Genomic DNA, 48,440 nt, shown 5'->3' with positions numbered 1-48,440 from the left:
CAAATCTTCACGGTTTTAGGACAACCCCTTACTATTTCCTCCATCACACAGGCAAAAACCGAGTAAAAGGTAATAATGCTTCATAGCAAATAGCTAAAACAAAATATAAAGATAATACTTCAATGAATTTAGAAAATTCTTATCCACATATATACAAAAACAAACAAAGTAAAAGGTAATAGAAAACCAAGTAAAAGGATCTAGTAGGCAAAGTAAAAGGTAATAGAAAACCAAGTAAAAGGTAATATAAAACCCCATATCCATATGATTTTAAAAAATAAAACACACATAGTAGATCTATAGATCATATAGAATAAGATAAAATATAAATTATTATATAGGAGTTGAATATGTGGATAACTCAAAAAACGAGTTAACCACAATCAACTCTAAAATCTCGCTCCGCGATTAATAATTGGTTATTTTCTTATTTAAAAATTCAAACAATGACCTTGGTTTTGCCTACGGCCATCAACTGTGCTGAGGAATCCATAGCGAGCTATAACTGCAAAAGCGTGTCTAGCAGAAAGTGATCATTTTATTTCGTTTGAAATTATCACAATACGAACAGTACTGATCGATATGGCCAACCAGTAACAACAGAGCAAGCCAAAAATCATTGGCTTGGGTATCGCTCCGCTCCCAGCTTTCGCGATGCTCAAAAACGCTAAAAATTAAAAAAATAATTTATATAACACAATGTATTTATTGATAATATCACTGTGTTTTGTTAATATTATGTTGTTCTTTAATAACCCGCCCATTAGGGCAAATCACTAAAAGGATGACAATTGATGAATATCAATGACGCACTTAATATCTTAAATCTTTCTGGTTCTGTTACCCAAAAAGAAATTAAAAAAGCCTATAAAGCTGCCTCTTTAAAATACCACCCTGATCGCAATCCCGCCGAAGCTGAAACCATGAAGCTTGTTAACCTCGCTTACCAATTTTTAAGCGGCTTAACTGAAACTGTAAATGAAGCCATTACCGCTACAGAAGGCTTTACAGAAAATGATTACAGTGAAGAGTTTAACTGCATTCTTAATGCACTTTTTGAATTACAAAGCCGTGAAAATGCCAATTTTATCATAGAAATTTGTGGTAATTGGATTTGGATCACAGGAGAGACAAAACCGTGGGCTAAAGAGTTAGGCCGCAAAGAGGGCGGAATAGGCTGCTATTTTTCCAAGAAAAAAAATGACGGTTGTTGGTACTATCGACCTGCTAAATACAGATCAAAAAATCGCATATCCCATTCAATGAATGAAATTCGTGAGCGTCACGGCTCGCATAAGCCTGTCTATAAGAATAATAAGAAAAAACTAGCGGCTTAGTACCACTGGGACGCGAAAGCGTCCCTAATTCACGTTTAGGGGGCTTTATGACAACAAATCATCAAGATGAAACTATCAAATTGTTAAGAATGGTGTGTACACATCTCAAGGGACATTGGTTTTATAATGACATTAAAACACGAGAATTTATTAAAAATGGTCAAAACGGCTGTGCTTGGCTTGATAATCATAAAGGAATTTTTATTCGGTTGTCATCTGCATATAGAAAAGAGTTACCACAACTTAGCTTATGTTTCGAACAATTAAATTATCGTCATTTATATGTTTTTCATAGTATTGGGTGCAGCTTTAAAAAATCACCTAAAGCGATAGCATCAGATATAAAAAACAGGCTATTGAGTCATTATGATGACGCTCTAAACAAGAGAAATTCAATGCGTAATGAACATCAAAAAAATCTCGCGTCTAATGTTTTACGTAAAAATATAATTCATTCTATATCTCAAATTATGCCATTAGAAAACAGATATCATGGTCGGGGGAATGAATATGAGATCCGTAATGTTGGGAATTTAGAGCATAGATTAAATGATGATGAAAAATTCAGTTTATCGATCCGAACATTAAACGCCGAGCAGCTTATAAAAATTTATCAAATAATGACTAAAAATTGATAAATTAATTAATAATTTTATTGATTTTTTTTGGTCATATATGTATAATTTTTAAAGTGGAGTTAGGAAGTAAAACGTTGTTTTCTCCACTATTTAAACCATTTTGACCCATCAGGGTCTTACCATATAAGGATTATATGAAATGAAAACATTTAACTTCCCTTTTTCTGCTTATACTTTCGATGCGACTTATTCAGTAGAAGACAATAAAATTCGCCTCTATCCTCAACAAGAACTTGATCGCGAGCATTACGATTTTTTAAAAGATTTGGGTTTTAAGTGGGCACCGAAACAAGGCCAAGACAAGACATTTAACGGTCTTATGTTTGCGCTTTGGACAACAACCCGTGAAGACTTCGCGCTATTAGCCTCAAATAGTACTTTTTTGGATATGGAAGAAATGAGCCTTATTGAGCGAGCCGCCGAACGTGCCGCGCGTTTTGAGAGATACGCTAATAACCGCCTACAAGACGCCCATGATTATCATCAACAAGCGAATCAAGCTAGTGAAGCCGTTCCCGCTGGTCAGCCCATCTTAGCGGGGCATCATTCCGAAGCAAAAGCGCGAAAATTACAAAATACGATTAAGCGTTGCTTCCGGAAAAGTGATGATAATATCGCCACATTTAATTATTGGATTGATCGCATCAAAGGGGTGCAATATTTCGCTAATCGTAAAGCCAGCTACAGCACCCGAAGCAATCGAATTAAGGGGTTATTGAAAGAGCTTCGTGATGTTCAGAAAAAGCTGAATAATGCACACTATAGTCTTACATTATTAAATAAATGGCTAGTAGATTTTGATGATGAAACCTTAACGCGCAAAGTTAAGTTCTTGTGTGGTGCGCCATTAAAAGCCACCAATTTAGCGGCAATACCTTATAAAGGTTATAAAGCTTATGAGGGGATGACCGCTGTTGAGATTATTAACGAGTCGATAAAAGGGCATCAACGCACCTTACACAGCCAAAATATTCACCGCTGGATAGCGCATTTATTGGGGCGTATCGGTTACGAGCGCGGCGAATTGGGAGAATGTGAGCGCTTTGAGGGCAAAATGACCGCCGCAGTTTTACAGGCGTTTGCTCGTGAAAATGGCGCATTACAGCCAAAAGCCAAGCAAAATAAAGATACTGGCGAATGGGTATTAACGTCACTTGTTCCGCTACCGTGTCATTTATCAGATAGTAGTGAATTAAGCCTAAGTGATGATGAGTGGCGCGACGTGATGCAGGTACAAGGCTACAGCGTGCCGCCAAAACGTGCGCCACAATTACCGTTATTAAATTTAGATGTAAAAACAATCAGTAGAGCTAAGGGTTATCAACGAGACAAGCTTGAAACATTAACAGTGATACATTTAACTAAAGCTGAATATAAAGCAATTTATGAAGGTTGTCGGGGCGTGACTGTATCGGCCTGTGGACAATTTCGCTCTAAGCTTTGTCATAATCCAAAATTAATAAAACAAAATAGTTATCATTATGAATGGGTCGCGGTTTTTTTCACGGATGCCAAAGCGCATCCCGTGCCGGAGTCTAATGCAATTAATTATATTGCTGAAAGTGAAAAGGTGGCTTAATGAAAATACCCGTTTACCGTCGGCCTAATAAGCCTGCAACGATGGAAATCACTAAACGGGTAAAAGTTGCGCCATTGGCGCAACTTGCTACCGCTTCTGTGATCACCGTTGATAAATTTACCGAATGCCATGTGACGCCCGAGCATGTCGCGCTAAACATGATCAGCTATTTTAATGATATAGGCCGAGTATTAGAGCCGCAATGCGGCACAGGCCAGCTAATACATGCATTGATTGAAAGTGGTTGTGAGCCTGATAGCATTACAGGGGTAGAGCGTCATTGTGCGCTATTTGAAGCGACACAGGCGCGTTTTGAGGGGCAGGGCGTTAACTTAGTCCGTGATTGCTTCTTTGAATTTGCCGAAAAAACACCACAACGTTTTGATAATATTTTGATGAATCCGCCGTTTAAGCTTTATAAGCGCCATTTAAACGCGGCTGTATCGCTGCTTACAGGGCAGGGGGAGATTGTGGCGCTGGTGCCTATCACTTGTAATCTTGACGGCTTCTATGAGTTAGAGCGGCTGCCTAATGATACGTTTTCAACCGCGATTGTTAACACTAAATTGGTGAAATACGATAAGGCGTAAAAACAAACCAGGGGGGCGCTGCCCCCCAACTCAAGAAAAAGCAAAAAGCGCAAAAGGAAGCGCCCCTGAATCCTATTTTTCAAAACGCTACGCTGAAAAATAGGGGGCTAAAATAACATTTACCTTGATTTGCCCATACGGGCGTCGGGGTTGCTGAGTAGCATTGAGCGGGCTATAAAAGCTTGTCTGGCAGGGCGAAAAGCGGTTGAATTTTAAAATAATGAGAAAATAGGTACGTTAATGATAAATATAAGAAAAGAAACCATGTTGCCATTTGATGAATGGCAACGTCCGACCGTTTCAGAAGTTAAATCGTTACTGAATGAATTGGGCTGGCAACATAATGGCGCGAGTGATAAAGAAAATAAATTTCTAGGGGTTGGCGGTCGAACCGTTCGGCGTTGGTTTGATAAAGTGAAAACGTTTCCAGATAATCAGTCGATTATTAACTATCCAGCATGGGCTGTGATGGTATATCTAGCCACGGGAAATATTATTTTTAAGTCCATTGATGGTATAGAGTACCATCGATTACCGACAGAGCATTTAGTGCCGCCAGAGCAATTTACTGTGCCCCCAAAAGCCGATATTTTGTTGTTCATTGGTAAAACATCATTGACTGGCATTACAAGGGGCGAGCTTAAAAAAAATCTTGGCTGGAACCATGTTACTTTTAGTAAAATAGCCGAAGGCGATATCACCTATATTAATTACTTGTTGTTGTTTTTATTGTGTAAATATCCCATTGAAACAATCTTTATTGGTATTGATAAAAGTCAGGCTGTGTCACAAGTGAAATCAGATCCTATACCTGCGGTGAAATTCAGTAAGGCCACAGCATTGATCTCTGAAGAGGGGTTTATTGAACAACTTCGATATTGGTCAGAGCGCAATATCAGCCCTTTTTCAAAGATTAAAATTGAGCCTTTAACCGCCAGTAAAAACACTAAGGCACTAAAAGTGCTCAATTATGATAATGAACTCTATGCGCTTGATACTAAATCTTTTTCATCACTATCAGGAGCAATGGGGCATTTGGGCAAATTATTTGATAAAGCGGGGATTGAAGTCAAAGGGTTTCTGCTTTGATTTAATGTTATGTTTCGAAATATCATGTTGTTATTGATTACGTTAGAACCGTTCTTTGCAGAGTAAATGTCTTTTTTTGCTCAAAATGATGGGTTGGCGGGGTTGGGGGCACCCCAAGGTGTTGATGTTAATTTGAGAATTTTTGGGATGGTTTAGGGAAACATCGCTAAAAAAAGCAATCAAGCAAAAAGCACTTACAACACAAGCTGGAGCGCCTCCGGCAACCTGCCTCATTTCACACACTCATTCATAAAAAACACTCAATCGCTAGTGAAACCGAGCCTCAAAAAAGCGGAGTCTCGGCGCAGTCGCGTGTCAGTCAGGGCTAGTCTAAAGCCCAATCAACAGAGTCAAAAATAAAGAATAAAATCAACAGCACTGACATGGTCCAGCTTGAACAAAGTGTCCGTAAAGCTGGGAGCCAGTCTCATTGCGCCATTATCTCCTCGTTAACTATCGCCTTTTTCCCCGCTCTACTTTCTGATCTGTCGCTGGTCACAACCCCAAAGAAAAGTGAAGCTTCGCCGCTGCGCGCACTTGTCTTTGAGAACGATGACCGGCGGCAGGAAAGGTAGGCGAGACAAAAGGTGATATTTAACAACAACAGGAGATAAAAACATGGCACATTCAACTCACTCACAGCTAACGGACACTAAATTCAATCAGGACAATGGCAGCCCACAAGATACAAGCAGGCTCCTCCAAGATGATATTTCTCACAAGCAAAATCAACAGCACAATGCTCATGTTATCCAATGGGAAAATACTGTTTTAAATGATTTTCTTAATGAGCAACCTGTAGTCGAGCAAACGCCCGTACAAGAAAGTAAGCCCAATATCGTTTGGCATCGGGCTTTCTGGGTGAACCCCTACATCAATTCGATGCGTTTTTTCTGCTTAATGATGAACGAGCCATTTAATCTAAAAATGGTGACGCCTGTGATTGCAAAAGGAATACACATTGAAAATGTCAAAGCGGGTGAACGGCCATATAACCCGTTCACTCTCAAAAATTACACAATCAGTGTGTGTAAAAGGCTGGTGCATGGGGCATTAGCAATTATAAAAATGGAGTCCAATGGGAAGAAAAAAGAAAACTCAACAAAATGAGGAACAACAGCTAATGAAGGAGCGATTGGAGAGGGTAGAGTTAAGACTGAAATTACTAAAATTATCGATTGAAATCCCCTTAGTAATCGCAGTCTTATTAGTCGCTATTAGCAAACTGTTACAGCTTTAATATATTGACTAAGGGGGTAGCCGCCCCCTTATTTAGGAGAATAGCATATGTCGAAATTTATACAAGAGTATGGACTCGTGACGGGGGTGTTGTTGGTCACTATCGCGTTAGGTGCATGGGTGTTAGTACTGGCCAATTAACGGAAGAAAGGCGAGGGGGCGTTGCCCCCAACGAAAAGACACAAGCCTAAAAACACTGCTGTCAGAGAGTTTCCTATGTGATTTGTGTTTGACATAATTAATTAGATCCTATAGCTTATATTTTGTTCTTGTTAAAAGAACATTCTGCCGAATAGGTAGCTAAAAATAGATAGACAAATATAGCAATACCTCTCTGCCGAATAGGCAGTTATAAAATGATTTAGCCTCGCTTTTTATTAGTGGGGCTTTTTCATATCTACTGTTCTCTACTTATTAAATTGCACTTCCCATGATTCGACTGTGAGTGGTTTTAAAAATTTAGCTAAATTGTCTAAACGCCATGTTCGAAGCTCATCGACTCGACCGTGGCGCACGGCGTAAGCGATTTTGTCATTGGGGTTTACGCCCACAATGTGAAATTTTAACATTTTTGCTTTTTCGGTGCTTTCTTGTGCGATTATTTTTGTGATACTCTTTGTTTCCATCAATCGCACAAATTCACCTTCTGTTACTCTATAAAATTTAACCGACATACATATCACCAATAAGTGACCTACATTTTGTCATTATGTAGGTGGATGAACGTTTCTAATGTTGCTTAAATCAGCGCTTTGAAAATACGTTTTTTCGCATGGGATTTTGTTGTACCATCTAGCGGCCAAATTTCCCAAGGTGAATTTAACCCTGTTCTGCTTTTTAGAAAATCATCTCCCTTTCTATAAATAAATTCCTCGCCATCGATTTTCCAGACTGCAACCGTTGCAGTACTTTCAACAGTCTCTTTCAGATCGCTTTGTTTTTGTATCTCAATCGCTCTTTGTTCAGTCACTTTTACCATGCTCTATCCTATTTGTGGCAATCGCCAGAATTAGCGATAAATTTTGCTTTCATTATACCTTCATTTTGTTTGTTGAGCGCCGCAGCTTTATCGTACCACTCATTCTTAACAGCGTGCTTGATATCTTCTACGTTCGCTGTGATTTGTGCGTCTAACATTGCATTTAACTTGTCTAAATCGATTGTTTCCATAGTTGTTTCCTACACTACTGTTCTGTAAAATCAAAAAAAATTTCTGAGCAGTTTAGCGCTTCCCATTCTCTTATTTTTGCAGTGAATGCCTTAGGTAATATAAGCCCTCTATCAATACAGGCTTTGACTTCATTTAAACTTGGGAATGCTGTTTGTAATTGAGTTCCATCCACCTTTTGCGCCAAAGATTGCATAGTTTTTGTAATAAGTGTTAAACAACCCATGCGAGTTAGTTGATCAAGCATCGATATCGCGTCCAACGAAGGTAATAAGTATGTTTGGCCTTCAATTGGATAAGTAGTCATGCCTTTTGTCACACAAGGGTAAACATCAACATCCTGTTCTAAATCGACATTGTAGTTTTGACTTAACATAACGCATTGCTCCTTAATTGTTTCCTTTATTGGATGTTGGTTACTTTATTACTATCGCCATTGAATGTATTGATCACATCTACACTTTTAAAACGTTTTAAAATAATAAGAAGTGTACACCCCAGTTTCCAATAAACCTTATTTAATATGGGGTGAGGAGATTCTGTTCTAAAATGACAGTACCAGCCTTGCTCATCAATCTTAATAAATGCCTTTTTATTTATCATTATCTTTGCATCCTATGAATGACAACTGCCGCTTTGTGCGATCATTCTCGCTCTGTTTAAACCACATATTTCATTGTTTAACTTTGCCGCATTATCAAACAAACCTTGCGAAATAGAATGATTAATCTCAACCTCTTTTGAAGCGATTTCCTTATCTAACAATGTCAATAAAAGCGCTAAATTTAAAGTTTCCATTGTATGTTGTTTCCTATTGATCACTTTATTGATTTAATTATTTTATAGGCTGTATTTTCGGTAACATGGCGTAGTGACATCATCGAACATAGCCATATAATCAGCCCATCCAACCCAAGTTTTTCATTTGTGAACCATCCTATTCCATAATGCTTGAGCATTAAGACCGCATAGAGAGTGATTAAAGCCACAGATAGAAAAGTTAAAATATAAACCATCCTTTTTATAATGTTCATTATTTAGGCCGTTGTTAAGGTAAAGTGCTGCTCATACATGGACGGAGATTTTGATAATATCTTCTTTGTTTGATTAATATTCAGGCTTTCAATGTGCTGAATATGAATTTTTTCATGACTATGGTGATCATAAAGGTATTCAACTAAGTAGAAGTTACCTTTAGCTGACCTAAGTAACACTTTACATTCAACCCATTTTTTAACTCTTTTTTCTAACGATACTATTGAAATAAAGGATAAATTTATTCCTATCACATGCTTGTTATCTATGATTTCATTTACTTCGTTATGAGCAGTTGGCAGTTTTTCATTGAGATACACCTCAATATTTTTTTGAGTACGTCTTTTGCTATATTGTACCAAGAAAAGTAAAAATAAGATTAGAGCGAAAGCAATAACAATATTCATTTTAAGTTCCTTTTAATGTATATTTTTTATTTAAATCAGGTCAGTATGTCGGTTTCCTATCGAGCTAATTGATATTCGCGGATTAGGCTCTCTAAAGGGATTTTCAGTCCTTGATTAAGCTTCCTTATCATTCCTATACTAAGGCGTCTTTTGTAGCTTAAAATCTCACTGACTCTGCTACGTTGCCCTAAATACGGCACTAAATCGACATCTTCTAATCCCGCTTGCTCCATTCGAAAACGGATAGCCTCAACTGGGTCGGGGGCATCTATTGGATAATGAGCCTCTTCAAATGCTTGTACTAATGTAACCAAGACATCAAGTTCATCACCTTCAAGAGTATTGGGTTGTGCGTCCCAAAGTTGTTCAATACGGGCTAAAGCTGCTTGATTATCACTTTCTGTTTTAATCGGTTTAATATTCATATTCTTGGCCTATTAAATCGTTTCTGCGTTGACTTTGTCGTATTCGGCATGAGTTCCAACAAATCTGATATAACACATTGAGAATTGATAATTTACTGCGATTATCAGTCGGTATTTATTACCGTGAATGTTAAAAACAACTCTGTTATTTCCAACAAAACTGGCGTTACGATACAAAGCTTTTATGTCGTGTGAACTCCTCCAATCGGCATGTTTAGCTTCATCGAACCACGACTTTAAAGGTTGTTCTGAATCTTTATATTTAGGTTGTTCCCAAAAGGCTTTTAGTGCCGCTCTAGATACAATTCTCATGACTTATTCCCATTATGGGAAATAAAAAGGGAATAGTCAATTGTTATTTTCCCATAATGGGAAAAGATGTTTTGTTTTTTCATTCTTTTGGTTTTCTCCCTCTTTTCTTTGGTTCTGGAAACATATCCCTAGAACATTCCCGAATATGTTTAAAATCAACGTCTGTATAATCTTTCTGGCTCTCTATGCTTCGATGATGTAGGAGATTTTGAACTATTGGATCAGCATTAAGAGATTTTTGTTTAAGTAATTTTGAAGCTAAACGAGCCATGCTGTGACGGCCAGTGTGGGAGCTGGAGTTATCAAATCCGTAATTTTTATAAAGTTTACTAATGAGATTCTGTACTGCTGTTGCTACAAAATATTCTTTGCCTTTGCTAATTTTTCGAGTAAGAGAAAAATTTTGCCATATACCACGATGAAAACTTAAAAACACATGTGATTCTGGATCTAATCCTCTGTATTGTGCTTTGTTCTGACCTAATTTAATTCGGTGTTTTACCCGATAATCAAGCCATTTATTGACGTATTGCCGCTGTTCATCGATAACTATTGGTGCAATGGCGGGGTAATTTCCTTTAGTAGCAGCAGCCCTTAACTTTGTTAAATGAACCAAATCGCCATTGGGATAAATTGCTTCTTTGATTTTCCATTGACTTACTTCTACAGCACGAAAGCAGCTACCATATGTCATCCATAGCATCCCTTGATTTCTTGCGCAGATAAGAGGATCTAATCGCTCATTATCTATTCTTTCTACAAGATCAATAAATTCATCAGGGGTTAGTGTTTCAGGTTGCTTTACTGTGCGTAAATCGGGCACATTCCAAACCCATTTAAACTCTAGATCATTGTTCATAAGTCATATAGGAAATGAGATTTCCAATACAATAGCATATATATAGAACAATGTCCTAGAGACTGCATTTTTACTGGGGTGATAGGAAACGTCGTGGCTCACTATCATGCATGAAAAGCAAAACTTCAATTACCATCATTTAATTAAGTGTCCGTAAGTCGTATTAGGCTTATCATTGCATCAATATCTCCTTGTTAAACATCCTGCCTGTCTTCGCTTTCATTTCTAATCTGTCGCAGGTCACAACCTTGGTCGCAAGTGTTCGCTACGCCGCTTCGCGCACTGGCAACCAAGAACGATGACCGGCGGCAGGAAATTTAGGCGAACACGAGGCGATGTTAAACAACAAGGAGATAACGACATGATGCATTCAAACCCCAACCCGACAACTTCCACTAAATCAAATTCAGGTTATTTCAGCTTAAAGCAAACAGCAGGCTCTTCCAAGATGATGTTTTAAAAAGATTTACAAAATAACCCGTAATCATTCTATATCAAATAAGGTTGAAAGGTATGTATAACATAGTAGAAACGAGGGCAGGTAAGACATTAATTTTAAATCAGTTAATTAGTGATATTTGGCCATTATTAAAAAAATGTGTGTCTTCTTTAAATACGCAAAAATGTGAAGAAGATTTGTTATGTTGGGTTGTAGATGTTTTTAGTGAGGATTTTGAAGAAGAATATGGCTCTTATTCTCAAGAATATTTAGAAAAATTAGTCTTATGTTGCTTGAATTCTCGTCATTACTTAATTAAAGATGTGGAACAATTTTGTCATCATTTTAATGACGAACCATTAGATCTTGAAATAGGATTTGATAAAGCTTTTTACCCCGTCGGGATTGGGCATTGGCATCATTTTAATGAGTTTGTGTTAATCAGTGATACAAATTAACATTTAATACTTCAGGGGTTTACGCCCCTGATTTCACATTGAACAATAAGAACTATGGCTTAAAGAACTCTCCTAGTGTTACGTTTTCAAGGCCTAATCTGTCCATTATGAAACCAACAAATTCAGCAGAGTAATTACCTCTGTTTATTTGATTGTTCAAAGTGATTGATTCATTACCAATCGCTTCTCGGCCATAAACGAGCTTAAAAAAAGGTTTGGCTCCGCCACTCTCATCCCGTTTGGCTTTAATGAATGCTCTTGCTGATTCAGCATAAGCAGTGTTGCTTTCTGTTTTTTTTGGCATTTTCAATTAACTCAGGATTAGCTTGGTTCTAAGTTTAATTTCTTTTCAAAAATAAATCAAAGTTGATTTACAAGCGGCCGTTTTTAATCTAGACTTAATTTAAATCAACTTTGATTTAAATGTTGTCAGGGTACTTGGAATAAAACAACGAAATTTTATGGATGGGGACTAATAATGGAAAATTTTAATTATACATTTCTCGCTGTTAGGGGAATTCAAAATGGCAGAGATTTTTATCAAGCTACAGTACCCTTTAGGGCGTTAGCATCCATGTTGAAACTTGATGATTGTCTTGATGTGAATGAGCGTTCTCAACGTATTATTAATAAGCCCAGAGCGAGAAAGGTTGCTGAGTATATTAGTAGCAACCAGGATGGGTTCTACGTTATTCCACCGCTTGTAGGTTTTATCGATGGTGATTTTTCATTTGATGAAATTACCATCGAGGGAGAGATGAGTTTTGTCGGTAAGATGCAAGTACCGATGGAGCGTAAAATTGTACTGTTCGATGGCCAGCATCGCGCTTACGGTATTCGTGAACTAATGAAAATGAACCAAGAAAATGCTCATCAAATGGTATCAATTATGTTTTTTAATGAAATGAGTTTAGCCCAGAGACAACAAGCATTTCACGATATTAACTTTACACAAAAAACACCTGCGGCTGCATTATGCATTGCATATAACGGACGTAGTGAGTTCGATTCAATGATTGTTGATGTATTTAGTGAGTCTATTTTAAGAGCTCATATTGAATATGAAAAAAATAGCGTTAGTGGAGATAACCCACATATTTACTCTTTAAAAGCAGTTAAAGATTTTACCGTTAATCTAATTGGTAAAAACTCAACCAATGAATCAAAAGCATTTTTAGCTGATACGGTTCACACATTATTTGACACTATTAAAATTTTGAACCATGTGGAGCAATGCGAAGATATTAAGCAATTTCGGAGGGATTCCATTCTTGGCCACGCGGTCACTTTAAAAGCCTTGGCATTATTTTCTAAAACAATGCTTCATCAGTATTCAGTTGATTGGACGACTAAGTTTGGTCGTTTAAAGCGCCCTGCATATTTCGACCGAACTAGTGAGGTTTGGCTAAATCGCTGTGTTGATATAAATGGAAAAATGATTAGTAATCAGAATGCCGTAATGCTTACATTTATTCAGATGCTTAAAGATGTAAAATGCCCCTTCCCCCCTGAATTACAAGCGATTGAGGATAACTTCAATCAACAATTTTTAGAAAAGTCAGATGAAATAAAGGTCGCGGTTTAACAAAACGCCCAACTCTACCAGTGATAAATCATCTTATCACTGGTAGAGATCACCATCATAAATCTGTCTACTTTTCTTGTATTGCTTCATGCTTATCAACTGCTTACATTAGAAATTAATGATTTTACAAAGATGGGCTGTAACTGTATCCTCATTTTATAAAATTCAGGAGGATATTTTAAATGAGCAATGATATTGAGTTGGCTGAAATCAGAGTGGGTGATGCTGTTATTTCATTTGAGATTCCTAAAAATTTGTTCAATATGATCTCATCATACGCAAAATCGGAAGATTTGAAACTTTACTCTTATAACGCCGAAACCATAATAAATATTCTAAGAGGTTTTGTTCCTGATGATGTGCGTCCACCTACCCATCGTCAAGAGTCTTATGCTAGGAAAATTGCGAAAGATCTTAAAATTGAATTACCGAATGAGGTTTTGCTTTCTGTGCGTTCCTGTAGTGACTTTTTGGAACAACATGCAGAGAATCATCAGCAACTTCAAGAGCGGAAGAAAGAGTTTCGTGACAGAAATAAAGCATTAATATCACAAGCAAATAGAGTTAATCGATGGATGACCGCATTTGAGTTACTGCACTCTGGAATGTCTCCTGATGATGTTGCAAAGGAGTTCGGGGTAAAACTTCCTACAATTGAGAAATATTTAGTTCAGCTTCGGGAGTGGAGGGACTTTGCTGAAGAAGATAACTCATTTGAATCAGTTATAGCGTTAGTCGAAAGGCAGAGAAATGGTGAGGATATCTATGAATTGTATGATGAGCCTTTGTCGACAAATACATAATAAATGAATTAAGTGATTTCCATAGGGGAGCGGGTTAATCATGAATATATCCGATTATCTGTTAAATGAACTTATTGATTGGGTTGAATATCTGGATGGCGAGCCTTCAATTGAGAACAATGATGATTTTTGTAATTTGAGAAACAATAGACCTGATTGGACTTTTGACATGTGCGCTGTATATTGGAAGTTTGCGTATCAATTAACAGAAGAAAGCTTTTCTGAGACCCCTTGTCCTCATATAAAAAAAACAGTTAAGTATGCAACTGAATTAGCTTTTAAGAAATCACCGTATTTCAATAATAATGCTTAATAGAAAAGGATAGGTAGCGTGCGGCAGCAAACTTATCCAAGTGTTTTTCAAGTCCGCTAATTTCCCTTATTTTACATAATTTCTTGTTGTACGCATTTGACGAATGTCTAATGCTTTCAATGCTCTAAACGGCGAAAAGCCACTGGTCTGTTAAGCAGTGGCTTCTCTGGAGATGTTCGAAATTCACCTTATGAATTGAACAATTTAAGTTTAGCTTAAGTCTGTTATAGTGCAAACTTCCTACAAATTCACATCTAACTATCTAAAAATAATACTTTCGATGTATTTTTTAAAATAATTAAAAAATAAGCATTTTTCACCTTGATATGTGGGCGCGCCCACATTATAATGTATTCAAAGGTTGAGCAAAGGGCGCAGCCAATAGTCAGAAAATTAAGGATAATAAAATGTCACTATCAAGAAAAACAACCAAAGCACTACATGAATATGCGCAGACATTGCCGCCATCTTCTGCTAGAGCGCAGTGTTACACAATTGCTAATTATTCCTTGTTACCTAATGAGACAATTGCTGAACGTTTTTTGCGCGACCATTCAGGCAAAGATCATGCGTATAGAGCGGCTAAATTAATGGTATGGGCTGGTTGCGCCAAGGCTGATGTAGAAAAAATGAAAAATTTTGGGTACGCGCCGATCACTTTTGAAGATGGTTCACAGTTAGATTAAACAAGATTTTTGTCAGTGATGGTATATATCATCGCTGACAGGTAAATTATAGTTAAAAATAAGGAAAGAGAGATGGAATTCAATATCTTAAAGAAAAACAGAAAATACTTTGCAGCAATACAAAATGGTTACAAGTGCAAGATTTTAATCGATGATAAATCAGAAAATTTGGAACTTGGTCATGTCGATATTGAGGTTGACGACATTTCTGTTCGTAGCAAATACGGTACTGATTTAATTTATAAGTTAACTGTTGATGCGGATGAACAAAAGGCTGCGGGAATATGTACTTTAAAGCACTACACTTACAATAAAATCCTTGTTAAGCAGTGTCATGAATTAGGCGGTAAGTGGGACAGTGAAGAGCAAGCGTGGATTTTCAAAGATTTTGTTGCTGATAAAGTTGAAGAAATGGACTATTTGTTTAATTCTGACTTAAAAAATTATGAGCTGTTTTTTCAGGACGGTGCTAGCAAATCAACTGATGCTATTTATATTTTTGGCATAAAAATAGCCGAGGCTCGCGGAAGAGATTCGGGTGCCACAATAGGCGACGACATTGCTTTCATTCAAGGCGGTTGTGATTCAGGCGGAAGTATGAAAAATTGGAAAACAATAATCAAGGATGGAAGTGCCATTAGATTGAATATCCCATGTTTGCTTGTTGAAAAATATCTTGAAGAAGAAAAGGAAACATGGGATTTTGAGCTTAAAGAGTTGTAAAAGTAAGCAGAATAATTTAACACGCCCAATAGGGCGTGTTTTTTCACTTTAAGGAAGTAGGACATGGAAAATTTAGTGAAACTAGCAGTAGGTCAACCATACGCGCGGGTATTCAATCACAATGAAGAAGGCGCAATTGCAGAACTATTGCGTTCAAATAGCAATACATTGATTATTGCTATACCTGATTTGGATCATCATGAAGTCAAGGCATTAAAAAAAGGTAAGTTAACTTGTGGGTTTCTTTATAAAAATGGCGCTATTTTATTCATTTGGCAGTTTTGCGATGCAAAAGGACGACCCGTTTTGACGTTAGACAGCCCATTTGATTGCAGAACCGTTCCTGATTTGGCTTTACATGATATTACTACTACCGAGTCAAGATTGGCTGTTGATATTCATGTTATTGATACTGCGAAAAATCAGGTTAAAGCGCTAAGATCTATGACCATGCCACCTGAGCTAACTTTAGAGTTTATGTCGGCAGTGCAAGACCAGCTAGCAAGTTCAAAAAACGGTGAAATGCAGTGGCAAGAATGGATTCAGCTAGATCCTACCGCCTTATTTTCTCAAGTAAAAAAATATCAAATGGGGACTTAAGATGGTCGATGAATTAACGCCAAGGCAACGTGCAGATAGAAAAAATAATGAAAAACGCAAAGGCCAGCCGACTTTTGCGGCGGTTCGTTTTAATGATGATGTTACTCAAACTGCTTCTGATAAAAAACAGTTTGTTGCAAATGTGGTTAAGCAACATGGAGGTAATAGAGAAGATGCCTTAATGATGGCGTTTCAATTACTTGAAGAAAGGCTAAAAAAGGGACGTTAAGCCCATTTTTTAATCAGCCTGTGTGGCTGTCACATATTCGAGATAATAAATATTTTTCTAAGCCGCCTATGTGACGGTAAATACTATCTTTTAACTGTATAAGCTGCCTATCTGGCAGTGAGAAAACATTAATTAAAATATAACAGCAAGTCAATAAAAAGGTGGATTAGTGATTGAAACGATACCGACGAATGATGTGTTTAAAAACCTCATTACGATACTGAGAATACATAAAGATAGAGAGTACATTATTGATTTGTTTGCACGTCAAAACATCACTGTAACTAATGCTAAATTAAAATCGTGGATAGTGAAATCTGGCAAATTCAATAAGGATTTTAGGCCAATGCCGAGAGAAGCTTTAGAGGCTTTTTTTCGGGCGTTACATGATGCAAAAATTGTTGATATGAATGATAGCGAGTAATTTAACTACTTCCTACCAGTGATAAAGCTTTTTATCACTGGTAGATAACATCAAAAAAATGGAGATAATACGATGTTAACTAAAATTTCAATAAACAGTAATGATGATTGTATTTACATAGAGAATGATAAAATCATCAGTTTTGATAATGATGTTGTTGCAGTGACATGTGAAATAGAACAATTGAAAATTGTTAGGTATTTAAGCGGTCTCTCATTGAAGTGCGATAAATGGAGCATTTCGGTCAATGAATCAGCAGCAGAAAAATTAATTGAACTTGGACTGGAATTAGTTGATTACAATGAGGTTTCTATTTTAACAACAGTCGGTTAAGGAGCGAAAATGTCATTAGAAAGCACGCTGATTTCATTAGCTGAAAATAAGTTGAACGAGTTGAAAAGTTATGTTGCTTCACCGGATCAAAACGAGGAGCAAATGAAGGCCGATGTAACGACGACCTTCATTGAGCTGGGTCAACTAACAGAGTTTGCACATATAAGTGACTCAGGTCTGACAGCTTCATCAATAGATCAATTGATAGAAATTGAAAGCAAGAAGAATGCGTTGGCACGAACATTTAGCTGGATGTATGTGTGATAAGGCTAGCGGCCAGTGATAAACACAAATGGAGAATGGTTTATGTTGGATTTTGAAGTAATAAAACAGGGATTCGAGAAGAAGTATTTCATCCCGAGTCATATCAAATTCAACTATGACTCTTGTTTATACGAAACACGATGTGACGGCGAAATTTTTGAAAAATTAGCTGTTAAAACTAACAATATGTTCTCGATATGGCGTGATGCTTGTATGTACGCAACATCATCAAAGTTAAAAAATGAACTTAGATAAAATTCCAGTGATAAGCACTATTATCACTGGTAGAGGGGAATTAATATGACAAAAGTTTTGATCGATGGGGTAGAGTACGTCCCGAGAGCGGAAATTAAGCCACTATCTGATGAGCGTCTACAAGCTTGCTTAGAGGTTTTGACAGAAATGCGCTACTTCAACGAAGAGCATAAAATGAAACGTTTGGCATGGAATGCAATACATGCTCTTTCACCTGAATTAGCAAAGCTTGATCCAGATGTGGCTTATGAACGAATACATGGTAGTGACTAGTGATGCCTTTTTTATCACTAGTAACCCAATTTGAGTACACTTGAAACCCAATTAGGGTACACCTACCCAATTTAAGTACACCACCGAACCCAATTTGAATACACCCATAACCCAGTTAGACTACACCCGTGATAAAGCCAGTTATCACGGGTAGGGCTGGACATAACTAGGTTTTTTTTGTGCATTAGTTAGTATATTTACACATACCATATTGATTGTTAGCTATACTCTACTGTATGCTAAAGTCAAACTATGGAGCGGTTTAATGAGGCATATCATGACGTTATTGAATTTTTTTATCAATAAAAAAGAAAAACCAGTTAGAGCCCAAACTACTTTTGAAAAATTAACTGCGGATGGTGAATTTTCTTTAGATCTATCTAATTCAGAAAATCGAAAACTAATAATGCAGGAAATAGATAAATTCAAAGATTTTGATGTTGATGTGAAAAAAAGCCATTGTTAAATAGGGAATATTTTCAAAGGGAAGATTGATGGGAGCCATAATAGTTATATTTATCCTGATTTCAGGATATTTTTTTGTCCATAATTCAACTAGAGATAGATTCAAGGCAAAAAGAGAAGATGCTCAAAGATACTATTTTCGATGCGGGACAGCTGGCTTCATGTTTATAGGTGTAGGTATAATACTGGCATTTATTCTAGATCACTATAATTATATATCTGCAATTCTTAATCTAACACCTTATTCAATAGAATATTTTTTGTTTACAGCAGACAAAACCTTTACTGTTCGTGATTATTTAATGGTCAAAATTGCTTTAGGATCATCATTAGCATTGCCCATATCATTTTTCTCTGCTAAAGCAAAGAATTATGTCATAAACAAAGAAGAGATGTATAGAAGTTTAAGGGATGATGTTTTTTCAGATATTGAAAGGTTCTTGGCTGATAGCGGCGATAACTATATTACTATACTCATAACCCTATCCAATAATAAGGTTTATGTCGGTTTTGTTATGGATATAAGACTTGAACATAAGGACGTTGAGTATTTTTCTATTATGCCAATGTTAAGTGGTTATAGGGATAAGGAGGACTTAACAGTTAATTTTACGACTAATTACCATAATCATTATTGCAATAACATAAATTCTGATGGAACTCCCAAAGCTGAAGGTGCTCACCTTGATGATTTTGTTGAATTGATAAAGGTATCTGAAATTATTCACATGGGAAAATTTCATATTGCCAATTACCGAAAATTTCAGTCGGAGTCCAACAAAAATAGCTCTAATAGTGTTCTTAGCGCTGTAAATAACTAGAATAAGGGTATGAAGCCCAATGGAACGAAAACGTACGCTAAGCTTCATACCCCGAATATTATTTTTTAAATCAGATAATTTCCCCATTTTCGCCCCTATTGAACATAATAGTGATTGGACGTAACGCGGGTTTGGTGTTCGGAGAATTTGAGGCTGAAACGCCTCGAAATGAACACTTATCTTAGCAAAATCAGTTCAAAAATCACATGCTAAAAAGTGGTGAATTTCACCACTATGCGGTTTCAGGTAAAAATAGCACTTAAAACCCCGAAATGATAAAATAAGCCTCTTTTTGGTCGTAAAGGTATTTGGATTGGAAAACTATAAGGACGCACTAAATGGACTTGTTGAGCATTCCCTGCTTCATCTTTATCTGCATTGTTCGGAAAGTAGCCGATACATTCCAACTCAAAGGCGGAATGAAATTTTGATCCGGCACCTTAAGCCTAAAGTTAAGAACCCTCAATATAGCCATTTAAAAAATGAACTTAGACGGTTTCTGGAGATTGGCCGTAAAGCTAGGGGGAATCTTGAACAGAGATTGATTGAGATTAAGAAAATCAATGAGGAGATCGATCAAGAAGTCAATGATGTGAGAAATTTATTTGATTTACTTGAAAATATTAAAATCAAACTAAAAATTGACAGTCGCTTTATTCATGAGAATGAGTGTAGAAAATCAAACTTTATTTATATGTATCAGAGTGATATCGAGAAAGGTTTTGATAGTGATGGTAATCAAATAAAGCCCCTCGCAATGTTAGTTAACCCCAAAAAAAGCGCCTCTATAATCGAGATTATAAAAGAGACTGGCCTTTTCTTGATTGAAGGAACAGAGGAGGAAATTGTATTACATAGTGCCAACTAGATAATGACAATATAACCTATTACATTAAAATAGGTTATTTGAATGGGATACAGATTAATAATTGATTTAAATCAACCCCCATTTATTAATGCTTTGATCTTTTGTGCCTTAGCATCTAAAAAGGCATCGTGTATGATTTCATCGAACTCACCAGAAGCATATTCATCATCTGTTAACAAAGATTGATAATCTTCGGGGTTTTTATCATCAAGCTCAAATGGATACCCATTTATTGCAAGTGACATTTCAAATTTCAATTTGCTCCCATTGGAGGTTAATTCATCAAAAGATGAGGTCTCTAATCGTTTATTAAGCCTGTTTGTCAGCTCTTTCTTAAACTGCTTTTTTCTGCGAAAAAAATCTGTTTCATGTTCTATTTTTGAAAAGGGCTTTAGAATTTGTTTTTTAAATTCATGGTGGTCAATAATTGTGTCGAATATTTTGAATAATTCTTCTTTAAGCAATGCATCACTACCAGTGAGATACCAATGTACATATTGAATCGAGGCTAAAGCCGTAGCTGCTTCAAAGTCTTGAATTTCTCCTGTTTTGGAAAGACTTCTTAGCTCTAAGTCATTTATTAATTGAGGTAAATGAGAGAAATTCTCATCTGGTTTTGGTAGCCGTTTAAAAACAGATATCATTTCTTGACTACAACAAATAACTTCATCGGGATCTACATCTACTGAATTATTATTTACCTTTCTGGTGTTTTGCTTTTGTAGCCTACTTTTTTTAGCTTTTAACTTCGAGCTATTTTTACGTTTCAGTTTATTTCCCACAATTATATTCCTTTAATTGTTTTTGATGGCTATAACGTAATCTATTATTAAGTAATGCTCAATGATTTCTGTTTATGCAATTTCCAAATTCGTTTAACCTGACTTTCACTACAACCAGCTAACTGAGCAGTCTCTTTTATTGAATGGTGAGGCTTTAACTTTACTATGAGATTATTGATGTTTTCATTGGGTTTTTTTCCTTTATACTTTCCTTCAGCCTTAGCTATTTCAATGCCCTGTTTCTGCCTTTCTCGTCTATCTTCATAGTCATCACGAGCCATTTGTAGAGCGAGTTTTAGTAGCAAGTCCTGTGTGGCTTCCATAACGATTTTTGATATCCCCTCAGAGTTCTCAATACAATCAGAAAGATCAACAATGTTGGGAATTGATAGCTTGGCACCTTTATTCTTAATTGATTGGATAAGGTTTTCAGCTTCAGATAAAGGCAAACGACTTATACGATCTATTTTCTCAGCAATTACAACATCACCAACTTGAAGATCACTTATCATGCGCAAAAGTTCTGGCCTATCAGCTCGCGCACCTGATGCGCTCTCTTTATATACTCCTGCAATGTAATAGCCTGAGTTTTTTGCTTGTTCGATGATAGTTTCCTGTCGAGTTACATCTTGCTCATCGGTACTAACTCTTAAATAAATTCGTGCTATCTTCATATGCTTTTTAAGGCGGCTTGGCCGCCAATCTCATTTTATTAGTGGGTGTGGCCTTGTAGGCTTATCGCTCGTTCGTATTCATTTGAATATTGGCGGTATAAGTATTCTCTACGTATTCCTGTTAATTCAGCTACTGATGCTTTTGAAATTTTACATCCCTGGTTACTCAATTGGATTAACGCATTATGTATTTTTGTCTCTATATCACTTCTATCATCATTTTTTGATGTGTGAGGGTCACATGTGATATTAGGCGTGCTAATATTTGAGTTATTCTGTGATAAGTTGTGATTATCTATCACAGAAAGGTGTGAAACTTCATTTTTATCAGTGTGATGATTATCACCTTTATCGTTTTTTGTTTCTCCACCTTCATTGCCTTTAACTTTATTATTTAAAGTATTAAATACACTCGACATAAAGAAACAGGTAATGATCATGAATTCTGTCATGTAACTAACAACCTTTGCCCATAACTGATTGGAAGATGTGATATCTGTTTGTGATGATACTATTTCTTTTTGCCTCAGTGTGATTTCATCTAATCGCTTTTGTGATGCTGTGATCACACCTTTGGAGACAGCACTTAGGTATGCTTCTTTCTCTGTATTGAGAGATTCTAGCTCCATTTTTTGTGCGTCAGTTAAGTTTGAAGCGGCTGTTGATATCGTAGAATGAACAGTAAAAATGCTCATTGAGGATAGTGCAATAAGCAGTGCGCTTATTGCCAGTCGTTGTAAGTAACCTATTGTGTTTCTAAATAATGTAATAAGAAGCGTCTTACAGCATTCAAATAAAATGAATAGTGCAAAAATTGAAAGGCCGATAATGCTAGGTAAATTGATTGTAAGGTTGTCTATGGTGTTTTTTGTAATTGTAATTTGCACAATAATCAATGCCATACCAATTACAAAGGCAAGTACTGATAAAGGGTGAGGCTCTCTTTTATCTTGATTTGAAGTAACTTCTCTATTATATTTCGAATGTAACATAATGATTTCCTTAAACATGTGTCATTGTGTTGCGCTGTCGGCCTAACTGCAATTAGGCCGACAACCTCCATTTGTATTCTTTCTTAGCGTTTTAAGTCCTTGTAGAACATAGTCAATTTAAATGGACACAAATCAGGTGGCCATTTAAGGTTGCTATATATTTATTTTAGCCTATTCAATAATGCTGGTCAAATAGGGTATACTCTAATTAGCGTATGATTTAATTTATTTCTTTGAAGCGAACATTACAGTTACCGCATATCAAACTTAAAGAAGGTTTTCCCCAAGCACTGTCATCACACTTTGGGCAAGTAAATTTAGATCGTGTAGGTTTTTGTTCGAGTAATTCCACTGTTAGCTCACCCTCATCATTTGTAATTTCAACCCCCCAGTCTGCTAGTTCTTCTGCAATAGCTTTAATAGTGCCGTTCTCATTGGCCTGTATTAGTTTTTCTCTAGCAGGGAACCTATCAGCCCAAGAGATTTTAAAATCATTGGTTAAGAGGGCGTCACAAAAGTTTTTGAAATCACCATTTTCAATCACATAATCACCCATACAATCCCCCGTTTTTTTTCCTCCTACTTTTCCTGTCGATGAAGGCATTAACCCCAGACTTTCCATTTTGTTAGCCCATTCTTTATTGTGATACCCCCGACGACCTGATTGACCAAAATGATGTTGCCATAAATGCGTCATTTCATGCACTAAGGTTTGCATGATTTCCTCTGGGGGACATATGGCGAAATAAGCGGGGTTCATTGCTATTTCGTCTGTTTTATTACCTTCTCTATTAATAAAGCGTTCAGGGGAGAAATAACCATAAGTTCTTTTTTCTCGCTGCAATGTTATTAAGCAAGTAGGTAAGTTGGAGTTAAATAGGTGCTTATTGAAAAAATCATAGGCTATTTGTAATTCGTGATAAGTGGTTTTTGTTGGTGTCATTATCCTTCCCTGAATTGGATTGTACAATCCAATTCAGTATGGTCTATATTTTGGATTGTGCAATCCAAAAATTAAAATATAGCGATTAATCAGATGATTTTTGAGAAGTTAATTATACTGAAAAGGACTTAACTCAAAAAGGAGCAGGTAAGCATGACGCATAGAAATAAATTTAGATTACTGGGGTTTCTAACATTGCTCGCATCATTTTCAATTCAGAACGACATGATGTGGCTTAAATTTGCATTAATGGCCTTGGCTATGTCTTGTTATGCACCCGATATAAAGCGGGACTTCATAAAGCTAAAAAATAAAATTATCAAACCGTAGGTTTGATGGGAGCGGAGCGATACCCAAGCCACTGGTGGCTTGCTCTGTTGTTACTGGCTGGTTGTGCTTAACAATACTGTTGAAGCTCTGAGAGGGTAACACACAATAAATGGACGCCTTCCTGCTGGACACGTTTTTGATTTTATAGCTCGTTATGGACTCCTCAGCCCCTAAGATGGCCGTAGGCAAAACCAAGGTAACGACTTGAAAGCATTTTTTACCTTGGTTCTATAGCCAGAAAATGTTCAGTGACGCTATTAAAATACTTTAGGAAAACCAACCCACACAAACCAAGACGCAAGAACAGCACTTAAAAAACCACCTAATATTGTGCAATAAATGCCAAATTTAAATAACGTCCATGTTGATATTAATGTTTGTCCGCCTAAACGCTTATTAAATTCTTTAGCGAGTAATTCAGACTGATCGATTACAGATTGACTCATATCCTTTTTTAACGTCTGACTTAGTTTTTTACTATGTAAATCAATCTCATTAGTTGCATCGATGAGATTGTTCATTTTTTTTGCAAAGTTCTGTTCAAACGCCTGTGGCACAACTTTAAGTGCCTGTTCAAGAGATAAAATACTTTCTCGAACAGACTCAAGTTGATTTTCTGCCTTTTCAGGAAATTCATTAATAATATTTTCAAGTGTATCATGAATATTATTAATATCTTCATTTATATTTGCCAAGGCTGCATCCTGCATAGCTTGGCCTAATTTGCTTTTACTTAAAGTTGATGCTTCACTTTCCATTATTTGCTCCTTCAAATTCTAATTCACATGCATTTTTTATTTTTAAAAATGTCATGTCGAGTTCTTCAATAAACCCTTTAGCTAAACGTTGGGCACTTCGTTGGTGAGATAAAATAGAACGTTCTGTTTTATCTTTGCTTGCTCTAATCATAGATTTAAAATCACGCTCATCATTAGCAATATCGATAAATGAGGTTCCCATTTCTCCAAGCATATCAAAAACTGGATTATCAGTAATAGTGAAAATATTTTCTTTTTTATCCAGCTTTAAAATTGACTTTAACTCACTTTCAAATATAAGTGGGTAATATTGTTCAACTGTCAGGTCATTGTCGTGAAAATTAAATATTAATTTTATTTGATTTTCATCTACGCCTAAATTTAATAATCCTTCGACTGTTGATATTGTATCGATTTGTTGTTTGGATTTTGGTGTTGTAGGTATAAAGAAAAAATCAATATCTTCATGCGCCCCTTTTAGTTTACTTAAATTTTCCATAAACGTTTCTATGTTTGAAGCGCCAACGTCTATCACCGCCACATCGGAAGAATCTATAAGGTCAAAAACCCTTTTTATATTTTTTGCTGATACTGTCTCATCAAGCGTACCATTGGAATTTATAGTTTCAATTTTTATTGTTTCCACTGTTGGGATTCGTGGTTTCAGCAAGTTATCGCAAATCATACTTTTTCCAACGTTACCGCTATTATTCATAATTGCTATTTTTAAAAACATAATATCTCCTATTTATATTTTGTCTTACTTTCTGTTTCAGTTACGTAGTTTATTATTTGAGTTGCTGTAGTTAAATTTAGGTCGCATATTTTTTGAGGGGTTAAGTTGCTCTTCTCCAACTTAAACAACATTCTTTCGGATAATTTCACACCCGTTTTAAGGTTCCACTCCTCAACTGAATGTTTAAGTTCTAAGTGTGGTGGAGGAGACTCCTCTTTAGTTTTTATAACAGTTGAAGTTTTATTTTCAGCAATATCATGACTTTCTTTTTCATTCTCATTATTAGCTAGATGAGAACGGTTGTTATCTGATTTAATATTACCTTTGTCTTTATTAATGTGTGTCCTCGCTCTAGATATTAAATTAGTGTAGTAATTTAATGATATATTTAAATCTAACGTTCTTATTATTCCACTATAGCTATATCCTTCATTTTTTAGTTGCTCAAACTCCTTTATATGACGATTAAAAATAGCTTGTAAACGAAAGTTACCGCTTTCTCTTTCACGCTTTAACGATGTTTTCAGTTCATCAATATCCATAAAACACAGTCCATAACTAAGTAACAAATATAATTCTATTACTTATTTCAAAATATCTCAAAGGTAAATGTTATTTTTTGCTATTTTTTTAGTGATTTTTTAGTGATTTTGGCTTTTTTCGCCTATTTTTCGTTTTTTCTTTAGTGATTTGTAAGTGATGAATCCGTGATTTTTTGCTAATAAATCTAAATTCAGTGATTTTTTGCTATTGATTCAGTGATAAATTAGTGAGGTAAAGAATCAAAAATCAAACCCTAAAGATAAACATAGGCACGCTGTCGAAAGTATACTTTTTGCTCCGCTTCAACTATACTATTCGTGTGCCTAGGGAAATTCCCTAGAACCCTTTTAAAACTCTACGAGTTCCCAATATGACAAAAGAAAAAGCAACAGAACATATACAGGTAAAGCTCACACCAACCGAGTTCAAACCATTTGGTGATATTTTAGAATCCACTAATTTAAAAAGGGGGACTCTTTTTAAAAAGGTTATTCTTAGTAGGGAAATTGAGATTGCAGTAAACAACAAAAACAATCCAGATAAAGAAAGGGTCGTCTTTCTTGCCAACAAAGCATCAAATAATATCAATCAAATTGCTAAGTCTATTAACCAAGCTTATAGAGGCGGGATAGTTAACGAACGATTGTATATTGAAACTCTTAATAAGCTTATTTCTTTAGAAAAGCTTTTTTCTGGAGCAATAGATAAATGTTAGCTAGAGTAACAGGTGGTAAGTCTGGTATTGTTGAATATCTTAAAGATGGGATAAAGTCTGGCCGAGAGCTAAGCCGAGATCAACTGGATAATCGCGTTTGTTTAGATGGTAACTTAGAGCTAACTCAACAAATAATAAACTCTATGGATAGTAAAGAAAACTATCTTCATATCACCTTAAGCTTTAGTGAAAAAGACTTTAGCAATGAAAAAATAGCAGAAGTCTATCAGGCATACAAAGAAAGATTAATGTCAGCTTATGATAGTGAGGAATACAATATTTATGCTGAAATACACCAACCAAAAATAAAAAGTTACAAAGATAAAAAAACAGGTGAAAAAATTGAACGGTTCCCCCACGTCCATATTGTTTTACCCAAAAAACACCTATTAACTAATAAGCAGTTTAATCCATTTGGTAAATATACGGATTCAGAAAATTACCATGATTCAATACAAGAAACGATTAATAGAGAATTTAAATTATCCTCCCCTTATGATAATCAAAGGAAGATAAATTTTGAGGGGAATTCAAAGTTCATTAGTCGATATAAAGGTGATGCTTTTAAAGGTGCTAATGTAAAGTTAAAGTCTGAATTGTTTGATGCAATAATCGAAAAGAACATAAAATCAAAAGATGATTTTATTGATTATTTAACTTCTCATGGAGAAGTTAAATATGGTAAATTAGGCTCTAAGGATGAATATATTAAGTTCAAACCTCATGGAGAGAATAAAAATATTAGATTAACTGAATCTTGTTTTAAACCTGACTTTATAGAGAATAGAGAATTAAAGCGAATTAAACCTAGTGATGATAAGATTTACACCTTACTTGATGATTGGGTAAATGTTATTGCTCATGAAAAGAAGTTTATTCATCCAGCCTCACCAAAAATACGAAAGCAATATTATTCATTATCACCAAAACTTAAAGAAGGATTTTTAAATGACAGAAAAAGAGAGTTCGAAAACAAATATTTTCCAGAGAGAGGACGGGCGGCAGATCTCAAGCCTAGTATTAACCGAATTGGAACCCGAAAATTTACCGACATCCCAAACGGCCTGTCAAGTTTGCCCAAACGCAATTTGGTTAGAAGTGGAAGAGAACGGCCAATTTTTCCCCAAGGTGTTTTGCATGATAATGAAAAGCGTCATTTGGTCGCCACAGGAACCCGTGGAGATCACCAATTGCGACGGCCTAATGCTAACCGAAGAGGAAGAGGAATAAGGGATTTCGACGGACTTAATACAAAGTTAAAGCTTAAGCATGACATTCTTCATTTAGTTAAAAGGCCAGAGCCTAAGACATTGACAGAACGCCTACTGTCCGAGCATTTGGAGAGTGCAGAGCAAAACCATGAATTACAGTTTTTCCGAGTATTAAGGCGTGATTTAAAAGCAAGCAATCTCCTTAAGCATTTATCGGTTAGTCATGGTCTCGATAAAGAAGATTACCAAATTATTAACGCTAAGGACGGTTCTCAGCGTATTAAAACAGGCACTACAGCGTATAACGTTAGTGATTTTTGTACCAAGCACATGCACATGTCTTGGAATGAAACAAAAGGGATTTTAATTGATGTTTATCAATCCCAAGTGAGTAGTAAACGAGACAAGCAGATTGTTAATTCAATCAGTTTTGCGAGTCATTACACAACCAGCGGTTACACATCAAAATCTAAGCAAGATCGCCTTAATGAATCAATCATGATCCTTAAGCACTTGCAGCGATTAGAACAACAAGGAATCAACGATATGGCTTTATCTGATTTAGCTAAATTAAGAACCCCTTTAAAATCCACCGAAAACTCAATATCTGGTGTTGATGAAGATACTACCAGCTTAACCAAAACGGCTGATATGATTAAACGTAGCAGGGAGCTTGCTAGGCAACTTGAAGGGCAAATGTCTGATATTGTCGCCCGTAAAGACTTATCCAACGGTAAAGTTGAATTTAGAAGCTTTGAAGATGGAAAAGTGGCTTTTACCGATACGGGAAACAGGATCACCTTAGCAGAACGCCAGCCTGATATTCGTCATATTGGCGCAGCAATGGAGTTGGCTGCTGAAAAATTTGGCGTTCTTAAGATATCAGGCACAAAAGAATTTAAACAACAAGTCATTGACGTGGCTGTCGCTAAAAATTTAAAAGTGGTATTTAACGATAAGAAGATGCAAGCCGACTTCATCAAGGCCAGAACGTTTAAAGATGAAAATGAGAGCAATGTTGTTCCATTAAAATCCGTCAATACCATTGACAATACAGCCAAACAACAAACCCAACAATCCAAATCCAGTGATGAGAAATCGACTCATCAAGCGAATTTCACCGCACCTATAACTAAGATCCCAGACCCCAAAACTGAAAATAATAACCGATATTCATTAGCTCAAAAAGAACCTGAAAAAGTGGTTATAACTGAACACGGTGAAGCCGACTATCTCTTTTTTGAAGGGTCAGCAAAAAGCTATTTTGTTAAGTTAAGTAATGGTGATATTAAGTGGGGGAAAGGGCTTAAAGAGGCGATGGTTAAATCAAAAGCCCAAATTGGTGATGAAGTTAGTTTACAAGTGACAGATAAAAAAGGTGTCACGGTAACTGAAGATATTAAAGACGATGATGGCAACATCGTTAACTCTATCAAGAAGGACACTCATTACAACGAGTGGAAAATTGACATCATTAGCAAGGGAGCGAAGGAAAATAATCAGGAGTCTATCAATAGTGATAAGTTAGAAACTGACACGATTAAAGACGAACTGTCTCCTCAGAAAGAGCAAAAAACAGTTGCTGTTACCTATAAATGGGATGCTAAAAATAACACGTTGGATGTCTATTTTAACGATAATAAGCCCAGTAAATTAGATAATGATCTACTGGAAAAGATCAGAAATAATGACAAATTCCTTAAGAATTATACGATAGAAGATATCCAGACAGGGAAGCTTGATTTATCTGTTGCAGGGCAGAGCCAAGCAATACCACAGACATTTGATAATAAAGGCGAGCCTTTAGAAGTTAAGCCTATTACTCATGATGCGCCAAAAATGAAACAGTGATAATCTTTACCCCTTTTTTATGTAAAAAAAGGGGTATATCAATGGCAAACTTATTAAAGAGAATTAGATTCTAAACATGATGAATAATGAGCAAAATGAATTGTCGCGTTTTTGTAAGGATAATTGTGGATTGGACGCTAAAGAAGTGGCCGATTATGCACAAATTCCTCGACGAACATTTTATGATTGGTGGAAAAACCGCCGTCGCGCTGTGGAATTAATTGTGCTAGGTATAAAAACTGAAAAAATGAGTGATTATCGCTCAAAAAAACTTTACATGTGAGCGATAATCGCTCATAATTTGTGCAGATGAATACATTTACTTACATAAAGGAAAAAGAAAATGAGATTTAAATACTATGTCACTTCACATGCCAATGAAGGATTAATTGACCCTAAGCGAGACAATGAATTTAGTTTTAAAAATCCAGTATCCAAAGGAGATTTTATATCTCTTTCTTCAACAGGTTATACTATTGCAGGACAAAGCTCTGGGCGAGTCATCGACATAGAGCATACAACTGAATACTCAGTTCTTAAAGTGAAGTATGCGTGAAGTTGAACTTGGTATAAATTCTATCGGATTATACGAATCATTAGCTCATGAGAAGGAAGTACATGGGTGCAACCTATAAGGATATGAAAATGAGTAACGAAACTGAATCATCTGTAAATACAGAAAAAAATACAGTAAAAGAAACCATAACAAATATATTTCATTATATGACTTTCCGAGGTGACTCCTCCCTTGAAAAAACTTATTCTTTTGTCCTTAAGCATTGTTTTTTGTTAAGTATATTTGTACTTATATCTTTCATTCTAAGAACTTCTATTTCAAACAATGAGATAATTAATCAACAATCAGTGGGGGAAATTATCAAAATAACTTCAACAAATGAAATGGTTGAAATTAATACAACAGAAGGTACCTATTTCACCCAAAACCCATTCAATCTTTCTGTAAATACTGAGGCTATTATTGTAGAAAAAGACGATAAAACTATATCGTTATGCAATAATAATCAAACACAGTGTAGTATTTTAGTAAATAATCCCGCTATTAGCCCAACAATATAGTCTTATGATTTATATCACTTTATATTTAATGAATATCATTATGTTATGCTTTATTCCTTCAAAAAAAACATCTAAAAAATACTCAAAATGGATGGGGGAATGGCCATATAATCTAATATTACTTGTCGGTGAATTATTGTTATTATTTAATAACAGTAATACGGGAGATAAACGTATTACAATAGTAACTTTTATCGTAACAATTATATTGTATATATATGAATATAAAAGAATGAAAAGATGCGGTTGATATAATACCTTACAAACATGGTTATAAAAAAGGATCTTTAAATGGAAGCTTCAACATCAAAAAATATGAGTGTACTCGCTCTTTTAATCAGTAATCCAGCAGCCTTATTCTCTTCAATTAATAATAATAGGAATGTTTTTACAAAGGCTTTTTTATTATCTGTTGTCATTTCTTTTATAGTAACTTTACTAGGTGTTCCATCCTTTAGAATAAATAATGTAGAAGGTGGAATAATTTTTTTTATTTTAAATGTTACCACCAACATAATGTTATTTTTCATATACTCAATATTTTCGTATATCTCCGCTAAGGTTCTTCTTGGTAACGGTGGGTTTTTCAAGTCGATATCAGCGTTTTTATACACATTACCTCTATTTGTTTTTATAAACGTTCTTGAAATACCACTAAAAACCCTTCAAGATAAAGAACTTATTGATGGGAAATTAACATTATCAACACTTGAAAATATGGTTTTCATTATAAGTTCAGACCCTTATATTCTAGCTGCTGATTTGGCTGTCGGGATTATGTATATTTGGTTTGCATGTATATTGTTTTTACTATTAAAAACAGTGCATAACTTTGGCTTTATTCGCTCGTCACTATCAAGTTTATTAACCTTAGTCTTAATGTATCTGAGTGTTTTTTTGATTGAAAACCCAATTAACCATTTCTTATTAACTGCATTCAAAAGTTATTGAAGTTCAATATAAGGGGGCAATATGTATATAGAAGAAACTGTGAGATTTGTTGTTCTTTTGATTACCTTTTTAATAGCATTTATTATTTGCGTTGGAAGCGAATTGTACAATGATTATCAATACAGACAGGAAATGAATTATAAAATAGAAATGGAAAAAGCAGCAGAAAGAAAACGCCAAGCGCCTAGCTCATCTTGTATAGACGGACACTATCGAGTTACCGATTATAGTAACTCAATGGCAGTAAGTATTCCTGTTTGGACGGATGAGGGGGTTATAGAGTGTGACGGCGATAATTATCACATAAACAGAAGAGTTATATCCAATCAAGAATTAAATCAATATAAAAGTTCAGCAGTTATGCAAAATAGAGGTTCAACTGAGCACAATCAATGTGGTGGTATGGCTGTTATTGATGCATCTGCTATAGCCTTAATGCAAAAAAATGTTGTTCAATGATCGTTAGAAAAAAATGCGTCTATGATGATTGGTGAATAAAAGAGAAAACCCCTTATTGAATAAGGGGTTTTCTCTTTTCAGTCGGTGACAGTGTAGGGATCATGCTCGCCAGATGTTGCTTTAAACTCTGCAAGTTTCAAGCCCGTATTAATAAGATCTAATTTAAAAGCCCTATCAAAACAATTAGCCTTTACAGCTTTATCAATGTCACTTTCATTAAACTTAATTTGTTCTTTCAAGGCTCTAATGTAGCCATCATAAGAGAGATTATACAGACAATCCCATAGGTTTTCTGGCGTTAATTGAGGCATTTTTAAAACATAATCAACGAATTGCTCTTTACTACCAGAAAACCATGTACACCAAATGAATCTATTTACAACATCACTGGTATTTACGATTAACTCATTATTTTCATTCATATTCATCAGTCCTTTTTCCAGTTATAAACAAACTTCATTTATATTTTTATCCTTTTGATTCAATTAATTGAAATGCATCATTGATATTCGGCATACGCTTTAAATGAAGATTATATCTACCATACAAGTGAGCCTCTTTGATGGTTGGTAACGGATAGTTTTCTATTCTGGAAACAAGCATATTACCTTGATATTCATCTATAAAGTTTCCTTCTTTATTTGTATTTTTTTCATTAAAGATAATCCTCATTCGAGCATTGAAATTACAGGGGATTGTACTGTTAACAGGCATTCTATTTTCTTGGCTACCGTCACAAGTGGCATACCACAACGTAGGGTCTTGGCTAGCAAAATCATAATCCGAATCGATTAAATTATAATTAACTGTATGTGTTAATACCCGCTCAGCGTCAACCGACCAACGTGTAACTAGAGTGAATGATTTTATATGATTAGGGATTTCTACTAAAATGCCGTTAATCGCCTTACGGCCTTCTTTTCGCCTGACTACGTCGATGCACTTATTGGGATATGGCCTACCTACAACCACATCTATACCTTGCTTCAAAACCAAATCAAGTTCAGGAAACGATAAATCAATTAACTCTACATCTACATTACTGTACTCATTAAAAATGCTTGGTATTAAATGTACTTTCATCAATCTCTGTCCTTATCGATTAAAAAATGGTTAAACATTTTATTTAAAGGCAAACATTCGAGCGTCCACCTTGGGTACATTCACACCGCGCCCGTTGCTGTGGCGGCAAACCTTCACATTGATTAACAGGGGGCTTCTTTCTTGCGTTAAGACATTCAGTGCGTAAACTCGTGTCCTGAATGAGGTTGCAATTCATTTCAGCAAAACCGACAACTAACCCTGTCGCGTCTGTTTTGGGGCAACTGGGCGGACTGGAAAAAAAGCCCAGTGTCGCTAAATAGATGTTCCAATCAATGAGTATTTCTCGACACTCATCATGTGAGTCTGGGATGGCTATTCCGACCGCACAGAGTAACGCTTCACAGGCCAGTTTCGATTTGCTGCTTAAATCGAGTGCGTAGCTGTTGTTTGCCATTAATAAACCGAACACCAATAGCATTGCTTTTAATTTGTTCATATCAAGTCCTTTTAGTTTTGTAGCCGAATTAAGGGAATTGTCGGAATATTGTTTTTGGAATACTCAACACGCTCATTTAAAATGGGTTCATCAAAGTAAAAAATCTTATCCATGATGAATGCTCGTTGGTTTTCTTTTAACAGTATTGATTTTTTTCCTAGCGGGGCTGTTTCGTGCTTTTCCATGCCCAGTTCGACTATTTCATGTGGCATCATTAAGGCGCGTTTGTGTGGAGTACTGTTGCGTGTGGTGCTTGGGTGTTTACCTCGGCTAATGGATTTGTTTTTAACCTTTACCGTTTTAGTGCCCAACGTTTCAGATAAACGTTTAACGGAATCGTCAACTTCCTTGGGTGGGAAAATCACTCTTGCCCCTAAATTGCTAAGAATGTTCCTTGCTCCCTCCTTTCCGTAAGCATACTTATCTTCTAACTGTGCTTCATTCTGGTAAATGAGCAAAAAACGCAAGTTATACCCTGCCATAAAACTAATAGATTTGGCTATTTGAGATACACGGCCAATGGATGTGAACTCATCCATTAATAGTAAACATTGCTCTTTTAGAGTTGGATCTTGCTCAGGTAAAACACGAGTGTTTTCATTAATTAATTGCTCAAAAAACAAATTAATAAGTGTGCTAAACTTACCTAAATTTCCTGGCTGAATGCCAACATAAATCGCCATTTTCTTACGTCTCAAGTCGCTGAAATTAAAACTTGAGTGGCTAACGGATGCTGCAACGACTTTATCACTAAAAATGGCTAACGGGCTGACTAAACTAGATAAAATACTGCCCTTGGTTTCCTCTGCAGTAGCGATATAATTATTAAACTCTAAGATAGCATCATCGGACAAATACCCTTGACTTATTTCTCTTTTCATCCATTTATCAAGTCCCCCTTCAACACCCGTTAATGAGAACAAATAAGGTAACGTTGGGGTTTGTTTCGTGATATTTTCAGTATCTAATAACCATAGTGCTAAGCCTTTAAACAATTTTCCCGCTAACCGATTCCAGACGTCATTTTTATCACCTGTCAGTGGATACAGTGAGGTTGTTATCGTTAATATATCGCCAATTCGAAAGGCTTTATGTCTTCTTACGTAATCAAAAGGGTTCCAGCCATGAGTTCTTAACTCATTCGGATTGCAACCGTCAGGATTCTCAACATCATCAGGGTTATAACCATCTGGACTGTACAAAAACACCTCATGATTATGCTTTTTTCTAAAGCCACCTGATTTCGTAAAATTTTCAAGCTTGATATCAAGTACAACAACAGAGCCTATATAAGTCACTAAGTTAGGTAGTACCATACTCACCCCTTTACCCATGCGCGTTCCCGCGCCGAGACCAACAAAGAGACTTCCCATTAACTCGACAAACTTTCCTTTAAAGCGTCCCTCGTTCATTTTACCCAGTAAAATACTGGGCTGTTTTCGCTCTTTCTCTTTGGGGAACAAGCCTGATTTAGCCAATTCTTTTTCATTCGCAAATCTGGCCGAGCCGTGAAGCTCTTCTTTTTTATGCGATACCATGATAAAAAACAGCATTAACGATAAAGGAATAATCGTAGTTGATGCCGCAATGATGGCTGAGAACCCTAATGTGCCTTTGAAATCACGATGGTTAATATACTCCCCCCAGTAATCATAGAGTGTTGAATAACTCAAATACCTAAGAGGAATGGAAGTCTCTTTAAGAAAAAACGCCCCTCCTGCATACTGGCCAACAATGGCAAAGAGTATGCAAGAAACCAAAAATAGAAGCGTTATCTGTTTTGTTTTGGTTAAAGTCGCCATTTAAGCCTCACTTAAGAGTGAGTTTTTCAACTCAGGGTCATAATAGATTTCTGTTAAGTTCGTGTGCTTAAAGAAAGCAATAACATCAATACTGGTTTTAATCGTGCGCATGATATGCTCATAATCTAAGGTTTTTCCGACCTCAGATTGTTTAACCAGCCCCGCTAAACGAGAAGGGGCTGAATGGCAGTTATTAGCGTGAATAGTGGTTATACTCCCCTCATGCCCCGTATTAAGCATTTCAAGGTACGTCCACGCCTCATCCCCCCTTAGCTCAGCAAGTAACACATGGTCAGGCTTCATTCTCATACACGCTTCAATGATTTTTTTTGGTGTCAGTCCTCCTTGTTTATAAAACAAGTGCAAGTGGTTTGGGTGATTAGGTAAGTCCAATTCATGCACATCTTCAACTGTAAATAGCCTTGCGGTTTCGGGGTACTCATCCACCATTGCTTTCATCACAGTTGTTTTCCCGCTACCTGTTCCGCCGACAAGCAAAATGTTCATTTTTGACTTAACGGCTTGTTTAAAGAACTCTACAAAGTTTCCAGCCTCTTTTAAGTCCAATAATGCTTGCTGTTTATCGGATAACTGAATATTTGAAATGATTGTTTCTTTAACTAAGCCAAAGCGCCCTGTATTCTGATAGTCATCAAGGGTAAACCTCGCCTTGGATGGCTTTCTAAACGTCATACTCACAATATGATTTTCCGTTGCGGGGGGGATGGCTATCTGTCCCCTTTCCCCATCAGGCAAGATAACCGAGGCTATCGGATTGTTCTCATTTAAGGGATTGGTTAGCCCCGCGTAGACTGCCAGAGACCGCGCAATGTCCATGCATAACTCAAAAGTTAACTTGGGTAAATCTTGGCATTCCCACCCCTCCCCTCTATCGAACCAAACTTTAAAAGGCTCATTAATCGCAACCTCTGTCAGTTTTTCTAAATTCAAAATAGGGGTGAGTCCTGCCAACATAAATTGCGACCTGATCGTAATCGATTTATCAGTCGCCGGTATATGACTAATGTTTTGATTATTCATCACCACGCCCCCTTTATTCGAATTGATAGACAGTTGAGAAATCAATATCCCGAGCCACAATGATATTGATACGTTGACCGATTTTTGAGTAGCCAGTGGGCTTGATTTTGATACTCTCTTCCAACACTAACGCAGCCATATCATTAGCATTGTCAGTTGAATTATCGTAGGTCACATTGCTGTTAGAATTTTTCGCATGATTAGCGATCGCGGAAAATGCATCATCTAAGAAGCTCAATAACACCGCGCCACCAAAGCGCTGCATATAATGATGGTCAACCCAAGCTTGAGAGCCAGCCGCCCCAAGCCGCCCAGCGCCTAATGAGTCAAGCTTGATAGAAATACCGTTAACCGTTTCAATATCTGCCCATGTGGTAAACAAACGGGACTTGCCTTGCTCCATTGCCACTTGTTGACGGCCACTGATAAGCGAGCCGCGCTCAACTAATAACGCCGCGCCATTGGCACTGTAGACGTCCTGAATTACGCGACACGTCACAAACCCCTCATAATCTGAAATGATTTGGGTATAAAGGGCGCAAGGAATAGAGGAGCCATGCATCAATAAAAAATCTAACCCATTACGTCCCCGAGAAGCCGCGCTCCCATTAGCAAAAGCGGCCACCGTATAACGATTATCCGCTTCTCCTTGTTGAGATAATTGGACGTTGCCCGTTCCCAGTTTCAGCATGACAGTGTTATCCATTTTCCGCTGCTCTGGTGTGAGTTCGTCCCTGTTATTGCTAACCTCACGAACAGGTGGCGTCGGGGGCGGAGGGGTATCTTTTACGGTGCCTTGTGTCGATAGGTTTTTACCTATTTGGGTATTGGCTCTTTCGGCGGCCAAGGCTGCAAGACGGGCTTTTTCTATTCGTTTTCTCTCGTTATCTGCTTTGATTTTTTTCTCTCTTTCTTTTTTTGCGTTAAAAGCATCAAAAAACGCATCATTATTGTCTGTTTTACTGACTTTAACGGAAGTCACTGCGGTGTTACTGGCAATCTCTTGCTCTTGGCTCTCATCTTTACCCGCTATCGCTTTCACAACAAAAAAGATGGCAATAAAGATGACGGCAATCGATACCAGAACAAAAATCATAAACGCCACTTTTTTATCTTTTTTGGTACGGCCACCAATATTCAAATCTGCGCGGTCTAAATCATCATTACCTTCATATGCATTAGGAATATCACTCATCTTTAATCCCTCTCTTTGCTTTGTTACTGGTCGCTTTGTGGTTGTAACCACTGTATTTCACTCTATCGGAACTTAATCCCAGCACCCTTTCCCCCAGTCTTAAACGGTACTCATTAGCCACACTGCGAATAACCATCGTATCCTGATTAAAGTGATAATTTATTAAGGACTCTTTGCCATCGCTACCAATCTGATATGCAACAGGAAGTTCGGCGTTTTCTGTGAATTTAAGGCACGTAAAACGGCCATCATCCCACATGTACTGTGGCGCTAATTCCGCATCTCCCCACTTCAAGTAGTCAAAATTTTGCGCTCCATCACTGCATGGGATTTTTAATGCATAATCACTGGCTGTTTTTGGCTTTTTGTATTCGAGTTTGACAATGTAGTGCGGTCGCCAGCGTGTGACCAAATCAAACGAATAAGTTCGGCCTTTATCACTGACGATGGTCAAATTGGTATCAGGGTTTTTAGCAGTAGGCTTAAGAAAAATATTGTTGCCACGAACGCTAAAACCCCAAGCCTTTGCATCACCAATACCTAAACCTGAATCACTCTGTGAAATGGTTTCATTTTCATCTAACTGAATGAGCGTTGTTGTTCCCATCTTAGTGTGAATAACGATGACGTCTTTAGGGTTGTATTGCACTGTAGCAATGCGTTTATCATAGCCCTCTGTTTTCGGTGTGACCTTGGCAACAACAGAGAACGCCGCGCATAATGCGAATGTCATAATCAATATTCTCATTGTATGTTCACCTTATCTTCTCTGTATGACGTCACCATAAAGCCCAAGGGATTAAGCATCCTGTCCTCTTCGGTCTCGATAGTGGCTTGATAATTGAAGGTGATTGTTGCTATCCATTTTGTCGGCTTAAAGCTCGTGGCTATCTCGCCATCGTTGGCGATCACTTTTCGGGTAAAATGAACTTGCGCTAAAATACTGTCTTGGGAAGATGACGGCAGAAATGACACACTCACATCTTTAATTAAGATAGATCTCATTTCACCAAAGATTTCAAGTGGAGAATCCTTTGCTTTAATGGCTCTAGAATAGACGTTAAACACTTTGTCATTAGACATGGTTTCAACGATATTGTAATTGTGTTGAATGGTTTCCCAGTCATAACCGTTACGCTCAATCACAAAGCGGGTTATCCAGTATTTATCAAGCACCTCTCCGTAAGTGACCGTTTGGGCATCGGACATAGGCTTTAACGTTTGTGCGATGCCCGTTTGTGGGTCAATAATGGTTAGGTGGTTTTCAACCCGCTTAAGCGGTGTTAATCCCATGACTGCGCCCACGGCCAATATAGCGATAACCCCAAACGCCCCAGCGACTCTCCAAGCTTTTTTAGCCGATGATTTAGCGATTGCGACACGGTCATTTTCAAACTCTTTAATTTCTTTTAAATAACGGTCTGCCGCAGTTTTATCCGCCTTGTTTGTTTTCTTTTGAATATTGATTTTATTTTCATCAAAAGCTGGATTGATAACATTACCCATTATTACACTCCCTCTTTTTTGTACAATTCAATTAAATAAACAACAGGCGGATTTACATTTGATTTATCACCCTCTGGTTCAACGGGTTTTGGAATAGAGCTACAAGCAGACAATACTATGGCGGCAACAAAAAACAATAATTTGTTCATTACATGGTTTCCATTGATTATGATTTAATAAAAACAGAATACTGAATATGCCGACAACGAAAAAAACGGCATAATAAAAATCAAAAGTTAATACCTTTCAAAAATATCGGCTAAAGAAGAAAAAATGAACTTTAAAAATTCTATTACTATGGCGGCAACAAAAGAATACCCCAAAGAATGAGTCATAAAAATTAAAATCCCATCAAATTCCAATTCAACATTAAATAATGTGTGCCCTGAAAAATACACAAGTAAGGATATTAAAGATAAAAAAATGGATAAAGCTACTTAACTCTATTTCAGCACCTTGAACCATCCCTTCAATATCTCCCATGCTTTTACTAGTTGAATAATCACTCATAATATTTCCTTATCTATAATTTAAAGTTTATTAACAACCAGCCGTATCTAATTTGATAGATAAACTGGTATTGTAATTGGTGGTACATGTTTATATTGAGCAGCGCATGATGAAAGGCACAGCATCACCACGGCGACTAATATATATCGACTCATAATTAATTAACCTAATTTGAAATTAAGGCTTAGTATTTACATACTCCATCAAGCCTTGGGTTTTATTTAACGGACTATCCTGCTGATATTTTCCCTTTGCCTATTCCAAATATTTTACCCGCTCCTTTTGTTGTTTTTGCTATCCCCTTCCCTGCCAGACCTGCGCCCTTACCGAACAACCCCGCCCCTTTGGAACCCGTTCTACCCAATGAGTTGAGAGAACCAACCAACCCACTGATACCCACCCCACCACTTAAACTTGAGCAAAATGAGGGTATTTGTAATGATGCTAGTATGAGTCCGATATAAATAATTAAAGCAAAACCCGACATGGCAAAGCTGGGCGTTCTAGATAAAAACCCAAAATTTAAAATCGCATGAAAAAGAGAAAACGCCAAAGGATAGACCAATGTCAATAATGCATAATTAAAACACTGCCCCGTCCACGCTTGAAAATATGAACGTGTGGAGGGGAATATTGACATCATTAAAAAAATTGGCCCGATGATTAATAAGAAACTCATCATTATTTTAGCGACCAAAAGATAAATAAACGAGATAGCAATAAAAGGGATCGCACCAATTAATATCATAATAATCGACAACCATTTTATAGCCCATTTTTGCCAACTAACCGAACTCGTCCAATCTAATGAAGTTCTTTCTATCATAGCGGTAATTCTATCCATTGTTTCTGAAAACATAACCTGAATAGTGTTTGTAGCCGCACCACCTCCTGTAATTTGACTAGCTATATCATCACCAATATTTAAAAGGATAGGGGCTAGCGTATCGATATAATACGTTGCAGATAAAGCAATAGATGAAACCAACGCCAACTTAATGATAAAGTTAACTGACTCCATAACCATTAGGTTCTGACTGTCATATAAAGCCTTATAAGACAAGACCACAGCATATAACACTATGCAAGCGCCCAGAAGCGGTTTAATTACATCTATCAGTTTAATCGTTATATTAGCAATATTATCATTTATTGCTATATCAACTAAATTAAAAATGCTTTCAAACATAATTAAAGCCTTATTGCTTTATAAAATTAAGCTCATCTGAACTACCTATAAGCTCTTTAAGTTCAATTTTATCATTGGCCTCAATTGCCTTTATACAATTAGGGAACTTACGCGGGCTTTCAAGGTATTTGCAATGCTCAACTGTTTCATTCATTACATCTTGATTTTGCATGTAATACTCAACTGTTTTATTTTCAGATGTATCAAGCAATGGGCTAGTGTCAGAGCAAGCGCTTAGTAACAATATAAAAATGAGTGTAATATATTTCATTTATTCGTCCTTTAATAATGGTGTTGGTTATCTAAATTCATCTGGCATGGTTAAAAACTCATCTAGCTCATTTCTTTCTCTAATTTCACTTTCAATTTGTGATTGCTCACTCATCAAGACTGTTAGTGATTTCATCATCTCCTTATCGTTTTCTATCTGAGTTTGCTGCAATGTAATTGCGTTCGCTAAATCCTCCTTTACTGCTGGGTTGGTTGCACTGGTGAATTGTGCCATTAAACTTTGCAATTGATTATTACGATTAATTGTTGCATCGTAGTATTTTTGTTGAGCGTTAAGCTGCCTTAACTTAGTATCATACTGAGCTTGCAAAGACGGGTTATCTGAGCGTAGGCCATACTTATCACGTAAACTGTCCAACTCGCCTATATCGTCATAAATATCTCGCCATTCATCAAGATTCATAAACTGATTAAGGTTTGGGTCATTAATTAAGTCTTCAAAATTATAATGGCCTTGTACCATATCCCGATAATGCTCACCTTGATTTTTCAGTTCCAGTAAACGGTTTCGGGCTTCACTAATTTGCTGCTCAAACTCTATCCCTGTCTGTAAACTGTCTATTACCATTTGCATGATTGAAGCAACATCAACAACAGGGATACCCGTTGCCTGAACCGTGGGCGCGGTAGCACTCATTGACAGCGCGAGAGTGGCTACTAAAAGTTGTTTCTTCATATTGACCCATCCTTGATAAGCGCTTGTAATGTTGGCACCCAAACATCGACGTTATAATCTTGTCCAACAAATGCTTTCTCACACGCATGAACAACGTCATCACCCCTTACGATAACACCACCAATAACAACGCTCATATCAGGAGAATGACTATATTCAACTTTCATTTTTTCACATAACCCCCGCACATCAATAACAGAGATACCCGTTGCCTGAACCATTGGCGTGATAGCACTTGATAGCGCTAATGTGGCTGCTAAAAGTCGTTTTTTCATATTGCCCCATCCTTGATAAGTGCTTGTAATTTTGGAATCCAAACATCGGGATTGTTGCCGTATTCAGCCCTTATTTTTTCACATGCATAAATAACATCATCTGAGCCTGAGATAATCGGTAAAAACTCATCAAATCCGAACAAATCCAACTTCGCTAAACAACTTACATTTGATTGCTTAATAAGAAATGTTCTTGATGCCTTATCGAGCGCTTTAACCTTGTCAAACTCTCCCTTAGTCAGATTACAGCGCTGATATGCATCATATTCAGCGTCAGGATTAGGTAAAAATATCTTTGTGGCCGTTTGCTGAACAATAGCTGGGAATATTTCACAGTTAATCGCATCCTCTGGGGATTGAGACCCCAACACCATGAACTCATTTTTTAAGCGTCCAGCCTTTAATATACGTTTCATTTGCACTTGAGTAAGCGGAAAGTTAGCTGGCATCCAAAATTCCTCTACCATCGTCATCATGAGACGCCCTTCTTGTTGCATGAGGTCTTTTAAAAAGAACAATACACCAAGGATGGCTTCACTTGCAGGATGCGCTTTACCGCTACCGTCAACCTCTAACAGCATGGTTGCATCAAATCCGACTCTATCCATTATCGAAGGGTTGAAAGTATTAATGGGACTATCTAAACACCACCCAAATTTTCCTCCATCATCTCGAGACCACTTTGAAAGTCTAATCTTCAAATCACTAGGAGGTATCGATTGTAGCAACGTTGATATTCCCCTTTGATGCAACTCATTGACCATTAAAGCGTTAATGGCATTTTTAATAATGAGTTCATCGTCAGCCGTTATAAGTCCTTTTTCATCCGCCCCAATGCGACACACTAAGTTATTTAAAAAACTTCTTAGCGTGGGTGTATCATCCAACTGAAAAGGGTTTAATCCTGTATCAACCCCCTCTCGCACAACAAAATACTCACCACCAAATGCTCGCATGTACAACTCAGTTGAACGGTTATAATCAATACAAAAAATTTGCGGATTAAAGCGAGTAAAGAAACCCGTAATTACCGCTGAAAGGGTCGTCTTTCCTGTGCCAGACGCACCTGTTAATAGTGTGTGTCCAGCAAGCTTTTGTCCTGTCACATCCTTATTAGAATCAGACGCATGACAATTGAAGTGAAATAGGCCATCTGACGCCGTTTTTAACGGGATAATCGCCGAGCCGTCCCCAATCGGATTGCCTTTCTCCTTTCCTCTGGAATAGTTATGTAAAGACCAACCACAAGCAAGGTTCGTTGTGGTTCGAGGGCTTGGCATCACTCTCTTGTTAGACGCTGGTAGCATACTCAAAAAGCTAAACAGGGATTTTAAGTTCGAGCGCTTAAGCATGGTGTCTCGCGCCATGAACTCACCGTCTAAATCTGAACTATCATCCATTACCCTTTTTGGCGTATCACCAAAAACCGCTAAAGAAGCATGATAATCACCAAAGCTGATTTCCGATGTTGCCACATAATCCCTTGCGGCCTGTAGCTCTTCAATTTCATGGTCGGCACTATCAGAGCCAGAACTAATTAAATTGATTTGCTTATCAATTAACTTCATGGCTGCATGAGATTTCATTAATACAATAGACTGAGTTAATACAAACTCACATTGTTGCTTCAAAATAAAATCCCACATCCCTAGCTTAGTGGTACTTGGGTAGCCGCTTATTTCAAAAAAAGTCGCATACCTTGATGTTTGACTATTCGCATGACGAATTTCCGATAAGTCATAACCAAAGTGCCAATCACTATTATTGATGACATTAACGACTTTATTAGACGTTATGGGAATTGGTTGCACTTTTCCATTCATTAAATAAGATAAAAACTCAGCAGGTTCAACACGCCTAGTTTCATCATTGAAGGATAAAACAGAACAATCAAACCGCTTTAACGCAGATACAGACTGCTTAAGCAATTCTTCCATATCTGCCTCACCATCAAGCAAGTTATCGTACTTAAGCACGAAAGTAAGATAGTAATCGGTTTTAAAAAAGCGTTGCCCCTCAAATGATTCAAGATACTTTTTTGAAAAACTACTCATGAAAGGATCGTCAAATTGATATTGTGCTTGAAGCTTATCCTTGCGCTTAATGATATGTGTCCAAAGCGCGAGCTTAGACCCGTGAAGCTTTGAAAGCTGATTAAAAAAACCTTTCACCAATAAAAATGCTTGCTCCAATACGGCTGTAGACTCTGATTCAAAGGGCATCCCATTTAAACAAACTGTTGCCATGAGTTTTGAGTCATCAAGCGATATCATCTGGTGATTAATCGGGTACCCGTATTTAGGTAACTGGTTAATTAGCTCGATTGTTTTTAAACCATTCGCGGACATGGTTTTTTCTCCTTGTCTGACTATCATCAGACGAATTGAACGAAATAACACTTGCCTTACAGCGGAGGCGGAACAACCCCCCCTTGATATCCCAACTGACTGCTTCCATTGCTCTTGAATCGCTTTCACATTTGAACTTGATGATAAACAATACAATGCAGAGCATTAGTGGAGTAATTAACCCTTTAGCCAGACCAAATAATATCACCCCACCAAAACCAGTAACCATAATGAGACAGGCAAATATGAGTAGCGTAGTGATGGGTATTCCCATTGTTAGCGCTTTTCTAGCTAATGCGTTATAGCTAGCATATTTCTGTTCATCTTCCATGCTTAGGTTCCCCAAATACCCCATGCCCATGTTGCACCCACAACCGCGCCCCCTGCAATAGCAACCTTACCGAACGCCGTTAATACATCAGCCCATTGCTGCTTGTCCATCATGGCCATACCAATTTGATATATCATAAAAATTAAGCAGAAAATAAAAGAGATCCCATATAACCACGTTTGAATTTCTGTTACCTCTGTTGTTGCATCTGCAAGCCCGCCCGCGATAACTGGATTGCTAAGCAACATAAAGGTAAACACGATTGTGAAAAAGAACTTAAGTTTATTCATTGTTAATTTCCTATTTAGTTAGAGAAATCACCAAATACATCCCATGCCTCAACAGTGTGTTGCTGGCTTTTTACATCGGATTCGGTTGTTGTATTTAAAAAGGTTTTTTCGTCGCTAGGACTTAACTGCATAGGGGTTTGAGTATCAGATAGAAAGTTTTTAGCCCGATAACATGCATATGCTCCTTGCATCACATCTTGGGTATAATCACTTTTCTTTGTTGCGCTTAAACAATTAGATAGAAGCTTTGCTCCTGCATTAATGTTTTTACACACATTAAATACAGTGGCGTTATCGAGTCCAACATCATAAAAATTACTGCTATGGATTTTCATTATTCCGGCATTGAAACCAATCCCTTTCGAACTTAATTTGTCTATTATGGTTGTGGCCTCTCCTTCTGTGTTTGCTTGTTGTTCAATGGTGTTATTGATAGCGCTAATTTCATATGGATTATTAGTAATAAGACCGAGTAGTAACTGTGGATTGACAACATCCTGGCAATCTATAAGCAATTGCGTCATGACAGCAATATCGAGAACAGCTACCTTTGCAAACGCCTTGATATACTCTGAAACCATAATTTTTCCCTAAAAATAAACCTAACAAGTACAACTCCATTGTGGTTATTACGGCTAACCTTCGGGTATCGCTAAGTGGTGTGGTGTTATAAACATTTCAGGCGTATCTTCCACGGTGATAATTCTGCCCTCATGAGCTGCCACACTCATTATTGTTTTACCGCGCCTAGCGCTACCAAGCACTAGAGTATTTTCATTAACCTTCAAAGCTTCGTTTAAAGCAACCTCAGAAGTCTTTGATTGATGGTATTCACATGAGTAGAACGGCTAACTTTATTCAAAAACATTCTCCCTAATGATGTACTGGTCTCAGTTATGTTATGCTTATAAATCAAGCACAAAACGGTTTCTATCCTTCAAAAAAAATCAGTGACTTGGTTGCTCCTTAAGCTGTTTCAGCTTTAATTTTTTAAAATGCTCCGTGATCACAAATGCCGCCTCCTTTCGCTTACTGCGATGATTTTTCTTAGCGGAACTCGCTAACGCTTTGTTGGTTTCCTCCCCAATTTCAATATTCATATGGGTGAAACGGTTAAATTTTGCCAAAATACCACCTCCTTTGTTACGAATGTTAAAAGTAAACCTAAAAATAATTTGTTAAATTTGCTAAACTCATATCACACAAACATGAACTTAACATTAATCACTACGGTGATTAATAATCAGTGTAGTGATTAATGTTAATTTGTCAACATTAACATTAAACATTTTGGAAACATTTTTTTGGGTTTTACACATGAAATTAGATATACGATTGATTTTGGCCAATAATTTAGATTCACTAATGAGGCAGAAACGTTTAGGGCAGATAGACGTAGAAAAAATATCCATGAATCATGGTTACATAAGTCAAAACACTATTAGTACTTATTTGAGAAAGGAAGGTAAATTAACCGATCCTAAATTAACAAAAATCGATACTCTAGCTTCTTGTTTTGATCTCAGTCCGAGTGAGTTACTTGATCCTAACCTAGGAAGATATGACTTGTCGAAAATGACAGATGAGACTTTAAACGAACTTGTAATAAATGCAATCGAATTACTTTGTGACGCAGATGCAATAAAGGAAAGTGAAATAGATACAGCTTTCCTGATTGCGAAAAAGTTACCTAATGCTATAAAAGCTAATATAGAAAGCGAGCAAGAAACTAAACAACCTATAAAAAAGACCTTAACATCAAGATTACTTAATTATTTCAATAAAAATCGTGACTCCAACGCTAACTAAAAACCTATCAGTGTCTAGTCATGAGGCGTGAGAACCAACGGTGCAAAACGTACCATTGGGTTCTGTTCCCCATTTGATTGATAACATTTTAATCATATTTGTTAATATAATCTTCAATGTTTCTCTTCCATCTATTTATACTTTTGAGTTTCACCTTAGACTCTGGCATTAAGTTAATCCCCTTTCTATCCATAATAAGAGAGTGGGCATTAAACGGCTGATTATAAAGCACAAAAGCATTACCTTTAAAAAAATCCTTAAGCATTTTAAATATATAAATGTTTACCAAAAACATTAGAAATGATACTAAAACTAACATATAACGTACACCTTAGTATTTCGGTTTTGAAAAGGCGATTTTAAAAGAAACCATGATCACTACTACAGGTATGATGTTTAAAAAGAATACCCCCCATTGATAAAACATTGCCAGAATGTCAGTTCCAAAAACAAACCTGTCTGCATACCTCATAACTTGAATTAAAGATAAAAATGAAATAACTACTGCAATCATTTTGCTATACGGTGTTACAGCTAACTGATATTTTTTCATCATTTTCCATATAAAAAAAAGCATTATAGAATAGAAAAAAACCCATGTTAAATACCACAAATGCTGTAAAATTTCAGGGTTACCGTAAATTTTAAATAAATATTTATATAATTGAGAGATCCTTTCCATCACAAAATTACCAGAAGTCCATGACGTCAAAGCTATAGTTGTAGCATTTAAGCCCGTTACAATCCAAAGGGCAACACAAAACATGACAGCTACTATAGTCTCTGTATTCTCAGCGTAAAAAACAAAATCACCCCAAAGCATTATTATCCTCCCAGATAAATACTAAAATACTTAAAGGGTTAAAGCTCTACCCCGCCACCTCCCCCTAATGGCCCCATATCTCCCATACTTTCATCATCACTATACGACACAATTTTACTACCTTTAGATAGGTAAGCTGTATTTACCTTTACCAAATTGACATTACGGACGTGAGTTATCATCACTTGCTCACCAATCACATCTTGCACATAGTCAAAAGTTGCGTTCATATCCATTATATTCATTCCTTCTGTAAAGATAGTTAACTGTCAGTAACACTTTCAAAAGCCGAAAAGAACTAGGCTTAACGGCTAAAAAAAACACAGCAAATATCACACAAAAAAAACAAACTATCAACATTTAAAACACTTATGTTGATGATATTTTTAATTTCTTGCTATTGGAGGCTTCCAACCTTAACACTCTCAAAGTAACTATCTGGAAGTGTCTTTTTCAGTCGGGAAAGATAATTACTCTAACAAAGTAGATATCTACTTTGATATCTACTTTGATATCTACTTTGATATCTACTTTGATATCTACTTTGATATCTACTTTGATATCTACTTTGATAT

68 protein-coding genes are annotated in these 48,440 nt (G+C 36.7%); 29 read left to right on the top strand and 39 right to left on the bottom strand.

The features are described 5' to 3' along the window. Positions 1-794: 794 nt before the first annotated feature. From Q0976_RS21815 to Q0976_RS21790, 6 genes are all read left to right on the top strand, one after another. Complete coding sequence (locus Q0976_RS21815) at positions 795-1,337, top strand: J domain-containing protein (protein ID WP_299496483.1); 543 nt, start codon at positions 795-797, stop codon at positions 1,335-1,337. 47 nt (positions 1,338-1,384) lie between these two features. Beyond that, complete coding sequence (locus Q0976_RS21810) at positions 1,385-1,972, top strand: hypothetical protein (RefSeq protein ID WP_299496481.1); 588 nt, start codon at positions 1,385-1,387, stop codon at positions 1,970-1,972. A gap of 142 nt (positions 1,973-2,114) precedes the next feature. Next, complete coding sequence (locus tag Q0976_RS21805; RefSeq protein WP_299496479.1) at positions 2,115-3,554, top strand: DUF3560 domain-containing protein; 1,440 nt, start codon at positions 2,115-2,117, stop codon at positions 3,552-3,554. Further along, positions 3,554-4,144 carry a class I SAM-dependent methyltransferase gene (locus tag Q0976_RS21800; protein ID WP_299496477.1) on the top strand — a complete coding sequence of 197 codons (591 nt, stop codon included), beginning with the start codon at positions 3,554-3,556 and terminating at the stop codon, positions 4,142-4,144. The genes Q0976_RS21805 and Q0976_RS21800 overlap by 1 nt, the downstream gene beginning before the upstream one ends. A 240-nt stretch (positions 4,145-4,384) precedes the next feature. After that, positions 4,385-5,233 carry a hypothetical protein gene (locus Q0976_RS21795; protein ID WP_299496474.1) on the top strand — a complete coding sequence of 283 codons (849 nt, stop codon included), beginning with the start codon at positions 4,385-4,387 and terminating at the stop codon, positions 5,231-5,233. Between the two features lie 618 nt (positions 5,234-5,851). Next, complete coding sequence (locus tag Q0976_RS21790; protein WP_299496472.1) at positions 5,852-6,343, top strand: hypothetical protein; 492 nt, start codon at positions 5,852-5,854, stop codon at positions 6,341-6,343. Positions 6,344-6,879: 536 nt separating this feature from the next. On the opposite strand, the gene Q0976_RS21785 is transcribed toward Q0976_RS21790, so the two are convergent. From Q0976_RS21785 to Q0976_RS21745, 9 genes are all read right to left on the bottom strand, one after another. Next, positions 6,880-7,146, bottom strand: coding sequence for a hypothetical protein (locus Q0976_RS21785; protein WP_299496470.1), 267 nt, complete (start codon positions 7,144-7,146; stop codon positions 6,880-6,882). A 65-nt stretch (positions 7,147-7,211) separates the two neighbouring features. Further along, a complete protein-coding gene (locus Q0976_RS21780; RefSeq protein ID WP_299496468.1) occupies positions 7,212-7,451 on the bottom strand; it encodes a hypothetical protein in 240 nt (79 codons plus the stop codon). 8 nt (positions 7,452-7,459) lie between these two features. Beyond that, on the bottom strand, positions 7,460-7,642 hold the full coding sequence (locus tag Q0976_RS21775) for a hypothetical protein (RefSeq protein WP_299496466.1): 183 nt from the start codon (positions 7,640-7,642) through the stop codon (positions 7,460-7,462). 14 nt (positions 7,643-7,656) lie between these two features. After that, positions 7,657-8,016 carry a hypothetical protein gene (locus Q0976_RS21770; RefSeq protein WP_299496464.1) on the bottom strand — a complete coding sequence of 120 codons (360 nt, stop codon included), beginning with the start codon at positions 8,014-8,016 and terminating at the stop codon, positions 7,657-7,659. Between the two features lie 239 nt (positions 8,017-8,255). Continuing rightward, positions 8,256-8,438, bottom strand: a complete 183-nt coding sequence (locus Q0976_RS21765; RefSeq protein ID WP_299496462.1) for a hypothetical protein — start codon at positions 8,436-8,438, stop codon at positions 8,256-8,258. Between the two features lie 239 nt (positions 8,439-8,677). Then, positions 8,678-9,082, bottom strand: coding sequence for a hypothetical protein (locus Q0976_RS21760; protein ID WP_299496460.1), 405 nt, complete (start codon positions 9,080-9,082; stop codon positions 8,678-8,680). A gap of 56 nt (positions 9,083-9,138) precedes the next feature. Beyond that, entirely contained in the window at positions 9,139-9,507 is a 369-nt protein-coding gene (locus tag Q0976_RS21755) for a DNA-binding protein (protein ID WP_299496458.1), read from the bottom strand. 12 nt (positions 9,508-9,519) lie between these two features. Further along, positions 9,520-9,819 carry a type II toxin-antitoxin system HigB family toxin gene (locus tag Q0976_RS21750; protein WP_299496456.1) on the bottom strand — a complete coding sequence of 100 codons (300 nt, stop codon included), beginning with the start codon at positions 9,817-9,819 and terminating at the stop codon, positions 9,520-9,522. A gap of 79 nt (positions 9,820-9,898) precedes the next feature. Beyond that, positions 9,899-10,642: a tyrosine-type recombinase/integrase gene (locus Q0976_RS21745; protein ID WP_299496454.1), complete on the bottom strand. Its 744-nt coding sequence runs from the start codon at positions 10,640-10,642 to the stop codon at positions 9,899-9,901. Positions 10,643-11,191: 549 nt separating this feature from the next. Between Q0976_RS21745 and Q0976_RS21740 the strand changes: the two genes are divergently transcribed. Then, positions 11,192-11,575, top strand: a complete 384-nt coding sequence (locus tag Q0976_RS21740) for a hypothetical protein (RefSeq protein WP_299496452.1) — start codon at positions 11,192-11,194, stop codon at positions 11,573-11,575. 52 nt (positions 11,576-11,627) lie between these two features. On the opposite strand, the gene Q0976_RS21735 is transcribed toward Q0976_RS21740, so the two are convergent. Beyond that, positions 11,628-11,879, bottom strand: a complete 252-nt coding sequence (locus Q0976_RS21735) for a hypothetical protein (RefSeq protein ID WP_299496450.1) — start codon at positions 11,877-11,879, stop codon at positions 11,628-11,630. A 174-nt stretch (positions 11,880-12,053) separates the two neighbouring features. Between Q0976_RS21735 and Q0976_RS21730 the strand changes: the two genes are divergently transcribed. The 14 genes from Q0976_RS21730 to Q0976_RS21665 all read left to right on the top strand — a co-directional run bounded on the left by Q0976_RS21730 (position 12,054) and on the right by Q0976_RS21665 (position 20,217). Then, positions 12,054-13,160, top strand: coding sequence for a DNA sulfur modification protein DndB (locus Q0976_RS21730; RefSeq protein WP_299496447.1), 1,107 nt, complete (start codon positions 12,054-12,056; stop codon positions 13,158-13,160). 182 nt (positions 13,161-13,342) lie between these two features. Continuing rightward, positions 13,343-13,963, top strand: a complete 621-nt coding sequence (locus Q0976_RS21725; RefSeq protein ID WP_299496445.1) for a hypothetical protein — start codon at positions 13,343-13,345, stop codon at positions 13,961-13,963. A gap of 40 nt (positions 13,964-14,003) precedes the next feature. Continuing rightward, positions 14,004-14,276, top strand: a complete 273-nt coding sequence (locus Q0976_RS21720; protein ID WP_299496443.1) for a hypothetical protein — start codon at positions 14,004-14,006, stop codon at positions 14,274-14,276. 407 nt (positions 14,277-14,683) lie between these two features. Next, positions 14,684-14,962: a hypothetical protein gene (locus tag Q0976_RS21715; RefSeq protein WP_299496440.1), complete on the top strand. Its 279-nt coding sequence runs from the start codon at positions 14,684-14,686 to the stop codon at positions 14,960-14,962. Between the two features lie 72 nt (positions 14,963-15,034). Beyond that, positions 15,035-15,685 carry a hypothetical protein gene (locus Q0976_RS21710; protein WP_299496438.1) on the top strand — a complete coding sequence of 217 codons (651 nt, stop codon included), beginning with the start codon at positions 15,035-15,037 and terminating at the stop codon, positions 15,683-15,685. A gap of 63 nt (positions 15,686-15,748) precedes the next feature. After that, positions 15,749-16,285: a hypothetical protein gene (locus Q0976_RS21705; RefSeq protein ID WP_299496435.1), complete on the top strand. Its 537-nt coding sequence runs from the start codon at positions 15,749-15,751 to the stop codon at positions 16,283-16,285. A gap of 1 nt (position 16,286) precedes the next feature. After that, complete coding sequence (locus tag Q0976_RS21700) at positions 16,287-16,514, top strand: hypothetical protein (protein ID WP_299496433.1); 228 nt, start codon at positions 16,287-16,289, stop codon at positions 16,512-16,514. A gap of 169 nt (positions 16,515-16,683) precedes the next feature. Continuing rightward, entirely contained in the window at positions 16,684-16,938 is a 255-nt protein-coding gene (locus Q0976_RS21695; RefSeq protein ID WP_299496431.1) for a DUF1456 family protein, read from the top strand. A 72-nt stretch (positions 16,939-17,010) separates the two neighbouring features. Then, positions 17,011-17,271 (top strand): hypothetical protein, encoded by a 261-nt coding sequence (locus tag Q0976_RS21690; protein WP_299496429.1) that lies wholly within the window; start codon positions 17,011-17,013, stop codon positions 17,269-17,271. Positions 17,272-17,280: 9 nt separating this feature from the next. Further along, positions 17,281-17,535: a hypothetical protein gene (locus Q0976_RS21685; protein WP_299496427.1), complete on the top strand. Its 255-nt coding sequence runs from the start codon at positions 17,281-17,283 to the stop codon at positions 17,533-17,535. Positions 17,536-17,835: 300 nt separating this feature from the next. After that, positions 17,836-18,063: a hypothetical protein gene (locus tag Q0976_RS21680; protein WP_299496425.1), complete on the top strand. Its 228-nt coding sequence runs from the start codon at positions 17,836-17,838 to the stop codon at positions 18,061-18,063. Positions 18,064-18,340: 277 nt separating this feature from the next. Beyond that, complete coding sequence (locus Q0976_RS21675) at positions 18,341-18,529, top strand: hypothetical protein (RefSeq protein WP_299496423.1); 189 nt, start codon at positions 18,341-18,343, stop codon at positions 18,527-18,529. Between the two features lie 28 nt (positions 18,530-18,557). Beyond that, entirely contained in the window at positions 18,558-19,349 is a 792-nt protein-coding gene (locus tag Q0976_RS21670) for a hypothetical protein (protein ID WP_299496421.1), read from the top strand. Positions 19,350-19,662: 313 nt separating this feature from the next. Continuing rightward, positions 19,663-20,217 carry a DUF2913 family protein gene (locus tag Q0976_RS21665; RefSeq protein WP_299496418.1) on the top strand — a complete coding sequence of 185 codons (555 nt, stop codon included), beginning with the start codon at positions 19,663-19,665 and terminating at the stop codon, positions 20,215-20,217. 71 nt (positions 20,218-20,288) lie between these two features. On the opposite strand, the gene Q0976_RS21660 is transcribed toward Q0976_RS21665, so the two are convergent. From Q0976_RS21660 to Q0976_RS21630, 7 genes are all read right to left on the bottom strand, one after another. Beyond that, on the bottom strand, positions 20,289-20,999 hold the full coding sequence (locus tag Q0976_RS21660) for a hypothetical protein (protein ID WP_299496416.1): 711 nt from the start codon (positions 20,997-20,999) through the stop codon (positions 20,289-20,291). A 47-nt stretch (positions 21,000-21,046) separates the two neighbouring features. After that, complete coding sequence (locus Q0976_RS21655; protein WP_299496414.1) at positions 21,047-21,673, bottom strand: recombinase family protein; 627 nt, start codon at positions 21,671-21,673, stop codon at positions 21,047-21,049. A 38-nt stretch (positions 21,674-21,711) separates the two neighbouring features. Further along, positions 21,712-22,683 (bottom strand): hypothetical protein, encoded by a 972-nt coding sequence (locus Q0976_RS21650; protein WP_299496412.1) that lies wholly within the window; start codon positions 22,681-22,683, stop codon positions 21,712-21,714. Between the two features lie 202 nt (positions 22,684-22,885). Beyond that, positions 22,886-23,608 carry a SprT-like domain-containing protein gene (locus Q0976_RS21645; RefSeq protein ID WP_299496409.1) on the bottom strand — a complete coding sequence of 241 codons (723 nt, stop codon included), beginning with the start codon at positions 23,606-23,608 and terminating at the stop codon, positions 22,886-22,888. A 587-nt stretch (positions 23,609-24,195) separates the two neighbouring features. After that, on the bottom strand, positions 24,196-24,696 hold the full coding sequence (locus Q0976_RS21640) for a hypothetical protein (protein ID WP_299496407.1): 501 nt from the start codon (positions 24,694-24,696) through the stop codon (positions 24,196-24,198). Continuing rightward, positions 24,686-25,432 carry a StbB family protein gene (gene stbB, locus Q0976_RS21635; protein ID WP_299496405.1) on the bottom strand — a complete coding sequence of 249 codons (747 nt, stop codon included), beginning with the start codon at positions 25,430-25,432 and terminating at the stop codon, positions 24,686-24,688. Before stbB ends, Q0976_RS21640 begins: the two co-directional genes overlap by 11 nt. 8 nt (positions 25,433-25,440) lie before the next feature. After that, positions 25,441-25,974: a hypothetical protein gene (locus Q0976_RS21630; RefSeq protein ID WP_299496403.1), complete on the bottom strand. Its 534-nt coding sequence runs from the start codon at positions 25,972-25,974 to the stop codon at positions 25,441-25,443. Positions 25,975-26,345: 371 nt separating this feature from the next. Here Q0976_RS21630 and Q0976_RS21625 point away from each other — a divergent pair, with 371 nt between their 5' ends. The 7 genes from Q0976_RS21625 (at position 26,346) to Q0976_RS21595 (ending at position 32,239) form a co-directional block, all read left to right on the top strand. Next, positions 26,346-26,690 carry a hypothetical protein gene (locus Q0976_RS21625; protein WP_299496401.1) on the top strand — a complete coding sequence of 115 codons (345 nt, stop codon included), beginning with the start codon at positions 26,346-26,348 and terminating at the stop codon, positions 26,688-26,690. Beyond that, the gene (locus Q0976_RS21620; protein WP_299496399.1) at positions 26,684-29,752 is read left to right on the top strand and encodes an LPD7 domain-containing protein; all 3,069 of its coding nucleotides are present in this window, start codon (positions 26,684-26,686) and stop codon (positions 29,750-29,752) included. Before Q0976_RS21625 ends, Q0976_RS21620 begins: the two co-directional genes overlap by 7 nt. Positions 29,753-29,828: 76 nt before the next feature. Further along, on the top strand, positions 29,829-30,035 hold the full coding sequence (locus Q0976_RS21615) for a hypothetical protein (protein ID WP_299496397.1): 207 nt from the start codon (positions 29,829-29,831) through the stop codon (positions 30,033-30,035). Between the two features lie 60 nt (positions 30,036-30,095). Beyond that, positions 30,096-30,308 (top strand): hypothetical protein, encoded by a 213-nt coding sequence (locus Q0976_RS21610; protein WP_299496394.1) that lies wholly within the window; start codon positions 30,096-30,098, stop codon positions 30,306-30,308. 62 nt (positions 30,309-30,370) lie between these two features. Then, positions 30,371-30,829: a hypothetical protein gene (locus Q0976_RS21605; RefSeq protein ID WP_299496392.1), complete on the top strand. Its 459-nt coding sequence runs from the start codon at positions 30,371-30,373 to the stop codon at positions 30,827-30,829. A 291-nt stretch (positions 30,830-31,120) separates the two neighbouring features. After that, positions 31,121-31,780, top strand: a complete 660-nt coding sequence (locus tag Q0976_RS21600; protein ID WP_299496389.1) for a YIP1 family protein — start codon at positions 31,121-31,123, stop codon at positions 31,778-31,780. 21 nt (positions 31,781-31,801) lie between these two features. Beyond that, positions 31,802-32,239 (top strand): hypothetical protein, encoded by a 438-nt coding sequence (locus Q0976_RS21595; protein WP_299496386.1) that lies wholly within the window; start codon positions 31,802-31,804, stop codon positions 32,237-32,239. 77 nt (positions 32,240-32,316) lie between these two features. Here the strand turns inward: Q0976_RS21595 and Q0976_RS21590 are convergent, their stop codons facing one another. The 19 genes from Q0976_RS21590 to Q0976_RS21500 form a co-directional block, all read right to left on the bottom strand. Continuing rightward, positions 32,317-32,661 (bottom strand): hypothetical protein, encoded by a 345-nt coding sequence (locus Q0976_RS21590; protein ID WP_299496383.1) that lies wholly within the window; start codon positions 32,659-32,661, stop codon positions 32,317-32,319. A 46-nt stretch (positions 32,662-32,707) separates the two neighbouring features. Then, complete coding sequence (locus Q0976_RS21585; RefSeq protein ID WP_299496380.1) at positions 32,708-33,322, bottom strand: DUF6012 family protein; 615 nt, start codon at positions 33,320-33,322, stop codon at positions 32,708-32,710. A 43-nt stretch (positions 33,323-33,365) separates the two neighbouring features. After that, positions 33,366-33,779, bottom strand: coding sequence for a hypothetical protein (locus Q0976_RS21580; protein ID WP_299496377.1), 414 nt, complete (start codon positions 33,777-33,779; stop codon positions 33,366-33,368). A gap of 11 nt (positions 33,780-33,790) precedes the next feature. Next, complete coding sequence (locus Q0976_RS21575) at positions 33,791-35,581, bottom strand: type IV secretory system conjugative DNA transfer family protein (RefSeq protein ID WP_299496374.1); 1,791 nt, start codon at positions 35,579-35,581, stop codon at positions 33,791-33,793. After that, positions 35,582-36,622: a P-type DNA transfer ATPase VirB11 gene (gene virB11 / locus Q0976_RS21570; protein WP_299496371.1), complete on the bottom strand. Its 1,041-nt coding sequence runs from the start codon at positions 36,620-36,622 to the stop codon at positions 35,582-35,584. It lies immediately after the preceding gene. A 13-nt stretch (positions 36,623-36,635) separates the two neighbouring features. Then, positions 36,636-37,817 (bottom strand): TrbI/VirB10 family protein, encoded by a 1,182-nt coding sequence (locus Q0976_RS21565; protein ID WP_299496368.1) that lies wholly within the window; start codon positions 37,815-37,817, stop codon positions 36,636-36,638. Further along, complete coding sequence (locus Q0976_RS21560) at positions 37,810-38,565, bottom strand: TrbG/VirB9 family P-type conjugative transfer protein (RefSeq protein WP_299496364.1); 756 nt, start codon at positions 38,563-38,565, stop codon at positions 37,810-37,812. The genes Q0976_RS21565 and Q0976_RS21560 overlap by 8 nt, the downstream gene beginning before the upstream one ends. Continuing rightward, positions 38,562-39,323: a virB8 family protein gene (locus tag Q0976_RS21555; RefSeq protein ID WP_299496361.1), complete on the bottom strand. Its 762-nt coding sequence runs from the start codon at positions 39,321-39,323 to the stop codon at positions 38,562-38,564. The genes Q0976_RS21560 and Q0976_RS21555 overlap by 4 nt, the downstream gene beginning before the upstream one ends. 2 nt (positions 39,324-39,325) lie before the next feature. Then, positions 39,326-39,472 (bottom strand): hypothetical protein, encoded by a 147-nt coding sequence (locus tag Q0976_RS21550; RefSeq protein WP_299496358.1) that lies wholly within the window; start codon positions 39,470-39,472, stop codon positions 39,326-39,328. A gap of 220 nt (positions 39,473-39,692) precedes the next feature. Beyond that, on the bottom strand, positions 39,693-39,833 hold the full coding sequence (locus Q0976_RS21545) for a hypothetical protein (RefSeq protein WP_299496355.1): 141 nt from the start codon (positions 39,831-39,833) through the stop codon (positions 39,693-39,695). A 229-nt stretch (positions 39,834-40,062) separates the two neighbouring features. Beyond that, the gene (locus Q0976_RS21540; protein WP_299496352.1) at positions 40,063-41,022 is read right to left on the bottom strand and encodes a type IV secretion system protein; all 960 of its coding nucleotides are present in this window, start codon (positions 41,020-41,022) and stop codon (positions 40,063-40,065) included. Between the two features lie 10 nt (positions 41,023-41,032). Beyond that, positions 41,033-41,293 (bottom strand): EexN family lipoprotein, encoded by a 261-nt coding sequence (locus Q0976_RS21535; RefSeq protein WP_299496349.1) that lies wholly within the window; start codon positions 41,291-41,293, stop codon positions 41,033-41,035. Between the two features lie 27 nt (positions 41,294-41,320). Continuing rightward, entirely contained in the window at positions 41,321-41,989 is a 669-nt protein-coding gene (locus tag Q0976_RS21530) for a type IV secretion system protein (RefSeq protein ID WP_299496346.1), read from the bottom strand. Beyond that, complete coding sequence (locus Q0976_RS21525; RefSeq protein WP_299496343.1) at positions 41,986-42,264, bottom strand: hypothetical protein; 279 nt, start codon at positions 42,262-42,264, stop codon at positions 41,986-41,988. The genes Q0976_RS21530 and Q0976_RS21525 overlap by 4 nt, the downstream gene beginning before the upstream one ends. After that, entirely contained in the window at positions 42,261-44,612 is a 2,352-nt protein-coding gene (locus Q0976_RS21520; protein WP_299496340.1) for a hypothetical protein, read from the bottom strand. Before Q0976_RS21520 ends, Q0976_RS21525 begins: the two co-directional genes overlap by 4 nt. Continuing rightward, positions 44,575-44,943, bottom strand: a complete 369-nt coding sequence (locus Q0976_RS21515; protein ID WP_299496337.1) for a VirB3 family type IV secretion system protein — start codon at positions 44,941-44,943, stop codon at positions 44,575-44,577. The genes Q0976_RS21520 and Q0976_RS21515 overlap by 38 nt, the downstream gene beginning before the upstream one ends. 2 nt (positions 44,944-44,945) lie before the next feature. Next, the gene (locus tag Q0976_RS21510; protein WP_299496334.1) at positions 44,946-45,233 is read right to left on the bottom strand and encodes a hypothetical protein; all 288 of its coding nucleotides are present in this window, start codon (positions 45,231-45,233) and stop codon (positions 44,946-44,948) included. 14 nt (positions 45,234-45,247) lie between these two features. Beyond that, complete coding sequence (locus Q0976_RS21505; protein ID WP_299496330.1) at positions 45,248-45,814, bottom strand: transglycosylase SLT domain-containing protein; 567 nt, start codon at positions 45,812-45,814, stop codon at positions 45,248-45,250. 366 nt (positions 45,815-46,180) lie between these two features. Continuing rightward, positions 46,181-46,360 carry a TraY domain-containing protein gene (locus Q0976_RS21500; protein WP_299496327.1) on the bottom strand — a complete coding sequence of 60 codons (180 nt, stop codon included), beginning with the start codon at positions 46,358-46,360 and terminating at the stop codon, positions 46,181-46,183. A gap of 190 nt (positions 46,361-46,550) precedes the next feature. Here Q0976_RS21500 and Q0976_RS21495 point away from each other — a divergent pair, with 190 nt between their 5' ends. Further along, on the top strand, positions 46,551-47,042 hold the full coding sequence (locus tag Q0976_RS21495) for a hypothetical protein (RefSeq protein ID WP_299496324.1): 492 nt from the start codon (positions 46,551-46,553) through the stop codon (positions 47,040-47,042). An 88-nt stretch (positions 47,043-47,130) separates the two neighbouring features. Here Q0976_RS21495 and Q0976_RS21490 read toward each other — a convergent pair whose 3' ends face one another. The 3 genes from Q0976_RS21490 to Q0976_RS21480 are packed head-to-tail and all read right to left on the bottom strand — an operon-like array spanning position 47,131 to position 48,101. Then, on the bottom strand, positions 47,131-47,361 hold the full coding sequence (locus Q0976_RS21490) for a hypothetical protein (protein ID WP_299496322.1): 231 nt from the start codon (positions 47,359-47,361) through the stop codon (positions 47,131-47,133). Between the two features lie 12 nt (positions 47,362-47,373). Continuing rightward, positions 47,374-47,865 (bottom strand): hypothetical protein, encoded by a 492-nt coding sequence (locus Q0976_RS21485; protein ID WP_299496320.1) that lies wholly within the window; start codon positions 47,863-47,865, stop codon positions 47,374-47,376. Between the two features lie 38 nt (positions 47,866-47,903). After that, a complete protein-coding gene (locus Q0976_RS21480; protein ID WP_299496318.1) occupies positions 47,904-48,101 on the bottom strand; it encodes a hypothetical protein in 198 nt (65 codons plus the stop codon). Between the last annotated feature and the right edge of the window lie 339 nt (positions 48,102-48,440).

It is taken from the genome of uncultured Shewanella sp. (assembly GCF_947501665.1).
Taxonomy (GTDB): Bacteria; Pseudomonadota; Gammaproteobacteria; order Enterobacterales; family Shewanellaceae; genus Shewanella.
The sequence above is the reverse complement of the archived record's forward strand: the minus strand, read 5'-3'. Positions and strand labels throughout refer to the sequence as shown.

What these genes read in the sequence shown, in the direction of transcription:
- Q0976_RS21815 (WP_299496483.1), top strand. Translation starts at nt 795, where the DNA reads ATGAATATCAATGACGCACTTAATATCTTAAATCTTTCTGGTTCTGTT.
- Q0976_RS21810 (WP_299496481.1), top strand. Translation starts at nt 1,385, where the DNA reads ATGACAACAAATCATCAAGATGAAACTATCAAATTGTTAAGAATGGTG.
- Q0976_RS21805 (WP_299496479.1), top strand. Translation starts at nt 2,115, where the DNA reads ATGAAAACATTTAACTTCCCTTTTTCTGCTTATACTTTCGATGCGACT.
- Q0976_RS21800 (WP_299496477.1), top strand. Translation starts at nt 3,554, where the DNA reads ATGAAAATACCCGTTTACCGTCGGCCTAATAAGCCTGCAACGATGGAA.
- Q0976_RS21795 (WP_299496474.1), top strand. Translation starts at nt 4,385, where the DNA reads ATGATAAATATAAGAAAAGAAACCATGTTGCCATTTGATGAATGGCAA.
- Q0976_RS21790 (WP_299496472.1), top strand. Translation starts at nt 5,852, where the DNA reads ATGGCACATTCAACTCACTCACAGCTAACGGACACTAAATTCAATCAG.
- Q0976_RS21785 (WP_299496470.1), bottom strand. Translation starts at nt 7,146, where the DNA reads ATGTCGGTTAAATTTTATAGAGTAACAGAAGGTGAATTTGTGCGATTG.
- Q0976_RS21780 (WP_299496468.1), bottom strand. Translation starts at nt 7,451, where the DNA reads ATGGTAAAAGTGACTGAACAAAGAGCGATTGAGATACAAAAACAAAGC.
- Q0976_RS21775 (WP_299496466.1), bottom strand. Translation starts at nt 7,642, where the DNA reads ATGGAAACAATCGATTTAGACAAGTTAAATGCAATGTTAGACGCACAA.
- Q0976_RS21770 (WP_299496464.1), bottom strand. Translation starts at nt 8,016, where the DNA reads ATGTTAAGTCAAAACTACAATGTCGATTTAGAACAGGATGTTGATGTT.
- Q0976_RS21765 (WP_299496462.1), bottom strand. Translation starts at nt 8,438, where the DNA reads ATGGAAACTTTAAATTTAGCGCTTTTATTGACATTGTTAGATAAGGAA.
- Q0976_RS21760 (WP_299496460.1), bottom strand. Translation starts at nt 9,082, where the DNA reads ATGAATATTGTTATTGCTTTCGCTCTAATCTTATTTTTACTTTTCTTG.
- Q0976_RS21755 (WP_299496458.1), bottom strand. Translation starts at nt 9,507, where the DNA reads ATGAATATTAAACCGATTAAAACAGAAAGTGATAATCAAGCAGCTTTA.
- Q0976_RS21750 (WP_299496456.1), bottom strand. Translation starts at nt 9,819, where the DNA reads ATGAGAATTGTATCTAGAGCGGCACTAAAAGCCTTTTGGGAACAACCT.
- Q0976_RS21740 (WP_299496452.1), top strand. Translation starts at nt 11,192, where the DNA reads ATGTATAACATAGTAGAAACGAGGGCAGGTAAGACATTAATTTTAAAT.
- Q0976_RS21735 (WP_299496450.1), bottom strand. Translation starts at nt 11,879, where the DNA reads ATGCCAAAAAAAACAGAAAGCAACACTGCTTATGCTGAATCAGCAAGA.
- Q0976_RS21730 (WP_299496447.1), top strand. Translation starts at nt 12,054, where the DNA reads ATGGAAAATTTTAATTATACATTTCTCGCTGTTAGGGGAATTCAAAAT.
- Q0976_RS21725 (WP_299496445.1), top strand. Translation starts at nt 13,343, where the DNA reads ATGAGCAATGATATTGAGTTGGCTGAAATCAGAGTGGGTGATGCTGTT.
- Q0976_RS21720 (WP_299496443.1), top strand. Translation starts at nt 14,004, where the DNA reads ATGAATATATCCGATTATCTGTTAAATGAACTTATTGATTGGGTTGAA.
- Q0976_RS21715 (WP_299496440.1), top strand. Translation starts at nt 14,684, where the DNA reads ATGTCACTATCAAGAAAAACAACCAAAGCACTACATGAATATGCGCAG.
- Q0976_RS21710 (WP_299496438.1), top strand. Translation starts at nt 15,035, where the DNA reads ATGGAATTCAATATCTTAAAGAAAAACAGAAAATACTTTGCAGCAATA.
- Q0976_RS21705 (WP_299496435.1), top strand. Translation starts at nt 15,749, where the DNA reads ATGGAAAATTTAGTGAAACTAGCAGTAGGTCAACCATACGCGCGGGTA.
- Q0976_RS21700 (WP_299496433.1), top strand. Translation starts at nt 16,287, where the DNA reads ATGGTCGATGAATTAACGCCAAGGCAACGTGCAGATAGAAAAAATAAT.
- Q0976_RS21690 (WP_299496429.1), top strand. Translation starts at nt 17,011, where the DNA reads ATGTTAACTAAAATTTCAATAAACAGTAATGATGATTGTATTTACATA.
- Q0976_RS21685 (WP_299496427.1), top strand. Translation starts at nt 17,281, where the DNA reads ATGTCATTAGAAAGCACGCTGATTTCATTAGCTGAAAATAAGTTGAAC.
- Q0976_RS21680 (WP_299496425.1), top strand. Translation starts at nt 17,836, where the DNA reads ATGACAAAAGTTTTGATCGATGGGGTAGAGTACGTCCCGAGAGCGGAA.
- Q0976_RS21675 (WP_299496423.1), top strand. Translation starts at nt 18,341, where the DNA reads ATGACGTTATTGAATTTTTTTATCAATAAAAAAGAAAAACCAGTTAGA.
- Q0976_RS21670 (WP_299496421.1), top strand. Translation starts at nt 18,558, where the DNA reads ATGGGAGCCATAATAGTTATATTTATCCTGATTTCAGGATATTTTTTT.
- Q0976_RS21655 (WP_299496414.1), bottom strand. Translation starts at nt 21,673, where the DNA reads ATGAAGATAGCACGAATTTATTTAAGAGTTAGTACCGATGAGCAAGAT.
- Q0976_RS21650 (WP_299496412.1), bottom strand. Translation starts at nt 22,683, where the DNA reads ATGTTTAAGGAAATCATTATGTTACATTCGAAATATAATAGAGAAGTT.
- Q0976_RS21645 (WP_299496409.1), bottom strand. Translation starts at nt 23,608, where the DNA reads ATGACACCAACAAAAACCACTTATCACGAATTACAAATAGCCTATGAT.
- Q0976_RS21640 (WP_299496407.1), bottom strand. Translation starts at nt 24,696, where the DNA reads ATGGAAAGTGAAGCATCAACTTTAAGTAAAAGCAAATTAGGCCAAGCT.
- stbB (WP_299496405.1), bottom strand. Translation starts at nt 25,432, where the DNA reads ATGTTTTTAAAAATAGCAATTATGAATAATAGCGGTAACGTTGGAAAA.
- Q0976_RS21630 (WP_299496403.1), bottom strand. Translation starts at nt 25,974, where the DNA reads ATGGATATTGATGAACTGAAAACATCGTTAAAGCGTGAAAGAGAAAGC.
- Q0976_RS21625 (WP_299496401.1), top strand. Translation starts at nt 26,346, where the DNA reads ATGACAAAAGAAAAAGCAACAGAACATATACAGGTAAAGCTCACACCA.
- Q0976_RS21620 (WP_299496399.1), top strand. Translation starts at nt 26,684, where the DNA reads ATGTTAGCTAGAGTAACAGGTGGTAAGTCTGGTATTGTTGAATATCTT.
- Q0976_RS21615 (WP_299496397.1), top strand. Translation starts at nt 29,829, where the DNA reads ATGATGAATAATGAGCAAAATGAATTGTCGCGTTTTTGTAAGGATAAT.
- Q0976_RS21610 (WP_299496394.1), top strand. Translation starts at nt 30,096, where the DNA reads ATGAGATTTAAATACTATGTCACTTCACATGCCAATGAAGGATTAATT.
- Q0976_RS21605 (WP_299496392.1), top strand. Translation starts at nt 30,371, where the DNA reads ATGGGTGCAACCTATAAGGATATGAAAATGAGTAACGAAACTGAATCA.
- Q0976_RS21600 (WP_299496389.1), top strand. Translation starts at nt 31,121, where the DNA reads ATGGAAGCTTCAACATCAAAAAATATGAGTGTACTCGCTCTTTTAATC.
- Q0976_RS21595 (WP_299496386.1), top strand. Translation starts at nt 31,802, where the DNA reads ATGTATATAGAAGAAACTGTGAGATTTGTTGTTCTTTTGATTACCTTT.
- Q0976_RS21590 (WP_299496383.1), bottom strand. Translation starts at nt 32,661, where the DNA reads ATGAATGAAAATAATGAGTTAATCGTAAATACCAGTGATGTTGTAAAT.
- Q0976_RS21585 (WP_299496380.1), bottom strand. Translation starts at nt 33,322, where the DNA reads ATGAAAGTACATTTAATACCAAGCATTTTTAATGAGTACAGTAATGTA.
- Q0976_RS21580 (WP_299496377.1), bottom strand. Translation starts at nt 33,779, where the DNA reads ATGAACAAATTAAAAGCAATGCTATTGGTGTTCGGTTTATTAATGGCA.
- Q0976_RS21575 (WP_299496374.1), bottom strand. Translation starts at nt 35,581, where the DNA reads ATGGCGACTTTAACCAAAACAAAACAGATAACGCTTCTATTTTTGGTT.
- virB11 (WP_299496371.1), bottom strand. Translation starts at nt 36,622, where the DNA reads ATGAATAATCAAAACATTAGTCATATACCGGCGACTGATAAATCGATT.
- Q0976_RS21565 (WP_299496368.1), bottom strand. Translation starts at nt 37,817, where the DNA reads ATGAGTGATATTCCTAATGCATATGAAGGTAATGATGATTTAGACCGC.
- Q0976_RS21560 (WP_299496364.1), bottom strand. Translation starts at nt 38,565, where the DNA reads ATGAGAATATTGATTATGACATTCGCATTATGCGCGGCGTTCTCTGTT.
- Q0976_RS21555 (WP_299496361.1), bottom strand. Translation starts at nt 39,323, where the DNA reads ATGGGTAATGTTATCAATCCAGCTTTTGATGAAAATAAAATCAATATT.
- Q0976_RS21550 (WP_299496358.1), bottom strand. Translation starts at nt 39,472, where the DNA reads ATGAACAAATTATTGTTTTTTGTTGCCGCCATAGTATTGTCTGCTTGT.
- Q0976_RS21545 (WP_299496355.1), bottom strand. Translation starts at nt 39,833, where the DNA reads ATGAGTGATTATTCAACTAGTAAAAGCATGGGAGATATTGAAGGGATG.
- Q0976_RS21540 (WP_299496352.1), bottom strand. Translation starts at nt 41,022, where the DNA reads ATGTTTGAAAGCATTTTTAATTTAGTTGATATAGCAATAAATGATAAT.
- Q0976_RS21535 (WP_299496349.1), bottom strand. Translation starts at nt 41,293, where the DNA reads ATGAAATATATTACACTCATTTTTATATTGTTACTAAGCGCTTGCTCT.
- Q0976_RS21530 (WP_299496346.1), bottom strand. Translation starts at nt 41,989, where the DNA reads ATGAAGAAACAACTTTTAGTAGCCACTCTCGCGCTGTCAATGAGTGCT.
- Q0976_RS21525 (WP_299496343.1), bottom strand. Translation starts at nt 42,264, where the DNA reads ATGAAAAAACGACTTTTAGCAGCCACATTAGCGCTATCAAGTGCTATC.
- Q0976_RS21520 (WP_299496340.1), bottom strand. Translation starts at nt 44,612, where the DNA reads ATGTCCGCGAATGGTTTAAAAACAATCGAGCTAATTAACCAGTTACCT.
- Q0976_RS21515 (WP_299496337.1), bottom strand. Translation starts at nt 44,943, where the DNA reads ATGGAAGATGAACAGAAATATGCTAGCTATAACGCATTAGCTAGAAAA.
- Q0976_RS21510 (WP_299496334.1), bottom strand. Translation starts at nt 45,233, where the DNA reads ATGAATAAACTTAAGTTCTTTTTCACAATCGTGTTTACCTTTATGTTG.
- Q0976_RS21505 (WP_299496330.1), bottom strand. Translation starts at nt 45,814, where the DNA reads ATGGTTTCAGAGTATATCAAGGCGTTTGCAAAGGTAGCTGTTCTCGAT.
- Q0976_RS21495 (WP_299496324.1), top strand. Translation starts at nt 46,551, where the DNA reads ATGAAATTAGATATACGATTGATTTTGGCCAATAATTTAGATTCACTA.
- Q0976_RS21490 (WP_299496322.1), bottom strand. Translation starts at nt 47,361, where the DNA reads ATGTTAGTTTTAGTATCATTTCTAATGTTTTTGGTAAACATTTATATA.
- Q0976_RS21485 (WP_299496320.1), bottom strand. Translation starts at nt 47,865, where the DNA reads ATGCTTTGGGGTGATTTTGTTTTTTACGCTGAGAATACAGAGACTATA.
- Q0976_RS21480 (WP_299496318.1), bottom strand. Translation starts at nt 48,101, where the DNA reads ATGGATATGAACGCAACTTTTGACTATGTGCAAGATGTGATTGGTGAG.